The organism is Mesorhizobium sp. f-mel, assembly GCF_053850215.1.
Genome location: NZ_JBSPTO010000003.1, coordinates 230,687 through 288,357 on the forward strand (window position 1 = coordinate 230,687; position 57,671 = coordinate 288,357).

The window sequence follows — 57,671 nt, forward strand, 5'->3', positions numbered from 1 at the left end:
GCTCTTCTCAAAGCGACGCTCAAGGAAGAGGTCGCGACAGACGAAGCGCTGACGGGTCTGGGCGAGGGTGGTGTCAACGAACGTGCCCTTCAAGCGGCTGCGTAATTTCTAGGGCACCGGCTTGCGGTGCCCCGGCAAGGGATCGCCAGCGGCTCCGCTCCGAAGATGCAGGTACCTACCGTGCTTACCATCCGAGGTTCTTGACCCGCCTGACTGACCGGCAGTTGCAGGCAATTCGCCTGCAACTGCCAGGTTAGTTGACAATTCAGGCGCAACGCTGGGACTTAAATGGCTGGAATTGAAATCCATACAGGGCGCCAATGGCTTCAAGCTCACTGCCCAGATATAAGGGCAAGAGCAGGACGATGGATCCCGTGTTTGTGGATAGATTTCCTAGGTACAGTTATCTTGGTGCAGGCTCCGCCCGTTGACCCACCTTGAGGATCGGTGACCCTGCAATTGCTGTTACTGGGTGGCACGCGGCGCATTGGTGCTAGTGCTACGCATACGCGCTCGCGCCCACTGCGGTTGACGGGTGGATCCTGAAGCAACCAAAGTTACGGCTCTGAATCAACCAAAGATACGGCTCTGACAGCAGAGCATCGCCCGCCGGCTGTTTTATCGTTGGTCTAATCATTCGCATGGCCGTGAGTGGCGGAGCGACCGGTTAAGATAGCCCACCTCAATTCGCTCCGGCCTCACAGTCGCTAATCATACCGCGGGCCGTTGCCCGCCTTCCATGGTTCAGTCACTCTCGCCGCCGAGCTTTTTGACATTGCTGCAGAATTCAGGGTGGGTGTTGGCGGCGTTGGCGTTTGCCGCCTCGTCATCGCAGACTTTTGTCATTGCCATACGATCCTCGTCCGTCAGCGCTTTCCAAGCTGCCGTGAACTCGTCGTCGGACCGCAGGGTCGACATGCTAGAGTCTGTGTAAAACGGCCCCATCTTTGCGGGGTCATCCAAGGCAGACGTGCCTGAGTCGGCGCCTTGCGCGAGAGCAACGCCGCTTACCATAGAAAGCGCCATCGCGCCTAGACAGATCATTTTGTAGCTCATGTCAAGATCCTTCCGTTGTTACTGGTCGCAAATGCAACGACCTGCTGGCAAACGGCCTGTTTAAGAAAAGGTTCCTTTCTCACTTGCTTGTACGGCACTTGACCGGTGCTTCTACAACCCGGATGGCCATCGCCAAGAGCGCGCTTACCTCTATCCTAAACTGGGACGAAATCTGCTAGCGTTCCTTAATCGCTAATCACCAGCTACCATTGGCGTCGATCGAGCCGACGCCATGCCGCGCTCTTCTGTCGGCGAAGAAAGTGTAAGATGAAGCAGAGCGGTGTTGTCTTGCAAGAAGATGGCGCGCGGGCGACGCCAGTTCTCGGCTTCGATGTCCATATATGGCGGATCGCCCTCGATGCTCCAATTTCACAAATGGACCTGACCGCGCTTAGCCCAGCTGAATTGACCAGGGGCAGGCGGTTTGTGTTTGAGCGCGATCAACGGCGTCACTTGGCAGCTCATGCCGCCTTGCGCACTGTGCTGTCAGTTTACATCGGCCAAGCGCCAGAAAAGCTTGATCTGCGCCAGACCCCCGAAGGAAAGCCGGTCCTTGCAGACGGGCGTCTCGCCTTCAACCTTTCGCATTCTGGGGAGCTTGCCCTTGTGGCCGTGGCCGCCGCCGGGCAAGTCGGCGTGGATATTGAACTCGTCGCCCCACTGAGCGACGAGATGTCCATCGCCCGCTCTCTGTTCGCGCCCGGTGAAGTCACCCAGCTTGAATCCCTGACATCAGACGCCCGTCGCCTGATGTTCTACCGGTTTTGGACTTGTCGCGAAGCCTTGCTAAAGGCCGCAGGCGTCGGCCTCTCCGGAGTGGGACTTGAAATAGGCATGGAGGCGAACGGCGAGGCCTCTATCCTATCACCGCCTCTTGGGCTGATTGAGCCGACCAGGCTTAGTGAGTTCCGTCCAAGCGAACACCATGTGGCCGCCGTTGCATGGAGTGCACGCGGTCCGCAGGCGGCCGCACGTGTCTTCGACTTCGACAATACGGCTTGCCTTGACGCTTCAGCAATTGGACGTCGGCTAGCGCCTGCTATTAAGCCTAGCCCGGAAGATTGAGCGCACGGTGCTCCTCTTAAAAATAGTAAATCGGCTTAAAAAAGCAGTCGGATCGGCTTAAAAAGCAGACATATTGGCTTAAAAGCAGTCAGATCGGCTTAAAAGACACATCTTGCGACAAAGATGCTTGCCTGGTGAATTTGCGCTTGGAGCTTCCGCGAGGACATGCATTTAAATACACCGTGGGTTGTGCAACCTACGGTGCATAACTAGGCGGGGGTCTGGGCATGAACATTCATCGTGGGGGCGATGCGCCCCAGCACGTCATTGACTCTACGCAGCCAGTCGCGGTTATCGGGCTCGGTTGCCGGTTCCCTGGAGGGATTCAGGACGCGGAATCGTACTGGAACTTTCTCCTGGAGAAGAACTGCGGCATCGTTGATATCCCGGCGGACCGCTGGAACGTTGACGCCTTCTACGATCCGGAGCCCGATGCGCGGGGAAAGATGCGGACGCGCTGGGGCGGATTTCTTGCCAGCGATGTTTTCGGCTTCGACCCGAGTTTCTTCGACATGTCGCCCCGCGAGGTGACAACGATGGACCCGCAGCAGCGCCTGGCGCTGCAAGTGGCGTTCGAGGCCGTCCAGGACGCCCACCGCACATTGGCCGATCTGCGTAGCGCACGCACCGGTGTATTCCTTGGCATCTCGACCAACGATTTCGCGCAGAACCTTCGCCGCGGACGTGTCGGTGGCGGGGATATCTTTGCCGGCACGGGTTCGGCGTTCTCGATCGCAGCTAATCGAATCTCCCACCGATTCGATCTGAAAGGGCCGAGCATTGCCGTCGACACGGCATGCTCGTCGGCGCTCGTCGCCATCGACCAGGCAGTGCGTCACCTGAGCACGGGCACCTGCGACATGGCGCTGGCAGGCGGCGTCAACTGCATGCTCGATCCGGGTCCGTTCATCGCATTCTCCAGCGCCAATATGCTTTCGCCGACCGGCGGCATCTACACGTTCGACGAAAGGGCGGACGGCTTCGTTCGCGGCGAAGGCTGCGGCTTCGTATTGCTGAAGCCTCTCGACCGCGCAATTGCGGACGGCGACCGGATCTATGGGGTGATCCGTCATTCGATGGTCAATCAGGACGGATATACGCCAACCCTGACGTCTCCGAGTGGGGAAGCGCAGCAAGCGATGCTGGAGGCGCTCGTAGAAGGCGCTTCCATCGATCCGGCGGATGTCGACTATATCGAGGCTCATGGAACCGGCACGCCGGTCGGCGACCCGATCGAGGCCGCTGCCATCGGCCGCGTGTTCGGTGTGAATTCACGACCAAAGCCGGCCTATGTCGGATCGTTCAAGCCCAATCTCGGCCACCTCGAATCCGCTTCCGGTATCGCTGGTTTCATCAAGACCGTGCTGACGGCGAACCATGCCATCGTGCTGCCGAACCGGAATTTCGAGCGCCCGAACCCGAGCATTCCCTTCGACGCGCTAAACATCGCTGTAGCAACGAAGCCGACGCCAATCGACCATCACGGCCGACCGGCCCTGGCGGTGGTCAACTCCTTCGGCTTTGGCGGAACCAATGCCTCGATCGCCGTGGAAGGATGGCGGGGACTGTCGCCGAGCGTCAATCGCGCGCCAAGGCCGGTAATAGCCGGCCATCCGATAGCCGTCCCGATCTCGGCCGGCAGCACGGCGGGACTGGAGCTGTGGGCAGGCCGTCTGGCGGATGCTCTGGAGGAGGGGGGCTCCCTGGCGGAGACGCCGGTCGAAGACATCAACGCCCATTTGAGCAGCGCGCGCGATAACTTCGCCCAACGGGCCGCGCTTATCGTCGAGCCCGAGCGCACCGCGCTCCAGACCCAGCTGCGCGCATTGGCGAAAGGAGCCGTTGAGCAGAACGCGGAAGGGCCGACCATCATCACCGGCAGGGCCTCCTCCAACCGTCGGCTCGCCATCGCCTTCTCCGGCCAGGGCGGCCAGTGGTGGGCCATGGCGCGCCGCCTGTTGAAGGAAGACCGCGCGTTTCGCCGAACGGCCGAGATGTTCGACGAGGTGCTGCGTCCGATGGTCGGCTGGTCGACCGTCGAGGAGATGCTACGGGACGAGACAAAGACCCGTATCAACGATGCCGATGTCACGCAGGCTTCCATCTTCGCCACACAGATATCGCTCTACGAGCGCTGGATGAAGATCGGCGTGCGGCCTGAGCTTCTGATCGGTCACAGTTTCGGCGAGGTCGCGGCCACGTATGTTTCAGGCGTCATCGATCTCGGGACGGCGGCCCGCATCATCGCCAAACGCGGCGTCATACCGCTGAAAAGCGAGCGGCGCGGTGCAATGGCCACGATAGGGCTGACGGTCCAGCAGCTCGAGCCTTTCCTGCCCGACGACGAAAGCGTCGTCATTGCTGCCTATAACGGCCCGATCGCCCAGACGATCTCCGGCATGGAGGACGCGGTGCTTGGCCTGCTGGCCAAGGTCGCGGAAGCCTATCCCGACGCGACGGCCCGCCGCATGACCATGGATTTCGGGTGGCACAGCGCGCATCTGGAAGATTGCAAGGAATGGTTCCTCGGCGAACTTGGTCCGGTTGCCTGGAAGGAAGGCCGCCTGCCGATCATCTCGACTGTCACCGGCATATTCGAAACGAAGTTTGACGCTGACTACTGGTGGGCCAATTTGCGTCAACCTGTCAGCTTTACCAAGGCATTGGACTTCACCCTCGATTTCGGCATCAATACTTTCCTGGAAGTCGGTCCGCACCGCACGCTGACGCCGCTCATCCGAGGCATTTCGCAGGAACGTGGGGCAGACGTCGCCGCGGTGAACTCGCTCGATCGCAAAACTGATGATTTCTGGACGCTGGCGCGGGCCGAGGGCAGCCTGCACGTTGCCGGTGTCGAATTCCACCGGCCGAAACCATCGAGCGGTCGGTTGGCCATTCCCAACCTGCCCTGGAACAACCAGCGCCTGCTGAACACATCCGAGGAGACCAAGAGCTTCCTGTTCGAGGCGCCCCGGCACGCTCTGCTTGGATGGCGCGACTTCACGGCGGGACCGTCCTGGACGAACGAAATTACGCTCAGAGGCTTCAAATTCCTGGCTGACCACCGCGTCAGCGGCGACTGCCTGTTCCCGGCCGTCGGTTACATCGAAATCATGGGTGCCGCGCTGCGCGACCATTTCGGATCCGAGTCCGTAGAGCTGCGCGATTTCAAACTGTACGAAGCGCTTTCCATCGCCGAGGACGACGTCATACTGGTCACGACGACGTTCGATCCGATCGGTAGCAGGCTGCGCATCTCGACGCTCCATCGGGATTCGGAAGACGGCTGGAGGACGCGTGCCGAGGCCTATGGCTTCAGCCACAAATACGAACTTGCACCAGCTCCCGCTGACCTCCTGCAAGATCGCCCAAGCCTTGTCGAAAAGGCGGAATTCTACCGTCTGGCCGAACGGCACGGCCTTGAATACGGCCCATATTTCCAGTCGGTGAGCGCGCTCGATATTATCGGCGACCGCCTGGTTGCCAGGCTGTCGAGCAAGGATCCCAACCTGTCGAAGCAGTATTTCGCCTTTCCCGGACTGCTGGACGCCGTGCTCCAGGCCGGCATCGGCCTGGCTTCGCATAAAGACGGCGTGTGGGTTCCTGGTGAACCGCTGCCGCCGGCGAATGAAGACAAGGCCCAGTACCAGCTGCGCCTGCCGACCGGGGCGCGCAAGATCCTGCTGAGCTCCCCGATGACGCCCGACGTGATCGTCGACATCCAGCCGGGCCTCGATCCGTACTCGATGCGGTTCAGCGTATTCTCGCCGGAAGGGCAGCCGTTGATCGTTCTCGACAACCTGCAGACAAAGGCGCTGGGCAAGGTCAGGGGCGGCAGGACCCAACAGGGCGCCGGCTCCGTCTCCAGCGTTTTCGAGGAGCATTTCGAGAAGCAGGAAGCCAAACCCGCAGCACCCTCATTGCGTTGTGCTCACTGGCTGGTGGTGGGTGACGGAACGCAGCGCCTGGAAGCCACATTGGCCGAGTTGGTCAGCCGCGGAGTGACGGTCGAAGTCGCAAATCCCGCGCCGTTTTTGAATCTCGATGCGGATGAAGCGCTCGCCACGATCCGGGCATTCATGACCAAATCGGAGGGGAAGGGTGGCATCCTGTTCAGCGCCGCCGTCGCCGAGACGCTCGACGAAAAAGCAGGCGGGGACGCGCTTCTCGCCACGATTACGCCTGTCGTCCACCAGTTGATCACACTTGGAAAGGTCGTCGACCGGCTGCACAGCTCGTCCGAACCGCGGCCCGAACTGGTTGTCTTCACGTCCGGCAGCCGGCTCATGCAAGGTGACCAGCCGATGAGCCTTTCCGGCCTGAGCGAGAGCGCCTTGATCGGTATTTCTCGCACAATGGCAAACGAATTCAAGGGTTTGAGCATCCGTCTTATCGATGCGGATGCCAGGTCGCTGCAGTCAGGGGTAACGACTTCGGACGCCGTGCTGGAGGAAACCGCAGAAACGGAATTCGTCCTGCGCGGCGCCGAACGCTATGTCCCGCGTTTGGAACAATTGGCTTTGCACGAAGTCGCGCCGTCGCGGCGGACGCTGGAGACCGCGCGGGATTCTTCCAACTTCGCCGTCACCATGACGGGACCCGGCACCATAGACAATATCGTACTGCGCGAAATCGCCGATCCCGAATTGGCGCCGAACGAGGTCATGGTCGAAGTCGCCGCGGTCGGCCTGAATTTCCGCGACATTATGGCGGCTACCAGCATCCTGCCGGACGAGCTGGAGAATGACGAGGCGTATTGGCGCAATCTCGGGCTGGAGTTCGCCGGGACCGTTCGCAAAGTCGGTGATCGGGTGACCAATCTCAAGCCCGGCGATCGCATCATGGGCATGGGCAAGGGCTATCTCAGACGCTTCGCCAAGATCCGGGCGGATCTCGCCATGCGCGTGCCCGACGGCATCGATCTGATCGAGGCCGCGACCCTCCCGACAGCCTTCCTTACCGCTCACTACGCTCTCACGCATATCGGCAGATTGGCGGAGGACGAAACCGCGCTCATCCATCTGGCTTCGGGTGGCGTCGGCCTCGCCGCCATCCAGGTCGCGCATGACGTGGGCGCTCGAGTCTTTGGCACTGCCGGCAGCGACACGAAACGCGCCTTCCTGAAGAAACGGGGCGTGGATGAGGTCATGAACTCGCGCGCCCTCGATTTCGCCGACGAGGTGCGTTCCCTGACGCGCGGCCGCGGCGTCGACGTGGTGTTGAACGCGCTGTCTGGCAATGGCATCGACAAGAGCCTGGAATGCCTGGCGCCGTTCGGCCGCATGGTCGAGATCGGCAAGCGCGATCTCGCCGACGACAAGCCGATCGGACTTCGCTCGCTCTATCGCAATAACGCCTATTCGGTCATTGATCTCTCGACGCTTCCCGTGGAGAGGGAGAAACTCTTCAGGCAATTGCTGGCGGAGGTGGAGGCAAAGGTTGCCGCCGGGGCTTACAAGCCGCTGGAGGCGAGCCGTTTCCCGGCATCACGTGCTGCGGAAGCCATGCGCATGCTTTCGCGAGCGCTGCACATCGGCAAAGTGATCGTCACTTTCGACGAACCTTCCGTGGACATCGAACTTGACCTCGCCGCACAGTTCGCCGTCTCCGCTCAGGCCTCCTATCTCGTCACCGGTGGACTCAAGGGCTTCGGCGTCGCGATCGCCGATTGGCTGAGTCAAAAGGGCGCGGGAACCATCATCCTTGCCAATCGAAGCGGTGTTCCCGATGCCGAAGCGGCTGCAGCCATCGATATCATGGAGCAACGCGGCACGCGGATCGTTCGCGCGGCTTTGGACGTGACCGATGCAGCAGCCGTCGACAGGCTGATCGGGGAACATGCTGCGGGAGAGGCCCCACTGCGCGGCATCGTGCATGGCGCTGCGGTGATCGAGGATGCCTTCGTCTCGCAGCTCGATGCAGGCAAGATCGACCGCGTGCTGCGGCCGAAGATAGCCGGCGGATGGAACCTGCACGTCGCCGTCGTCGAACATGATATTCCCCTCGACTTCTTCGTGAATTTCTCCTCGATCGCGCAGGTTATCGGTTCGTCGGGGCAGGCCAACTATACGGCCGCCAACTCTGTTCTGAACGCAATCGCCACGTATCGCAGAGGTCGCAACTTGACTGGCTCCTCCACGGCCTGGGGCATGATCGCCGGCAGTGGATTCGTCGCCAGGTCGGAAGCAATGACCAATTATCTCGACAGCGTCGGCATCAAGCCGGTGCAGGATTCCGAGGCGGCGGCAGCCTTGTCCTATCTGTTGCGCGCCAGATCGGAGAACCTCGGCTTCGCCCATATCGACTGGGCCGCGATCGCACGTACGAACCCGGGCGCAGCGACGAACCCGAGGATTTCGCCGCTGCTTGGAGACAGAACCGGAGGGCGGTCTCGCATTCAGGCCGAGCTGGCCGCCGCGCCACGCGAGGCGTGGGACGACTTGCTTGCGGACATGATCCGGCGCGAGGTGGCGAAAGTCCTGAAGGTCGAGGCAAGCGCCCTGGCTGATGACCGCAAGCTCAGCGAACTCGGTCTCGACTCTCTGTCGTCGTTCGAGCTGAAGAACCGCGTCGAGGCCCAGGTCGAAGTCGACATCCCTGTCGCCAAGTTCCTGCAGGCGCCGACGATCGCGGGGCTCGCCCGTCTCGTCGCGTCCGCCTTTGAGGCGAAGCTCAAGGCGTCCGCGTTGCTGATCTCGGCCGCACAAGTGAGTTCCGACGGCGCTGTAGTGCAGGAAGCCTTCCGGCCTCTTGGCCGCCAGGTCCATGCGATGATGCTGGATGGACGGCCGATGTCGTCGGCCGTCGCAAAGGCCGACAATCAGATCCTGGTCGAGACGAGCATCGCGCCTGGCGTGTCGCTGGCCACGCTTGCGTCAAGACTGGCTCGACTGGTCGAGATCCACGATGCGCTCCGGATGACGGGTGCGACATCGGCGTCCGGCGCGGTGGAGATCGGCTTCGAGGCCCAACTTGTTGTTGAAGTGCTTTCGCCGGGCGGTCGTTTGGGCGATGTCGCGCTCCCTGGTCCGCTGTGGCGCATCGGTGCGTGGCAGCGACAGGATGGCGGGCACGAGCTGCAAGTCCGGGCTCATCGCGCGGCTGCCGACGCTTTGTCGGTTCATCTTCTGATCGCGCTGCTCGCGCAAGACGAGGAGGAAGCGGTCGATGCCAGGCCCAGTTTTGCCGACCATGCACGCGGGGTCCATCCGATGCCTGGATCGAGCGAGTATCGTCGCGATCTCGCCTACTGGAAGGAGATCCTTCACTACGCGCCTGCGATCGTACCGATACCCGCCCGCAGTCGCGCCGCGTCTCCCGCCGGTATGGGATCGAACCGGGGCCGTGTCGGGCTGCTGGAGATCACGCTTCCCGCCGCAGCGTTCGCGCCGAAATCGGAGCTGCCGGCCGCGCGCTTCCTGACCGCCTATGCCAAGACCTTGGCAAACCGCTTCTCCCGCCGGTCATTGGTTGTCGACCGCTGGTATATCGAGCGCGGGGAGGGGACACCAAACGGATTGATAGGCCCCCTGGATGGGTCTTATCCGGTTGTCCTGCGAGCCATGGATGAACCCGGTTACGATCTGCTCAGGAAGGTCGAGCGTGCCGACGCAAACGGTCACGCGCACCGGTCAATGGATACGTCGTCCCTGGAACTGGCGCTCGAAGAGGACCTGCGCGTTCGCCATATTTCGCTGCGCCAATTCGGCTTCGCTTTCCTCGATGGGAGCCAAGTTACCGCGCTCGCCCCTCTCGACCATCCTCTCGACGCGGTCGCCGCATCCGCGCACGAGATCCAATTGTCCGCAGCGGTCTGCGAAGCCGCTGTTGTCTGCCGGCTGACGGTGGATCTCGACGTCGTCGAGGAAGCAACGGCGCGGTTGCTGTTCGATGAGTTTCTCGGCGAGCTTTCCTCCCAGCTTGAAACGTCAGCCCCCCTGGTACCCGACGCAATGCTCTGGAGGGTGCGCGAGTGGTCTGGCCAGCCGAGTGCGAGCGCGGATGTCGAGCGCTCGCCGCTCGAGGGCGTGCCCAACGTAGAAAGAGAGATTGCGGTGACCAGCACGCAACTGGGGTTGCTGCGTTTCCAGGACCATCCGGACGCGACTTCGCATGCCCGTGCCGCGTTCCTGGTGAGCAAAGAGTTCAAAATCCGGCCGCAGATGGACGCCGACCGTCTCAGGCGAGCGATCGAAACGATCATGGCGCGCCACGAGGTGATGCGTACCCGGTTCTTCCGCAAGGGGGCTGGATACGGCGCTTATCTGGAAAGGACGCCGACGGAGTTCTTCAGGGTCGAGCAAGTTGCCGATGAGGCCGAAGCAATGGAGCGCGCAACGGAACTTGCGCAGGAGCGCATAGACATTGAGGCACCGATGTTCCGCGTCACCGTCATCCGGTTCGGCTCCGAGAGCGACCTAATCGTCGCCAAGGCACATCATCTCGTCGTTGACGGCTATTCTCTCGGCCTCATCATCGAGGAGACAGTCAAGGCTTATCTCGGCCTGCCGCTTGATCCCGTGGAAATGAGCATCGACCGGTTCATCCGGGATTTTGACCATGTCGGAAAACCCGGCTCGTTCGAACGGCGCGACGCATTCCTGCGCAAGGTATTCGCCGAGCCCTTGCCGGATATTCCCAATCTCGGGCGCAAGGCGAAGGGCCGGCGGACGAATGTCAATCTGGTCGATTGCAGCCTCGGCGAGGGCGTGACGCTCTCGATACCCGGCGACCAGCAGGATGTGCTGCGCAAGCGTGCCAGGGCAGCCGGCACGACGGAAACGGCCATGATCATCGCGGCCTTTGCACACACCATTGGTGCGCGAGGTGGCGTGGATGATATGGTCCTGCAGATCCCAGCTGCTTTGCGCCACGACCGGAGGCTGGAGAACTACGTCAACTTCGTCGCCTCGGACGTGCCCGTACGCGTGCGTCTGTCCCGGTACGAGACGCTCGAAGCACTCGCCGTTTCCATCGGAGAAGGGATCGACGAGGCCATCCAATTCGCGCCCTTCATGGATTCGAATTATTTCGGGGACGTTCATGACTATGTCGTGGCCAAGGGGTCCTACACCTCCCTCTTCGTCGTCGGCGCCCAGACGGTCGAACGATGGACGCAGGCCACGCAGTCGGCCCCGCTTCAAAGGGCCAATGCAACCGGCGAGCTCGACCTCGGCATGTTCAAAGTAACGCCCCTGCCTGACATGCGGCGAGAAAAGCCACGCACCAGCGAGCTAGACCTTCGTACCTATCCGAGCGGGACCGGTCTTGGCCTGTTCATGGCATACGATCTGCTTGGCTATGACGATGCTGAGGCGCATGACATTCTGCGGGAGGTCATCGCACGGCTGGTGGCCGGCCAATCGACAGTCGATGCCGTTGAGCAGGCGGCGGTGTAGTATTGCGCAATTCTTGGGTTGACGGGGCCGGCCGAAGCCGGTGCGGGTAAAGTCACGTGGTTCGCTTCATCTTAATCTTGTTTGCCGTTCTGGCGGCAGTCGGGCTATTTTCCGGATGGTACATCTGGCCCGCTCAGGTTGAGTCCTATGTCGCCCAGCAAAGGCTGATCGCGCGCGAGATCGCCGGTCCTGGCCTGCTTGGCGCGACCAATCAGGTTGTCGTGACGGCACGGATCCAGGCGTTCCTGGCCGAGGTCCGCGTCGACCGGAATGACGAAGTGAAGACAGGCGACGTACTCGCCACCCTCAACGCGACCGAACTCGAATACCAGCTCGCCGCCGCGGTCGCCAACGACCGGGCCGCTGCGGAGAGTGTGCGCGAGGCCGAGCTCGAGCGCGACCGGCTGGCCATCGCCGCCGGCACCGCTCAGGCCGATCTGGGGCGCAGGAAGCTGCTGCTGGCCAGCAAGTCGATTTCCAAATCTGAGTTTGACCTCGTCGAGGGCACCCAGAAGCAGGCTGAGGCCGCGTTGGCGCGAGCGACTGTTACCATCGAGCGTGCAAAGGCCCAGGCCGCGGCCGCGACCGCCGAGGTCGAGCAACTGCGGAGCCGCGTCGGCGAAACCTCCATACGCTCCCCGGTTGACGGTGTCGTGGTTTCCCGCAGTCGTACAGTCGGCGACCTGCTTTCACCGGGCGTCGAACTGATGCAGATCGTCGATCCAAAATCATTGCTGGTCTTTGCACGCTTCGATGAATCCGCAATGGGGTCGCTTCGGCCTGGGCAGGTCGCGAAGGTCACGTTCTCATCGAATCCGCAGCGGCCCTATGCCGCTTCGATCCTGCGGATCGGCCGGCAGGTCGACCAGGAGACGCGTGAGTTCACAGTCGATCTGAAACTGGACGAGGTGCCTGCGAACTGGGCGGTTGGGCAGCGTGCGAGCATCATCATCGAAGCGGAATCGCCATCGCCGGGCATCGCCGTGCCACAGCGTTTCCTAGCCAGGAACCAGGGGCGGGTGGGTCTATGGGTTGCCCGCGAAAGCCGGGCCTTTTGGGCGCCCGTTTCACTGGGCTATTCCAGCGGTACCGATATCGAGATCACGCGCGGCCTGAAAGTCGGGGATGTGGTGCTCAGTCCGACAGGCCGCTTCCAGTACCAGGCGGTCAACATACAGGTATCAGGCGGGTGAACCTCGCGATCAAAGATATCAGGCACAACCTGTTGAGGTTCATCCTGACTGTCTTCGGCGTTGGCCTGCTGATGGCGGCGACGATCGGCATGCTGGGCATGTATCGCGGCATCGTCTACGAAGCACTCATCGTGATCGATGGCATTGGTGCCGACCTCTGGGTCGTCGAAGGGGGAAAGTCCGGGCCGTTCGCCGAATCCTCCGCCGTTCCGGCCAATCTCGATCGCCGCGTGGCCGGCGTGGCCGGCGTTGCGGCAACGCGGCGGTTCATCCAATACAATCAGCAGTTCGATGTCGACGGGGCCCCCCTGCGCATGTCAGTCACCGGAGTGGATTATCCAAGCGACAGTGGTAGCTGGATACCGTTGATCGCAGGCCGCCACGTCCAATCGAATCGTTACGAGGCCATAGCGGACAAAACTCTCGGCTTGGCTGTTGGCGACGAGATCCGGCTTGGACGGGATAGCTATACGATTGTCGGCGTGTCTACCGGGCAGGTCGACATGGGTGGCGACGGTCTACTGTTCGTCACCATCCCGGACGCGCAGGTCATCAATCAGCTCCTTCCAAGCGAAGCGATCCTCCTCAACCGCGCCGCCAAGGGCAAGACCCGCATGGGTCTGGGCGACGATACCGGTAGTGTCGCCGCAGTGATCGTCGAAACTCTCCCGGGCGCTGATAAGGAGGTCGTGCGCGATGCGATCAGGCGCTGGGGTGATGTCGAGGTCCTGACTCAACAGGACCAGGAAACGCTTCTACTGGACGGCCGCCTCGGCAAGCTCCGCGTCCAGATCCTGGCTTTCACGACGATGACGCTGCTCATCTGCTGCGCCGTCATAGCGCTGACCATCTATACGATGACGATCGAGAAGGTCGCGCAGATAGCGCTTTTGAAGCTGATTGGCGCTCGCGACCGGGTGATCATCGGCATGATCGCGCAGCAGGCGGGGTTGATCGGCTTTTGCGGCCTCGTTCTGGCCATCGCCATCTCGTTCACGATCTATCCGAGGTTCCCGAGAACCGTGCTGATCACCGAATCCGACCTTGGCGTGTTGTCGCTGGTGCTCATGGCGCTAAGCCTTGCGGCCAGCTGGTTTGCGATCCGTCGCGCGCTCGCCGTCCGTGCCCAGGAAGTGCTGGCCTGATGTCGCAGCGCCGCCTCGCCACATTGGAGGTCCGCAGCGCAAGCAAAGTCTATGAGAGCGGCGGCTCTCCTGTCACCGCGCTGGCTGAAGGTTCGCTGACCTTGAGCCCCGGCGCCGTCAGCGGCATCGTCGGCCCCAGCGGCTCGGGCAAGACGACACTGCTGATGATCGCCGGCCTGCTGGAGGCTCCGACTACGGGAGAGGTTCTGTTCGACGGCAAGGTGATTTCGCGTCCCGGTGCTAAGCTCAACGAGCTGCGGACCTTCAGGCGGACCCATCTTGGCTTTGTATTCCAGAAGGCGAATTTGATCCCTTTTCTCACGGCGGCCGAGAACGTCGCTATCGCCATGCAGGTCAACGATGTCGGCCGGCAGCAGGCGCAGGTGCGAGCCGCCAGGCTGCTCGATGCGTTGGGCATGGGACATCGCGGCTCCAACTATCCGTCCCAGCTTTCCGGCGGCGAGCAGCAGCGCGTTTCGATCGCAAGGGCCCTGGCTAATGATCCAACCGTCATTCTGGCCGACGAACCCACCGCTGCGCTGGATGGTACGCGGGCGGAGATGGTGATGAAGGTCTTCAGGCATCTGGCGGACAGTCGCAATGTCGCGATCTGCGTTGTGACTCACGATACGCGCTGGATGACTTACTTCGATTCGACGCTCGAACTCGAAGACGGCCGAGCACGGAGGTAGACACCCGCCGCTGCAAATGACCGAAGTCCAGACACGCCGGCATTTGGTAGTGGGTTAGTTTGAAATCTGCGAAACGCGAAATAGGCGTTCCCACAATTTCGGCGCTGTTGATCAGAGACAACCACGACGGTGGAAATGCATGGCCATTTGAAGCTTTCCTGCTTGCGAGATATCGGGTTTTCCGAGTGGGACCCAATAGGCTTGCTCGCGAAAGGCGAGGTTTGGGACCATAAGCCCTTCGCAGATGAGTATGACCCGTATCTACTTGAGGCGGCAAGGCGGCTTCGCCGAGACTGGATCGTAGACGACGCTGTCGAATTTCTCATGAAGATCGAATGCGATCATATGGGACTAGGTCTGAGAGCAACTTCTCGCCCGCGCGCAGAGGCCACTGCTAAAGCGATCCGTGCTTATTTAGATAGTGTTGACGGGACGATTTCAAACTGACCCACTACCCGGCATTTCGGCTTGCTGCATTGTCGGCCAAGCCCTCAAACCATCCTATTCTCACGTCATTACCGCCTTTGCCGCATTTACAGGCCGAAAATCGCGTAGAACTGTCTAGACGCGATCGGCCCCATCTAAATGACCGCGCCGCCGTTTGAGGTGTAAAGCATGAGCTGAATTGCGGATGTGACGCCATTTTGCCGTTACGCCTGAAATGGGAAGCGCGGCGGTCCGCTGAACAAGAGCTATGCATCAGGCCGGGTGAATGGAACATCTGCCGACGATTGCCGTTGATATGCTCGTCAGGCGAAAGGGCTGCATATGTCAAAACTTCAGGCGGCAACTCCAGAGCATTTGCAGCGGCTCAAGCTCGAAGCGTCTGCTTATTTTGGTCCGAAAGTGCTCCACGAAGCATTATTGCGTCTTTGCCAGGCTTGCGGAAGCGATAGCCTTGACCGGTTCGAGAAGACTATGGTCGATCAGATCGAGGCAATGAATGATGAAAGGGCAGATTTCGAGACAATGAAGGAATTTGCCATCGAACAGCTTTACGCCTGCGTTCGAGAGGTCAGTTGTTCACCGAAAATGAAACAGCCGCTGGAGGAAGCAGAAACCCGAAGGACACTTGGTCGGTCGGAAGAGCCAAAAACCTTGGAAGACCAGTTGCAGGCCGGACTTGAGGATTCCTTTCCCGCGAGTGACCCGCCGGCCGTGGTGTCCACAGCGATCTCCGGCGGGGCGAAAAAGCTGGTCGGGACTGACGAAGTCCTGAAAAAGCAGCGAGAGGAAGCGACTAAGAACAACGCCCGGTCATAGACGGCCCAGTAAGAGCGGCGCGGATGCTTCCGCCCGCATGGTCGCCGGGGTTCCCGTCTACCATGCAAACAGATGGCCAGCATGCACCCGCGTCAGAGCTTGACGGCCGCCTCCCGCGCCCAAAGCCGCAACTTCCGGCAGGCCTGGACAAATTCCTCAGCCGCCTCTTCTGATTCCAGCCTTATCAGTCCTTCATCCGCATCCGCCTCGACACCTGCCCTGGCCAGGAGTGGCTCGGCTTGCGGCGTGAACCCGATGAATTTGCAATGCGCGAAGGCATCGGAAACGAAATCCTTCGCCGCGGCTTCCTTGGCCAGCAGTTCGGCGCCCGGTTCTGACAACATAAGCACGACCGCGTCGAACAGGACCGATGGTCCGCCGTCGATCATGTGCCTCGCTTCGATTTGCGTGCCGTCGGCCGCACTTACGCCGCCGACCTTTGCGGCGACAACCTCCATCACCGCGCCTTCCGTTTCGATCGCGGATCGGAGTTGCTCGAACATCGCGGCATCCATGCCGTCGCTGACCAACACGCCAACCTTGCGGCCTCTGAAGCTCTCCGGTCCGTTTTTGATGATGCTGAGCGCCGGAGATGGCTCCAGGTCGTCTCGCGGCGGCACGGCAGCGTTTGCCGGATTGGGCATCTTTGGAATGCCAAGCTTGTCGGCGACAGTGGTCGCCAGAGCCTCGTCGACGTTCAGCAGATGGGAGACCATTCGTTCGCGGATTGCCGGTGTTTGGACCTTGCTCAACTCGAATGTCAAAGCCATCGCGATGTGGCGTTGTTCCGGAGGCGTCTGGCTGTTGAAGAACTGCCTCGCCTGGCTGTAGTGGTCGGCGAAGCTTTCCGCCCGCAGCCGCACTTTCTGGCCCTCCTCGGCATCGGCAAAGGAACGGAAACCGCGCTGGGGTTCTTCGCGCGGACCCATGCCCCACGAATTTGGCTCATAATTGGCACGGCCTACCGGATTGCGCATGGCCATGTGTCCATCCTGTTGAAAATGAGCGAACGGGCATTTCGGTGCATTGATCGGAAGGTGGGTGAAATTCGGGCTGCCCAGCCGTTTCAGCTGGGTATCGAGATAGGAAAAGTTGCGTCCCTGCAGCAGCGGGTCATTGGAAAAATCAATGCCGGGGGGCACGTTCTGCGTCATGAACGCAACCTGTTCGGTCTCGGCGAAGAAATTATCCGGCATGCGATCCAGGACCAGTCGCCCCACGGGGATCGGCTGGAGGATCTCTTCGGGAATAATCTTGGTGGCGTCGAGGACGTCGAAATCGAAGCTGTCCGCAAAGTCCTGATCGAAGAGCTGTACGGTAAGTTCCCATTCAGGGAAGTTGCCGGACTGGATCGCCTCCCATAGGTCGCGGCGATGGAAATCCGGATCGGCGCCATTGATTTTGACCGCTTCGTTCCAGACTACCGACTGCATGCCAAGCTTTGGTTTCCAGATGAATTTGACAAAGGTGGATTCGTCGTCCGCGTTGACGAAGCGGAAGGTGTGGACGCCGAAGCCCTGCATGAAGCGGAAGGAGCGCGGGATCGCACGATCTGACATGATCCACATGATCATGTGCATCGATTCCGGCATCAGGCTGATGAAGTCCCAGAAATTGTCATGCGCAGTTTGGGCCTGCGGGAAATCGCGGTCCGGTTCCTGCTTGGCGGCATGGATCAGATCGGGAAACTTGATCGCGTCCTGGATGAAGAAAACCGGGATGTTGTTGCCGACCAGATCCCAATTGCCTTCCTTGGTGTAAAGCTTGACCGCGAAACCGCGCACGTCGCGGGCCAGGTCGAACGAGCCCTTGTTGCCGGCGACTGTCGAGAAGCGCACGAAAACCGGCGTCTTTTCGCCAGCACGCTGAAAAATGTCGGCGCGCGTGTATTTAGCGAGCGATTCATAGGTTTCGAAATAGCCGTGTGCCCCGTAGCCGCGAGCATGCACGACCCGCTCGGGTATCCGCTCGTGATCGAAATGGAAGATCTTGTCACGGAAGTGGAAATCCTCGATCAGCGATGGCCCACGCTCGCCGATCTTCAGAGTGTTCTGATCGTCCGAGACAGGCGTTCCGAGCGCAGTGGTGAGGACAGGGGTCTCGCCTTCCGCCGTTTGGTGAAACTCACCGCCGTTTCCACGCTCGACATTTTGGTCGCGACTGCTTGCAGGCTGAGTTTCTGAACGCTGCCGGGACTGGGCCATGGTTTATCGCTCCTCGATGGATGAAGGCCGGAACCACCGGCTCAGGGCGTCGAACTGCCGATGCGCAGCTTTGTTCCAGCAAAAGACTGGCGCCTTTGCTTGCGGAACAATGGCGAATCGCCGTCGCTGGCTGCCCACTGCGGGCGGACCCTGGCAGTGTTCTAATCGGGGGGCCTCACTGCAACAGAACTCGGCCGCACAGAGACGGGTGTGCGTTCGCCCAATCCAAGATTTTCTAGCGACTTATTTCGACGTCCGGAACGAACCCAACCTTCATGCATTTAGCTAGGTCTGCGTGCATCAACTTATTCTTGCTGGGAGCTGGACCATTGTCCTCGAGGGGCTACGCCTTGGCCAACCAGGAAACGGATGACGTTTCCATCGTTGACCTGATACCTGCCTTGCGAGCCTTCGCCCGCACCTTCTGCCGTGTTCCTGACGATGCTGATGACCTGGTCCAGGAGACGTTGACCAAAGGGCTCGCCAACATCGATAAGTTCGAGCCCGGAACGCGTATGAAGTCATGGCTCTTCACCATCATGCGCAACACCTATTATACGCGCATTAAGGCCGCCGACAGGGAAAAACCCGGCCTGCTTGACTGCGCCTCTTCGATCCCGATTTCGGAAGCGACGCAGGAATGGACCGTTCAGAGCAAGGAAGTCTCTAGCGCGGTCCAGAAGCTGCCGGAACATCAGCGCGAGGTCCTGATGCTGATCGGCGTGCTTGGCGTCAGCTATGAAGAAACTGCCGAAATATGCGGTTGCGCGGTGGGAACGGTAAAAAGCCGCCTTAACCGAGCGCGCGCCAGCGTGCTGGAACACCTCGGCGAAAGTTCGTTGCAGACATTGGTAGAAAGACGCAATCACCTGTCCGAAGCACAGGGAAACTTGGCAGTCGACAGGCGTCGATAGCTATTCCACTTTCTTTGCTTTGCATCGACGCTTCTCGACAAGCGCGTTCTGCAGTTGGACCGCAAGGTTGGTCAGACGGTCGGGGACCTTTTCCTGCTCGATGGCAGTCAGCAGAGATGCAATCTTCCGGTCTATTGCCAGCCGGAGTTGCGGGCTGATGGTATCGTCGCTTGAGCGAGACATAGTGTTCTCTTAACGAATTGGTCCCTTCACCAGTGTGGTGACAGCAATCAGCGTTTGCAAGGATTCACGCGCCGTCCTCGCCGTCAGCGCCGTCCCTTGCACAGCATTGTTTCGAAGCCGCTAATCTCGTCGGGGAAGCCTATGCTTTCCCCTCCCTCTCCCCCGGCAATGTTGCCGGGTGCGCTCGATAATTCGACTCTCGCGACCTCTGCTGCCACTGGTCATGATTCGCGTTAGCGGTTGCAACAGTCAGTCTTGAGAGAGCCGATCCGCGGCGTGATACTGATCGGAATTGATCCGATTGCCGTCGAGCCGGCGTCGCTCGGTGTGCTGCTTCCTAGGCTCTGTCCTGACAAAGCCGCGTTTCCTCGACCTTGTCCTTGGCCAAATCGGTCATCGCGCCGGCGCCGGAGCCTTTTCCTGACGGCAGAGGGTGATGTCTACCGCCGGATGCCATCTAGTCCTCCTTCGGATTGTGGGCACTCACAGGTGCCTTTTCTATTTGACGCCCGAACAATCATTGGGCCGTAATGTTCCGTCGGATGCAGAAAGAAGAAATGCATTGCCATCCCACAGCCGGAACGGCTTCTCGCCGGCAACCACGACCTGCATGCCGTGGGCTTCGGCGAGGCGGTGAACATCGGCACGATCCAGCGCCGGCGATCCGCGATAGGAGTAATTCAGAAGTGCTGCCATGCCTGACGTTTTCAGAACACGCGCAATTTCCTTGAAATGCCGCTCCGCCAGGCCAGCCAGTACCAGATAGGGGAAACTGTCGACAGCCAGCACGCAATCGAAGCTTGCGTTGCCGAAATCGGCAAGATCGAGACCAGAGGTCGGCCGCAGTTCCACATTGCGCAGCTTGGCACATCGCTCTCGAGCGATCGAAATCATTTTCGAAGATATGTCGATGCCGACGACCCGGTGCGCCGCGCTGGAGAGCGCGCTTTCGAAACGCCCGATGCCACAACCAATGTCCAGTATGTCCCGATCGGCGCCGGTGAAGCCATGCCTTTCCAGCCATTCGACGATCTCATCGGTAGCGGCTGAAAGCCTCTCCTCGTCGCCCAGGGAGGACAGTTGCACGCTTGCAGGCAGGGAAATCATCGCCGCCGCATCGAACCCGGCGGCAAGCCGCTCGACGACAGCGGCATCCGTTTCCTCCTCATTACGCTCGTGGCGAACGGCCGCACCTGTTTCACGCAGCATGGCAAAGACGTCAGGCCGGTGACGAAGCAGGTCGGCGACCCGCTCCAGTCTGTCTCGTTTTCGAAGGTCGGCCGAATGCACATCCAGCGCCAAATCAGCCAATTCTGCGGCATCGATCCCCGTCGCGAAGCGAAGCGCCAGTCTGGCGATGATGGCTTCGACGCAGGCGCCGTCGGCAATGCACTCATCGAGCACCATTCTTGCTGTCGAGGCCTGTGACGATGATTTTCGTCCGGTCGTGCTCATTGAGCGATGCTCCGCGTCCAGACCTTTCGCATTGTCCATTGGTCGACGGCGCCCCAGCCATATTTATAGGTTTCCTGGCCGCGCAGAAAGTCGAACTCCCGCGCCCCTTCACGAGCCGCCTCGGCAATCGCGTGACCAATGAGGATTGCGCCGGGACTTTCCTCGGCGTAGGCCGGATCGAAACCGCCAAGATAGGCGTAGGCGCGGTGGCGATGGTGAAATCCGTAATAGGCCCCGACCATCGCATCATCGATAGCAACAAGCCAGCATCGCACAAGGCCCTGCGCGGCAAGCAGTGGAAGCGCCTGTCGATGGAATTCTTCCGCAGCCGGGTCGGCCAGAACGCCGTCGCCATGTCCGGCCCAACGCGCGCCGTGAAGGCGGACCAGGTGATCGAAGAATGCTTTGGGATCGGCTTGCGCCGGCATGATGGAAACGCAGCCGCGCCTGCATGCGGCTTTATGTGCGCGGCGCAACTGGCGTCTTCGCCGCGCGGGAACGCAGACCGCCAGCGCCTCGTCCCCGGCAATAGAGAGCACGGGACAAGCAGCGTGATCGACGAGTTGACCCGCCTCCAGTGCAGGGTGCGTTATGGCGAGACCCGCGGCACCCGCCGGTAGGTCCGGGAAAATCCATTGCGACCAATTGATCGCAAGAGCCCGGTCGGCGATGACGGCGGCGACAGCCGCTTCGATGCCGGGGAAACACAGGACATCCAGATAGTCGCTCAACGAAATCCCGACCGGAAGCAGTTTCGAACCGGAAGTTGTGTGTTCTAGATAAAGCGGCGCCAATCCCACCAGATCGTCGCCACGCCAGACGGCGATCGTCGCCAGTTCTCCGGGCGCGAATGTGCGCCACCACGGCACCAGCCAGGCGGGGCATTGAAACGGCGTCGCCGTCCGGCTGTGCGCCCAGAGCTCCCGCCAGCGCGGCGCCAGGGCCTCAAGGGCGGCCGGATCGTCGATGATCTCGGAGCGGAGCATGAAAACCGCTCACTGCACCGCCGCGAGGCGCCTGCGGCCGGCACCAAGCTCTGCCAGCGCATGGTACGCGTCCATGTAAGACGAAATCATTTGGTCGAGCGAAAAGCGCCGCCGCGCCTCGGCCCGGCATATCTCGGCATCCAGGCGGGATGCTGCGACTATGGCTCCCGCCATCTCATGGACGTCATTGACCAGAAAGCCCGTCCTGCCGTGTTCGACCACGCCCGGCAGCGCGCCGTTTGGAAAGGCGACAACCGGCGTGCCGCAGGCCATCGCCTCCATCGCGACAAGCGAACTGGTTTCTGCGGCAAGGCTGGGAATGACCAGGCATCGGGCGGCATTGAGAAAGCGCCGTTTGGCGGTGAAGCCGAGCGGACCGAGGAAGCGGCGCTGCTGGTCGAGGCGCGGCTGGACTTCGTCACGAAAGTACAGAGTGTGCGTTTCATAGGGGTAGACCTTGCCGCCGATGACCAGCGGCACACCAGCCTGTTTGGCCGCATCCAGTGCAAGATGGATGCCCTTTTCCGGGCAGATGCGGCTGAGCACCAGCGCGAAGTTGCGCTTGGACTGCCGACCGCTCAGCGCGTCGATATCGACGCCGTTTGGAATGGGCGCAACCAGTTTCGCACCCGGCGGCGCGGTCCTCTGTTGGGCCGCCGAGACGGCGTGCAGCCATAGATCGTCACGGATTGGGCGCAAAGCATCGGACGGATACCAATCGAGCGGCAGGTGCAGGCTTACAAGCGTCGGGCCATGGCCAGGCAGATAGGCATCGAAATCGATGCCGTGCAGATGAACCACGTCGATCGGCCAACGGGCGCGTGCGACATCTATCGCTGCGCGGTGGGAGCGCTGGGCCCGTTTTTTCGCCGCATCGTCGAGCACGCCTGGTTCTGCAGGTGTCTCGATGAGGACGCCCGCTGCTTTGGAGCCCTGGCAACCGATCACGATGGAGCCGTGTCCCGCGCGCACGAGTGCCTGGTCGAGCATCGACAGCACCTGCTCGGCACCGCCAACCGCATCGGGGCCGACTGGCGCGAGAGGGTAGGCGACGTTCAGGACGGTGAGGGTCATGGCCGGCCGAGCCCAAGCTCCTCATGTGCAGCGGCCGCGGCGTGGAGCCAAACCGCCGGTTCGAAGCCGAGCGGCAGCGCCTCGTAATAAAGCTTGCCGTTGTTCGGCAGCGCCAGGAAATCATAGGTGGGCGCCACCCGGAAACGTTCGACGCGCGCCGTAAACGGCGCCAGCGTCCGTTGCTGTGTCCGGTGGCAGGCCAGCATGCACTGCTTCCGTTCGAAGGCCGCTTCCGTAAGGTGGAGTTCGATGCACTCACCGCCGGGATCGCCGTTGAAGTCCTGGAGGACTGCGCCCTCAGGTCCGGCGCAATAGAACGCCATTTCGACGATGGCCGGCGCCGGGCGTCCATCGCGGCGCAGCAAATGGCAGGCCGCATGTACGGCAAAGGCGGTCGCGTCATGATCGGGGTGACCGCCTTCATAAGGATGCGTACAGACGAAACTGACATCGCGATCGGCCAAAAGGCCGGTCAGCTCCCGTGCGAGCGAGCCAAGATTCCCGGCGGCTTGTTTGTCGGGATAACCGAGGCTGATCATGGCCGTCGACGGCAATTCCGCTGCCGCCAGCGCCGTCTCCAACTCCCTATGGCGGGCCTCGGCGTAGTCCTGCCAAGTCTCGAAGCCGTACGCTCGCGCGTCATCAAGGTCTCGCGGCGCGCCGTCAGTGACATGCACAATGCGAGATCCGCGCAATCCGGCAAGATGTCCGCCGATGCCGATAGTCTCGTCATCCGGATGCGCGACAACGATCATAATTTCAGCACCGTCAGAGCCGTGCGGGGCAGCGCCTGTCAACAGGGCCGCGAATTCGGCAAGCGTTCCGGATCTGTCAGGTGCGTGTTGCATTGCTCACTCATGCTGCCGAAGCCCGCACCGCTCTGACTGGCGAGGCAGCCATGGCGGGAGCGTAGCGGCGAGTCATCGTCGCGCAAAACTCGGCAAATTCCTCCGGCACTAGCGGCGGACTGGTGTGATGCGGCATCACTCCGCGGTGCTCGGGAGTGAAGCAGAAGGTGATGGTCACGTCGAAGTCGGCAAGCGCTTCCATCTGCCGGTCGTACCAGTCCAGCGCATTCGGCCTGAAACTATCGGCCCAGGAAAGTCCGGTGCGCACATTGGTGACGCCCAGCCGCTTCATCCAGGCGACGGCGTCATCCAGCCGGGGATCTTCAAAGTGGAACCATTGCACCAGTCCCATTTTGGGCGTGTAACGCAGGAATTCCTCGAGCGCGGGTTTGGGCGTACCGTCTTCGCGTAGCAGGCCCATGTAGAAGTGGCGATAGTAGGAGGAGCCTTCCGCCTCGCGATGGCGTGTCGTTGCCCCCCATTCGCGCGGAAGATCGTAGAGGCTGTACCATTGTATGCGCGAGGCGTTGCCGAGCAGCAGTTCGGCGGTCCGGCGCAAGCCCCACAGCTGCACTTCCTCGGCACCGAAGCTCGACACACCAACTTCGCTGACCCATACCGGCAGATCGGTCACGGTCGAAATCTCGCCGATCTTCTGCGGCCATTCCTGAATCTGCCAGAGGTTCCAGTCGAGCGGGAAGCCATGCACACCGACGGCGTCGACATGATCCAGCACGCCGTACTGCTTCATGAGCGCCATGAAGTCGGCATCGATCGGCGAAATGCCGCCCAGGATCTTGGTCACGGCTGGGTTTTCCGATGCGATGGCATCGGCGGCCAGTATTGCCATATTGGCGAAGCGGCTCCAGTCGGGGTCGAGTTCGGGATCCCAATGGGACTTGTTGTTCGGCTCGTTCCAAATCATCGCTGCTTCAATCATGAAGTTGTCCTTTTCGACGGATAGACGGCGCCGCCACCTGCCGGTTCGCTGGCCGCGCGGCAGAAATAGACCTCTTGCTCCGGGTGCAGCACGATCTCGAAGCCGGCGCTGCGCAGCATCGCTTCGGTGCAGGCACGATTGGGAATCCACCAGTTGGTGGGGTCGTCGGCATAGCGATGCTCGACGAAATGCAGCTTGGGAAACTCGGGTCGGTCGAACAGATCGTGTGTTGAGAAAGGATAATTCTCATCGAGTGCAGGCAGTTCGGTGCTGCCGCGCTGCATGGACTGGAAGATCATCAGGTCGCCGGCGACGTGCTCCCGGATCAGATCGAGAGCGAGTAGGGGGTGGCGCAGGTGATACAGCACACCCATGAACAGGACGATGTCGAATTTCTCCCGCAGCGCGCCGACGTCGTAGACCGACAGTTGCTGGAATTCGATGTCGCAGTCCGCGATCTCGGCGGCGAAGCGCGCCTGCGCCAGATAGGCTTCATCGAAATCGATGCCGAGGACGCGGCCGGCGCCGCGTCGTTTCATCTCGATCGAGTAGAAGCCGGCGTTGCAGCCTATGTCGAGCACGGCCTTGCCGGACAGATCGGCAGGAATGGCGTCGGCGAACTTGCGCCATTTGATCAGCGGGTAGTTGCCGAGGAAATGGTCGGGGGCGGTTTCGACGCCTGCCAGCTCCATGTTGTGAAACCACGGGCCAAGGGCATCGATGCGGCGACGGATTTCCGCGTTCGAATGCAACATGGCTAGCCTCCTTCGCCTGGATGGCTTGGTATCTGCGACTGCCCTCGCAGCGCGAACATGAGGTTTTTCGGGTCCTCCAACGTAGTGTCGTTGTTCTCAAGCAGCCGAAGTGCCGTGCGGTAGCCGTTGAAAGTGCCGACGTCGACATAGGCGGTGCCTGCCTTGACGCCGTAAGCCTCACCGCCGGCCGCCAGATAGGCATTGATGAGTGTACCGACGTATTCGTCGCTTTGATTCCGCTCGCGCCAAAGCGCGGCAAGCTGGTGAAGTATGCGGCCCGGCATCTTGAACGCGCCCCAAATCCAGTTCGATGCGGCGTCTTGTTGCTTGACCTGGATCTCCCTCACTCGGTCGCCCTGGTCGAGAACGACGGCATCGAAGAGTTCGGGGTGATCCACCGGGAAGAGTAGAAACGACAGCCGGTCGTCCGGCAGGCGGCAGAAGCCATCTTCCGGAAACCAGATCGTATCGGGCAGGCCGATCAGAACCGTCTCGTCCGGTGCGACGAGCGGGGCGGCGCGGAAGATCGCATCGCAAAGACCGACGGGAGTGGGCTGTACGACGAACAGTGCGGCGGCGTCGCCGTAGCCGGCGGCATAGTATTCGAGGATGTCCGATTTGCCCGATCCGATGACGAAGCAGATTTTGTCGACACCGTTGCGCACCATGCGACGCACCAGATATTCGCTCACCGCGCACGGGCGCTCGGTCTGGCCGTCGATGCGGCTGCCGACCGGCAGGAGCTCCTTCGAGAAGCCGAGCGGTTGAATGCGGCTGCCGCGGCCGGCAGCGGGCACGATGCCCAACATCAGATTGCTTCCTTCAATGGCTCGCCCGCCGTCAAGCCCTGCAATGCATCGGACAGGAGGCGGTCCAGTTCCCTGGCGCGCTGCGCAGAGGTGTGCTCGTCCAACACCCGCTCGCGCGCACGGCGCCGGATTGCGTCGACGTTGCTGTCGGACAAGCAGACTGCCGCGACCACGTCGTCGGTGGTGTCCGCCAGGATGATCTCGCTGCCGGGTTGGAAAAAACTGCTCAGGCCTGGCCAGGTGTCGCTCACGATCGCCGCGCCGCAGGCTGCCGCCTCGAACAGCCTGCCCGAAGGACACCAGCCCCTCTTGGCCATCGCCTCGCGGGTCACGTTCAGCGTCAGACGCGATGAGCAAAAGAAGGCCGGATGATCCGCAGGCGGAAGATGCCTGACAAAGAAGATGTTTTCGCCCCACGGAAATTCGTGCGGATATTGGGCGCCGCCGATGACGAAACGATGGTCCGGCAGGCGCGCTGCCGTGCGGACCAGCAACTTTTCGACGCCGGCCTGGCGATCAGCCGCATAAGTTCCGAGATAGGATAGATCTCCAGCAAATTCAGCCCGGGGCTCTGCTGGCCGGTGTCGCTCGGGATCGACATGACCATAGAGTGGCAAGACACGGCGCGCACCCAGCAGAGTTTTCAGCGCATCGATTGCGGTTCCCCCCGTATAACTTAGGACGAGGTCGAAATCGCGAAGGCCTTCGGGCCCGTAATACGCCGGTCGTAGACCTTGTTCGATGCGGGCGAGTGTGACCGGGGTGTCCAGATCGTAGAAAACTTTCAGCCCGCGACAGGTCTGCTGCGCCAGGCGCGATGCCTCCACGGCGTCGGGGCAATAGGACGTGACGATGACGACGTCCGATTGCCCGATAGCCTGTTCCGCGACATGGCGAATGTCTTCCCAGTCCGGATAGAGAACGACGTTGCCGCCATCGAGATGATCAAGGTCGCGCGCCCCGGCATAATAGGGAGTGTTGCGTTCGAAGAAGGTGACGGACCAGCCCAGCCCGCCCAGCGCCCGGATCAGGCCGCGCCACAGCGTCGCGTGTCCGTTTCCCCACGAGGAGGTGACGGTGAGACCGAAAATGACCATTCGCATCCGGCTGTCCTCGTCAGGCGGCTTCGTTCAATCGGATCAGCTTGGAGCCCCAGTCACCGGATACGACAGTGGTGATCGAAGCAGGATCGATATCGAAGCGAAAACAGTCTCCCAGCGGCAAGCCGAGCACCTTGCAGACGGCGGCCTTGATCACGTCGGCATGGCTGACCAGTGCCACGGACTGGTTCTGATAGCGTTTGCGAAGCTGCTGCATCAGCGAGGTGACACGTTGCTGCACGTCCAGCATGGTCTCGCCGCCCGGCGTCCTCGCCTGCTGACGCCGACTGTTCCACACCCGCCAGTCGGCGTCCTGGTTCAACTCTTCGAAAGTCTTTCCCGACCACGCGCCGAAGTCGATCTCATCGAGCTCTTGGCAGATTGTAATCTTATCGGGACTGCAGGCGATTGCGATCGGTTTTGCGGTTTCCAAAGTTCGTTCGCGCGGGCTGCAACAGATGGCTGCTAGCGGCTTCGGTGCCATGTGGCTGGCCAGGCGCAACGCCTGTGCCCTGCCGGTGTCGCCAAGGCAGACTCCGGCCATGCGTCCGGCAAGATAGGCGCCGACATTGTCGTGCGCCGCATGGCGGATCAAAAAGAATGTCGTCGTCATTCCGCGGCATCGAGCATCGGCTCGTCCCTACCGGCGATGAAAGACAGCGTGCGCAGGCGTGCCTCGGCATCGGTGAACTGCTCGGGCGGCGACTTCATGAAATAGCTGCAAGGGCCGGTCAGCGCTCCCGCGATGCCGCGGTCGAGCGCCAGCTTGGCGCAGCGGACAGCATCGATAACGACCCCGGCGGAGTTGGGCGAATCCCACACTTCCAGTTTGAGCTCTGCATTCAGCGGCACGCCGCCGAACGTCGTGCCTTCGACTCGGATGTAGGCCCATTTTCGATCGGTAAGCCAAGGCACATGGTCGCTGGGGCCGACATGGATGTTACCGGCCTCCAGGGGAACGTCGAGCTGGCTGGTTACGGATTGTGTCTTGGAAATCTTCTTCGATTCCAGCCGCTCGCGTTCCAGCATGTTGAGGAAATCGGTGTTGCCGCCGAAATTCAGCTGATAGGTGCGGTCGATGCGGACGCCGCGCTCGCGGAACAGATTAGCGAGCAGCCGGTGCACGATCGTCGCGCCGACCTGGCTTTTGATATCGTCGCCGATCAACGGCAGGCCACGCTGTTCGAAGAGCTGGCGCCATTCCGGTCGCGACGCGATAAAAACCGGTATGCAGTTGACGAAGGCGCAGCCGGCCTCGAGCGCGCATTCGGCATAAAAACGCGTAGCCTCTTCCGAGCCGACCGGCAGATATGAGACCAATACGTCAGCGCCGCTTTCCCGCAGCAGCGCGCTGACATTCGCGACCGGCTCTTCTGCCTCCTCGATTTCATCGCGTAGATATTTGCCGATTCCATCGAGCGTTGGTCCACGCTCGACGCGAACGCCGGTTGCTTCGACATCGGCAAAGCGGAAGGTGTTGTTAGGCGCATTGTATATGGCTTCCGCCACATCCCGCCCAACTTTGCCCTTGGCGACGTCGAAAGCACAGACGACCTCGATATCATCGACATGATAACCGCCAAGATCGGCATGCATCAGGCCCGGTATCGGCTCATTACCTCTGGCGTCCCGATAATATGAGAGGCCCTGGACAAGGGAAGACGCGCAATTGCCGACGCCGGCTATTCCAATCCGTACCTTTTTCGATCCCACGAAACTGCCGCCATCGCTGTTGAAGATAAGTTCCTCGCGCCGAACTGCCAGTTGCCGGGAATGTTCCTTGCGACCTGGAAAAATCACGAACTCCGTGGCCGATTAAAGCTGCGCGCTGTTTGAGGCTGCCTGGGCCCTAAGCGCCGCAAGCCTCAGTCGAGCCGTCGCAGCATATCCGCTTCCTTTTCGAGGATGGTGGCCACTTCCTCGCGCTCGAGGTGCGTCATCATCAGGCTCACACAGCATTCAAGGTAGGTGATCGAGGCACGTCTCAGAAAGGCAGCCGTTTCCCTTTCGGCCATTTGCTCGATGTCCTTGGCGGATCGTTTTCGATGCACGGGTCGGTTCTCCATGCGGGTATCTTCGCCCAACGGCGAGCTCGGCTGGATGTTCCCTTAATGACAAAAAGTGAGAGCGCGCGTTCGGACGCCACGGTCTCACATGGCCCATGTCCGAGCGCACAGCTCTCCCTGACTTTAGGCCGGCAAGTTTTGCAGTCGGCCTGAAGCGGACCTCACGCTTGGCGCAATTGGGGGAATTCGATCCTCGTTACGGCTCGCTTCGAGCTCCATAAAATAGCTGATCGTCTGCATCAGGCCTTGCCTGAGCGGCACCTTTGGCGACCAATCCAGAAGGGTTTTTGCTCGGGAAATGTCCGGTTGCCGCCGGCGAGGGTCGTCTTGCGGCAGTGCCAGGAATTTGAAGACCGAGTTGCTATGGGTCATATCTCTCACCAATCCAGCCAGTTGAAGAACGGTGAATTCCCCGGGATTGCCTAAATTGACCGGTTGGCGCGGATTGGGATCGACATCCATAAGACGGACCAGACCGTCAACCAGATCGGAGACATAGCAGAACGACCTGGTCTGCAGCCCGTCGCCGAATATCGTCAGTGGTCTCTTCTCGAGAGCCTGCATCACCAGGTTCGAGACAATCCGGCCGTCGGCAGGATCCATCCTCGGACCATAGGTGTTGAAGATGCGCGCGACTCGGATGTCGGCCATCTCGGTTCTCAAATAATCGAAGCACAAGGTTTCGGCGGTTCGCTTGCCCTCGTCATAGCAGGCACGAGGACCGGTGCAGTTCACATGACCGACATAGTCTTCCCTTTGCGGGTGCTGTTCGGGATCGCCATACACTTCGCTTGTCGATGCCTGAAGGAAGCGCGCATTATTTCGGGCGGCAAGCTCAAGCAGATTGAGCGTTCCGATCACGCAGGTTCGCGTGGTATGAACCGGATCGGCTTGGTAACGCGGCGGCGATGCGGCGCACGCCAGGTTGAAAATGCGGTCGACCGGCTCAGCAAGGTCCAATGGTCGGCAAATATCCTGCTCGATCAACCGGAAACGAGGACGGTCCATCATCGAGACGATGTTTTCCATCCGGCCGGTAAGAAAATTGTCGACACAGATCACCCGGTACCCGGTCTGAAGCAGAGTTTCGCAAAGATGCGAACCGAGGAAACCCGCGCCGCCGGCGACAAGCGCCGTTTTGGTCCGTTGCGTCCTTCTTGATTGCCGCATCTCTATTTTCTCCTGTCTGCCAGTCATGCTGCACTTTCGATGTCCAGATCGAGAGCTGGACGTGCCGATCTTGGCCGCGCCAGCAGCGAAACGAATTCGCGAGCTCTCGCGGCGCCAGTATGTGATGCCAGGATCGTCGCGCGCGCTCGCTTGGCCATAGCCAGCCTGACGCGGTCGGATTGCCTGGACAGGATATCGATCACCTCCTCCGCTTGGCCGGCCGTATTGATCGTGGCTGTCGGAAAGAAGCTATCCAGACCGGTCCAGCGATCGCTGATGATCGCCGTGCCACAGGCAGCCGCCTCGAAGAGGCGTACGCTGGGAGACCACCCAGCCGCTATCATGGAGCTGCGTGTGACGTTCAACGTGTAGCGCTGGCGGCTGTAGAAAGCGGCGTGGTCTGCCGGCGGCAAGTGCTCGATGCGATCGACGTTGCTTGGCCAGACGGCCTCGGACGGGAATTGCGAGCCGGCCACGACGAAGCGACGGTCCGGCATGCGTCTTGCCGGTTCAAGCAGGAGAGCATCCAGTGTCGCCTGCCGGTCCGAGCTGTAGGTGCCGAGGTAGCCAAGATCCCAGCAGATCGGATCGGACGTTCGGCGATGCCGCTCCGGGTCGACGGAGCAGTAGAGCGGCTCGGCGCGCCGTGCACCAAAATCCGCCGCCAAACGGGCGAGCGTTGGCCCGCCGGTGAACGAGAAATAGACGTCGAAATACGGAATCTGCCGTCGGCATATGTAGTCGCAATCATTCGCGGCGAGCTTTGCCAGCGTGACCGGCGTGTCGATGTCGTAGAAGCAGAACTGGCCCGTGCACACGGACGCGACAATGTCGATGACGGCTCGCCCCTCCGGAACGAAGGACCCAACCACCACGACATCGGACTGCTGCAGGCAGCGAGCATACGTCCGACGAAGATCGTTCGTCGTTTCGTAGTAGCGCAACGTGCAGAAATCCGGGTCGCGCAAATCGCGATGGCTTGCATACCATGGCACGTCGCGTTCGAGGAAGGTGATGCGATGGCCGAGCTCGTGCAGGCCCTTCAGCAACCCTCGAAAGGTCGTGGCATGGCCGTTTCCCCATGAAGAGGACAAAGACAGGCCAAGAAAGACGATATCGAGCCGCTTGGTCATTCCGCTGCCTCCACGGTGTGGCGCTCGAAATGACGCCTGAAAACGGCGTCGGCCACGGCTGCCCTTAACGCATAGGTATGCTCGGCGAGAACACGCCGAAGCGCAGATGCACCGATCGCCTTTGCCTGCTGGGGTGTGAGGGTGCGCATGATTTCGGCGACATCGTTGCCGTCGCGCGCCACCAGGATCTCTTCCCCAGGGACCAGGAACAATTCGACGCCGAGCCAGGCGTCGGTGATGAGGCATGCGCCGGCACCCGCAGCCTCGAAGACGCGCGTGGCAGGTGAAAAGCCGTTGGCGGCCATGCTGTCGCGGCTGATGTTCAGCACAGCCTTGGCTGTGACATTGAACGCATTGTGGTCGCGCGTCCCGACGTGGCCGAGCCATGCGACATTTGCCGGAAGCTGCTTGTCACCCCAACCGGATCCGCCGAGCAGGAAATGCTGATCGCCCGAACGGCTGGCCGGATCGAGGAAGAAGGCTTCGACGCGTGCTTCACGATCCGGCAGGCGGTTGCCGAGAAAGGCGAGGTCGCAAGCGAAACGCTTATCCTTCGCGACCGGATGATGCGTTTCGGGATCGAGCGCATTGTAGATCGGCACGCACTCAGCCGCCCCCAGCGCACGATAGGCCCAGACGACCGGATCGCCGCCGCCGTAGGTGAGGACAAGGTCGATCTCCCGCAACGCGCGGTGAAGGGGGTGGTCCGGCTCGTCGCGCAATTGGCCCAGAGTGGCCGGTGCGTCGACATCCCAGAACACTGTCAGCGCATCCGCACGGGCATGGTCGAGTACGGCGCGCAGCAGCGCCTCGTCCTCGAAGCCTACTCCGCTCGCCTTGACGACGATGTCGGCTTCGCGTGCGCTTGCTGCCACCTGCATCAGCGCATGCGGGGTCGCCTCGTAGACGACGACGTTGCACCAGTCTGGTGGCTCGATATCGCGGTTCTTCTGCCTATCGTAGACGTCCGGTTCATAGAAAGTGATCTCGTAGCCGAGCTGAGAAAGAGCCTTGAGCAATCCGCGGTAGTAGGTCGCCGCGCCGTTCCAATAGGACGACAGCAGGCTCGACCCATAAAATGCAATCTTCATGCGACTGTCTCCTCTATGGCGATGGGACCGATGGCTTGGCGGTTGCCGCATTCGGCGAGCACGCCGAACAACTCGTCCGCTCGGTGCCGGCAAGTGTGTCGCCTCCCGATGGTTTCGAGGCCGGATTTCACCAGTGAGGCGGCCAGGTCAGCATCGTCCAGCACGTCGCGAAGAAGACGGCACATCTCGGATCCGTCGCGCGCGAAAAGGAAGTCGATGCCTGGCCTGAAGAGTTGCTCGACATCGGTCCAAGGCGCCGAAACGAGCGGGATGCCACAGGCGAGCGCCTCGAACATGCGGATCGTCGGAATTCCGGGCAGGCTCTCCCGATAGGGGCGCCGCGGGATGTGGACGGTTACGCGGTGGGCCGCGAATGCCTTGGGCACGTCGGCATTGGCAATCCAGCCTTCGTAACCCAGGCCGGCGGCGGCAAGATCGGCGAGCGCTTCGCGTGGATAGCGCACGCCATGAACAGTGCCACCCAGGCCAAGTTCTTCCACTGGATTGATCAGGAATTCCTTGATTTCGGCACTGCGCTCGTCGTCGCCCCAGTTGCCGATCCAGATCACGTCGGATGTAGGGTCGATCTCCGGGTGCGGCTTGAACAGGCGCTCATCCGCCGCCTCGTGCCAAGTGAAAGCACGTTTGCCCCAGCCGGCGCGAAGATAGCTTTCCCGCAACGCTTCGCCGAAGGCGAGCACGCCGTCATAATGCTCCAGCCGCAGAGCCGAGATCGCTTGCGTCGCCGAGACGGCGCGATGATGGGTGTCATGGAACAGAAGTGTGAAACCGCCTCCATTCGCCTTTGCCCTGCCGATGCGCGCGACAAGGTCGGGGTCGGTCCATTCGTGGACGATCACCACATCGGCGCCGGCAATCCAGCCTTCATGGTCGAAGGAGGCGTCGTAGGTCACCGGCATCAGCTCCGGAAAATCCTTTCTGAAGCGCTCGACCGCGAAGGGCCCTTTCTCTGCCAGCAGGTTCGAACGGCTCCAGCCGTCTGCGGGCTCCAGCGCGATCGCCTGATGTCCGCGTGCAAGGAGCTCCCGCATGATGCCGCGCAGGAAATGTGCGTTGCCGTGGTTCCAGTCGGAAACGACCGAATGGGTATAGAACAGGAACCGCATCGTCAGCGTTCCGCAACGGCAAGGGCGGCCCGATCATAAATCTCGTGCATGGCCGCCGCTTGCCTTGCCGGTGAAAACTTGCGCGCTCGGCGTGCGGCGGCTTCGCCGAGCCGGCGCCTATATTGGGCGTCGTTAGAGAGACGATCGACGCATCTGGCGAGATCGCGTGGATCATGGACGTCGTAGAACATAGCCGCGCCGTTCCACAATTCGCGATAGGTCGGGATATCGGCAAGCACCAAAGGTGTTGCGGATGTGGCTGCCTCCAGCACGGCAAGGCCAAAGGGTTCGTAGACGGATGGCGATACGAAGATGCCGGCCTGCGCCATCAACCGACGTACTTCATCGTGGCAGACAGAACCCAGAGGAGCGACGTTGCTGAAACTGGTGCGTTGCCCATCGGCGCCCTCGAGCGGCCCGGCAGCGAAGACCGGCCATGTCGTCAGCGATGCTGCCTGGTCCAGTGTAGCTGCGTTCTTTCCTTCGTCCCACCAGCGCGCGGCGGCGAGAACCATTGGTTCGCGCGTCTCTGCCTTTGGACCTGGCCGTGTGCCGTTGCTGACAACGCTCAGGCGGGCGATCGGCCCGTAGCAGGCCTCGAGCATGTCGGCATGGCTGCGGCTTGGCGCGATTACGGCATTTGCCCAATCGAAACCGCGTCTGTTACGGTCCTTCTGCCAGGCCCATTCGCCGTCCACAGCCTGTCCCCTGACGGCGTGGAGCCACGTCACAACGCATGAATGCGAGACCGCCACGACCGGGCAAGGCACATCAAGTCCCACGGCCTGCGTCGGCGCATTGAGATGGACGAGGTCGATCGCGCAATCGCAAACAAGCGCGCGCAATTCCTGCGGCAATCTTTCCAGATCGCTCTCATTCCGCGTCATCCAGTCCGGCGGTGTCTTGAGCCACGCCAAGGCCGCGAAAGCCTGCACCTCCTTCGCCTGCTCCTCGGACGGTTCCGGGCCTAACCCGGCGAGCACGATGCTGTCGCCGCCGTGAGCCAACTCCCGCGCCAGATCAAGCGCGTAGCGCCAGACGCCGCCGACGGCATCGACGGTCATCAGGATTCGCCGCGGGCGCCGGATCAGTGACTGCAACATGTCGCCTCCAACTCGGCCAACGCGCGCGGACGCTTCTCCTGGATGTCGCTGAACGTCCGGAACGAGGCCAGGTAATGCTCGTGGGCGCGCTCCCAGGCGAGATCGTCGGGCTCGCCCCAAAGCTCGCGATAGCTGGGCGAACTGGGGTAGGGATAGAGCGGCACCGGTTCATTGGCCCACACACCGCGGTCGATGAGGTGCTTGCGCCAATGATCGACCAGAGCGGGATCATCCTCGATCACGCCGATCAGATTGGCCTGGACGAACGGAACGTGACGTCGTGCATTGACCAGCAGCGCGGCCAGTTCCTCGGTGCCCAGCCGGCAACGCTTTGCCAGCATGGCCCGGCCTTCCACGGTCAGGCTTTCGAGGCCGGCCTCGATGGAAACGCAACCGGCGGCACCCAGTAATTCGAGGAGCTCCGGCTTCCAAAGGTCGATGCGGGTCTGCACGCCGAACTTGACGTCGCGGTCGACCAGCGCCTCCAGCAGCGCCTTCTGCGGCAGGAAGATTTCGTCGATAAAATAGATGTAGCCGACGCCTTGCCCGATCAGCCGCTCAATTTCCGTCACGATCGCATCGTGGTTCCTGCGGCGATAGGCGTCGCGGAAATCGATTTTGGCACAGAAGCTGCAATTGTAGGGGCAGCCGCGAGACGCTTCGACCTCCGCTCCGAAACCCACTTGATTGTCGTCGAACCTGTGGTGATGGTGCGAATGGGCAGCAATCCAATCGGACGGCCATTTGAGGGGCGGATGACCGACAAAGGAACTGGCGTGGACGCCGCCATTGCCGACAGTTTTTCCCTCGTGGAGATGAGCGGTGTGGGGCACTGCGTTCCAATTGTCACGGCGGGCGAGTTCGGCGACGACCTCTTCGCATTCGCCGCGCACGACGACATCGACGCCAAGCTTGCGCAGCGTTGGCGCCGGCGTCGCCGAGCCGTGAGGTCCGACAGCCACGGTGCGGCCGCCGCGCCCGGCAAGGCGGTTGAGGAAGTCGGCAGGCACGCGCAGCTCGGGCGGCGCGCAGCGCCAGAACAAATAGGTCGGCGCCGTGCTGACAACGGTCATGGCCGGAGCGAAAGCGGCGACGCGATCGGCAAGTGCTGAGTTGTCCAGCTTCTGGATTTGCCCGTCCAGCATCAGCACCTGACGGCCGTCGGCCTCTAGCAAGGCTTTCGAGTAGCCCAGTTCCAGCGGCAGATGTGGCTGGCGGCAGCCGAAATAGATGCTGTCCTCGTAGGTCCAGAACGGATTGACCAGGGCGACTTTCATGCCACGTACCTCGCTGGTTCAGGCTCGATGCGATGACGCTGGAGCCAATCGGCCAGATCACGAACGCCGTCGCGCCAGGACACATGCGCTTTCCAGCCGAGCGTCACTTCTATCTTGCGGGTGTCGGCGACAAAGAATGGCTGGTCGCCGGTGCGTTCCCGGTCGTAGCGGATCGAGAGGTTCCGCCCGGTCAGCTCGCCGATCTGCTTGAGCAGCATGCGCAGGCTGACGGCGTTGCCCGGCCCGCCACCGAGGTTGAATGCTTGCCCCTTGATATCCTCGATCCGGGCAAGTACCCCGCGATAGGCCGCAACAGCATCGGAGACATTGAGGATATCGCGCACCTGCTTGCCGTTGCCGTAGATCGTGATCGGCCGGCCGGAAAGCGCGCTAAGCAGAAAATGGGCGACCCAGCCCTGGTCCTCCGTGCCGAACTGGCGGGGGCCGTAGATGCAGCTCATGCGCAGGACCGCGGTCGGCAGATCGTACGACTTGGCATAGTCGAGCACGTATTGATCCGCCGCGCCTTTGGAGCAGCCATAGGGCGTGCAGAAATCCAGACCGCAGGTCTCGTCTATGCCGTTGGCGCGGATGCCGGCGTCGCAGGGTACGCACCGATCGTCCTCTTCGCGGACTGTGACATCGGGCAGGCCGCCATAGACCTTGTTCGTGCTGGCGAAGATCACGGGAATGCGTCTGCCGCTCCGGCGAGCCGCTTCCAGGACGTTGAAGGTTCCGCGAAGATTGATGTCGAAATCTTCGCTTGGCTGGACGAGGCTAGTGGTGACGGCGGTCTGCGCGGCGAGGTGGAATATCGCTTTGGAATGCGCCAAAAGCGGCGCCAGCACGTCTCCGTCCCGGACATCCACAGTCTCCACGGCAAGTTTATTGCCGTGCTTCTGCGCCAGCCAAGCCAGGTTCTGATCGACGCCCGGGCGGCTGAGATTGTCGATGACCAGCACCGGCACCCCATCCGACAACAGGCTGTCGGCGAGGTTCGAGCCGATGAAGCCACTGCCGCCGACGATGGCAACCGGCGCTTCACGAAACCCGTCCGGCCTCATGATACCAGTCCCCGCTCTTCGAGTTCCCGTTTCATGTCGGCGCCGCGGTCGATGGCGACCGAGTTGCGAACCCATGCGACGAACTCGTCGAGTGAATCCTCCAGCCGGTGCTGCGGCTCGAAACCGAGCAGTTCGCGCGCCTTCGAAATATCGGCGAAGCAATTGCGGATATCGCCGGCGCGCGCCTTGCCGAGGATTTCAGGCCGATGTTCCGGCACACCCATAGCGTCGGCGAGCAACCGGGCGACCTCGCTGATCGCATAGGCCCGTCCGCTGCCGATATTGATGACGTGGCCGCGCGCCTGGCGTTGTTCCAGCGCCAGGCGGAAGGCGCGGGCGACGTCGCGTACATGGACGAAGTCGCGCTTCTGCTCGCCATCTTCGAAAAGCATCGGCCGCTGGTCGTTGGCGAGGCGTGAAGCGAAATTCGCCAAAACGCCGGTGTACGGGTTTGACAGCGCCTGTCCGGCGCCGAAGACGTTGAACAGGCGCAGCGCCACCGCGTCGACGCCATAGGCATCCCCGAAGATCAGCACGGCGCGCTCCTGGGCATATTTCGTCAGCGCGTAGATAGAGGCGAGATCGACCGGCTTTTCCTCGTCTGTCGGCAGGGGCGACAGACTTTCATCCGCCGCCGACAGAGGATTCCATTGGCCGCTCTTGATGTCGTTAGCCTGCCGCCGTGCATTGTCGACGCGCCGACCGCCGGGCGTGGCATAGAGACCCTCGCCGTAGACGCTCATCGACGAAGCGACGACGATCCGCTCGACTGGACGTTTGATCAATGCTTCAAGCAAAGTGGCGGTGCCGAGGTCGTTTGCGCCGACATAGCGGGCGATCTCATACATGGATTGGCCGACGCCGACCTCGGCCGCCAGATGGATAATGGCGTCGACGCCCTGGAGCGCCTCGGCGATGGCGTCGCGGTTGCGAACGTCGCCTTTGATTAGTTCGGCTCCTGCCGGCAGGCTGGTCGCCCCACTGCCGTGCACCTGTTCCAGCAGCGCGTCGAGAATGCAGACAGCATAACCATGTTCAACGAGGTCCTGGACGACGTGGCGGCCGATGAAACCGCACCCTCCTGTAACCAGTATGCGTTTCACGATAACTCCTCAAGCAGTTGGCCTTGGCGCCCCGAACTGTTTGGCAAAAGGTTTGTTCCCTCTGCTTCAACAAAGATCGATTGGAGAGGCTCGCAAACCGACGTGGCGTCACGACCAGTGCTGGCCATGGGCTGGAACATTGCTGCTTCTTTGGCGTTAGGGCGCACATCCGGCGCGTGGTCGGGAAAGCGGGTATGCGTCTAGCCGTCCGGTTCCGCCGCACAGCAAGCAGACCGGATCGTGAGGATCACGCGCCTGCCAAATCTGGGATCGAAAGGAGATTCCGATGTCTGAGTCGAAGACGACTACCGATCATGACGAGATCCGCCAGTGGGCCGAAGATCGAGGCGGGCGGCCGGCCGCTATAAGGACCAAGGGCGAAGGCGGCATCCTGCGGATCGATTTTGGCGAGCCCGAGGAGGAGTTCGAAGCCATCGAATGGGATGAGTTCTTTCGGATCTTCGACGAAAACAACCTGGCCTTCCTCTACCAGGACGAAACCGGCGGCGGGAAAACCAGCCGATTCAACAAGTTCGTCGACCGCAACCAGAAAGGCTGAGGAGGCTGCTATGTCAGCGGTGTCGGGTAGCTCTTAAGGTGCGCCTCGCATTCTGACAGAGAACTTCCCTCTAGCTCGCTGTTTTTGCGCGTTTTTCGGACTATTGGAAACAGCCGGTCTTTCCAAACATTCCAGACTTGGAAAGAATCGCAGCCTCAGTGCAACAGGCTCGCCCCGGTCGATCTAGCGACATTTCGCATGATGGCGTTCAGCCAGTCTTCGGTCGACACGCCGGCCCGCCGCCTGTCGATCTCGCCGATGGCGCGCTCCAGGGTTCGCTCGACCAGACGGTCGGAAGCCTCCACGTCCCCCAGAAGCAGACGCGCCACGAGCCTGAGCTTCGGCAGAAGTGAAAAGACGTTGTCGGACAAGTTGACGGGAGGGCTCCCCGCCAAGGCCGATCTTTCCGGAGGAAACAAGGCATCGAAGACGGCGTAGCTGTCAGACGATTTTCGAAGGTTGCTGGCGTGGCGCAGACGTTCGGGAATGACGATGTCCTCGTCACCGCTGAAAAAGACGAAGGGCACGCCGCGGCGCATCAGCTCGTCTGCGATCGGAAACACCCGCCGCCCATTGAGATTGACGTCCAGGATCGCGGCCTCGGCCGCCTCGGTATGCATGGACGCGTGTTCGACTGTCACCGCAGGGCCGAGGATGACCGCGCCCATATTGCCGAAAAATCTTGCAAGATCGCCGGCCAATAACCAATCGTCTTCGACGATCAGGATGTGCACCCCTCGCAGATCGCGCACCTCATCGTCCTTTCTTCGAGCGAGATGGCCAATCATCCACACGGGCTTGTTCAGAATGTTGCTGCAAGGCTGCCTGCAATCGTTTGGCCAAAATCAGCATGCGCGGCGGAATGGATTCGTTTCCTGGCAAACCCAGCAAATCCGAAGACTGCAGTAACGCTTGTTTTGTCAGCCTTAGGTCAGGTGTGCGTTTCGACATTGGAGTTTCCACAAACGTCCTAAGTTAACGCCGTCTGCATTGACTTGTTCCAGCCCTCTTGCGCGTTGTATGATGGCGTCGCGTTCAGCCCGGTCGTGGGTTTTGGGTCGATTGCGGCCTTGTCGTCTAGGCTGTTCAACCGAGGCTTGCGATGACATCCCAGATGAAGAGATTTCCCATTGTGGGCGTCGGCGCCTCAGCCGGCGGCATTCCCGCAATGGAGGGTCTGTTCAAAGGCATGGGCAGCCAGACCGGCATGGCGTTCGTGGTCGTCACCCATCTCAGCCCCGGGCGCGAAAGCCTGCTTCACGAGGTCGTCGGACGTTACACGCAGATGCCGGTTATCGTCCCCGAGGACGGCACCACTGTCCTGTCCGACCACGTCTATGTGATGCCGCAAAACGTCGTTATCACGATTGAGAAAGGAGTGCTGCGCCTGCGGCAATCCAACGTGCTGAGCCGTGAGCGCAAGCCGATCGATATCTTTTTTAGCGCGCTGGCCGAGGATCAGGGCGAATATGCGGTAGGGGTCATTTTGTCGGGCGGAGATTCCGACGGCACCTTGGGCGCGAAGGCGATCAAGGAGCGTGGCGGACTGACGGTCGCCCAGGCTCCCGACGGCTACGGTCCGCGCAATCCGGACATGCCGCAAAGTGCGATCTCCAGCGGGCTGATCGACATTGCGGCCCCAGCTGAGGATATCGGCGCAAAACTCGAGGGATTCGCCCGCAGCTTCGATATGCTGAACGGAGTGGCCGAAGACAGCGGCGAGCACGAGACGGCAGAAGTGAGTCGGCTCCGCGACGAAATCTACGGCATTCTGCACGCCCATTCCGGCCACGACTTCTCCGGCTACAAGACCAAGACATTCCTGCGTCGAATAAAACGGCGCATGCAGATCGGCCAGCTTCAATCGATCACGGCCTATGTCGAACGGCTGAAGAAAGATCCTCGCGAGGTGATGGACCTCTTCCGTGATCTGCTGATCAACGTCACCGATTTCTTTCGTGACCCCGACGCGTTCAAGCTGCTGGAGGAGAAGGTCATACCGCGCCTTTTCGAGGGCAAGACTGCCAGCGATGCGATGAAGGTCTGGGTGCCCGGCTGCGCTACTGGCGAGGAGGTGTTCTCTATCGGCATGCTGCTGCGCGAACATATGGAGCAGCTTCCAGTCAAACCCCGCGTCCAGATATTTGCAACGGATATCGATGAGCCGGCGCTCGCGGTGGCGCGAGCGGCGCGCTATCCCGAAGCGCTTCTGCAAGGGCTTTCGCCTGAACGCAAGCAGCGGTTCTTCAGCCGCGACGGTGAGAGCTATGTGCTGAGCAACGAGGTACGGGAACTGTGCATCTTTTCTCCCCACAGCGTCGTCCGCGACCCGCCCTTTTCGCGCATGGACCTGGTTTCGTGCCGCAACCTGCTGATCTATTTCGGCTCGAACATTCAGAACCGGGTCATTCCGATCTTCCACTACGCACTGAAGCCGGGCGGTTATCTTTTCCTCGGCACGTCCGAAAGCGTCGGCCAGCATGACAATCTTTTCGCCGCGGTCGACAAGAAGTTGCGCATTTTTCAGGCTCGGGAACATGCTTCGCCGCATATCAGGCTGCCGGTCCTGGTCGGCGAAGGGCGGTCGGGTGGCTTCCCTCCGGAAAGTGAGAGGGCGAAGCGAGGAACCGCCGGCTATCCGCTGCGGCAGGCGGTCGAGGCGCAGGTGCTGGAGCGCTTCGCGCCGCCGCATGTGCTGGTCAATGGCGAGGGTGACGTCGTCTACTATTCGGCGCGGACCGGCAGATATCTTGAAGCGGCGCAAGGCATTCCGAGCCGGCAAGTGCTGTCCATGGCGCGCCGCGGGCTGAGGCTCGACCTTCGTGCCGCATTGCGGGAAGCCGCCTCGACGCGCCGCACCGTCGTGCGGGAAAATGTCGTCGTCGACGAGAACGACGAACGGGTCCAGTTCATCAAACTCACCGTCGAACCCTTGGCGGAACGCGGCAATGGCGAACCGCTTTACCTGGTGCTGTTCGAGCCGTCAGGACCAGTGCAGGCCCGGTCCGACACGGTGCGCGAAAATGGTGACAGCGAAGGCGCTGCCGATCTCGAACGGGAGTTGCGTGACACGCGGGAGCGGCTGCAGTCGACCATCGAGGAATACGAGACCGCGTTGGAGGAGGTGAAATCGTCGAACGAGGAGCTCGTCTCCGTCAACGAGGAGGCGCAATCGACCAATGAGGAACTCGAGGCCTCGAAGGAGGAGATGCAGTCGCTCAACGAGGAGCTCAACACCATCAATTCGGAACTGACCAGCAAGATAGAAGAGCTCGATCGCGCCAACAGCGATTTGCAGAATCTGTTCGAGAGCACGCAGATCGCAACCATTTTTCTCGACCGCAATCTGGTGGTGCGGACCTTTACTCCGGCCGCCTCGTCTTTCTTCAACCTGCGTCCCTCGGACGTTGGCCGGCCGCTGACGGAGCTGTCGAGCCAGCTCGAGTATCCCGAGCTGAAGCAGCATATCGACCGGGTATTCGAAACCGGAGAGACCCTGAACCATCACCTGGCGCGCGATGACCAGCGCCGGTTTCACATGGTTCGCATGAATCCCTATCGCGACAAGGACAACAGGATCCAGGGCGTCGTGGTCACACTGGTCGACGTTACCACCTTGGCCGAGGCGGAAGAGCAAAACCAGGTGCTCATTTCGGAGCTGAACCACCGGGTCAAGAACATGCTGGCGGTGGTCGCCAGCATTGCCAACCGCACCCGGGAAAGGTCGAAATCGAAGGAAGAGTTCGCCGAAGCGCTGGTTGGTCGCCTGCACGCTATGTCGCGGGCCTACGGTCTGCTGTCGAAGGAACGCTGGAAAGACGCCTCGATCAACGAATTGCTGCATCAGGAGCTCGAACCTTTCAGCATTGACCGGTTCGAACTTGACGGCGCCGAAGTGAAGCTTAGCCCGCAACAGGGTCTTTCGCTCAGCATGGCCATTCATGAACTGGCGACCAACGCCGCCAAATACGGCGCACTGTCGAAGCGCCGCGGCAGGGTCTTGCTGAAATGGTCAGGCGAGGGCGACGTTTTCACGCTCGCCTGGCACGAGAAAGACGGGCCGCCGGTCCAAAAACCCGAGGCCAACGGCTTCGGGCTTTCCCTGCTACAGGGTGAGATCGGCTACCGGCTTGGCGGCAACGTCGAGACCACGTTCAATCATAATGGCCTTGAGGTCCAGCTCACGTTCCCATTGATCCGCAGTGAGGCGCCGTGACCGATAGCTTGCGCGTTCTGGTGGTCGAGGATGAATGGCTCATCGCCGAGGACACTGCTGCTTGCCTGCGCGCCTTGGGGTATCAGGTGATCGGCCCGGCTCCGTCGGTGGCGGTGGCCCTTTGGCTGATCGACGAACACAATATCGATGTCGCGCTGCTGGATATTCAACTTTATGGCGAAACAAGTCTGGCGGTCGCAAGAGCGCTGCAAGCCCGCGATATCCCGTTCGCGTTCCTGAGCGGATTTGGACCGGGCGATGTTCCAGCCGCGTTCGCCGGCTGTAAATTTCTCCGGAAGCCGGCAGATCAGGTTGCCATTCTGAACGCCATGAATGAATTGGTCCGGGCGCCTTAACTCGGTCCCGAAGCCTCGTCATGTATCGGAAGGTGGTAAGCGATCCCCGGCATGTTGTTCCGCCCAAGGCAATGCCATGAGCCATTTCTCACGGCGCGGCACCCATAGCTCATACTCCGGAATGAGGTCGCTGGGAGCCATGTCGAGCGAACCGAGCATGATCTCGGCCTCATTGTCCTGCAGCCAGGCGATACGCGACCCGCATTGCGGACAGAAGCTGCGTTTGGCGAACGTCTTCATTTCTCCGCTGCCTTCATAGGCCGAGATCGGCCAGACGCCGAACGGCATGAAGAAGCTGCCGCTGGCGCGGCGGCAATCCTGACAATGGCAGATTCCGACCCGTAGCGGTGCGCCGCTCACCTTGAAGCGAACAGCGCCGCACAAGCAGCCGCCGTCCCGTACGATCCCGGCCATCGCCTTTCAGTCCAGCGGCTTTTCCGTCGGCCGTGGCGTGGTGCCTGACTGGCGCGGCCGGCCGGCGTTGCGGTTCGCCACCGGATTGTCCAACGGAACAGTCGATGGCTTCGAGGTCCCAGCGGTCTTTGGCGTCGGCGGTCTCGCTCCCGCATCCGTATCGTTGGCGTCCCGCCTTGGATGTCGCAAGCCGTCGGCATTCGCCTGCCGAATTGCCGGCTTCGATGTGGTATTCTTGTTGGCCATGGTGTCTCCTTCCTGCTGCGACGGAACGGATGGCGTTCACCGCTCGCAGCGCCTACGTTTCAACCACCGGCACGGCGCGAAGTTCCCATCACCTGCAGCTTCAGGGGGCTCCTGCGCATCCATGGTAGATGGGAACCATTTTCGCTACTGGCTGTTCGGCTCGCAGGAAGGAGCCGGACATGGAGAGACGTAACGCTATACTTTCGCTGGTGATAGCCGCGATCATTATCGTCGGCTTTCTCATTGGCTTTTTGTATGCCGATATGGGCTGGCGCACCTCGCCATTTGAAAGGGCCGCTGAACAAAACCAAGGTGGAAACGCCCCGGCCGACACCTCGCCTGCCGCGGGGATCAAGAAGAACCCCAAAGAGAATACCGAGATGCCGGATCAGCAATAGCCGCGGTCCTTCGGGCAGGAATACAAACCGGGGAGAACCGATCGCTGGATCGGTTTTGCTGGTGATGTCGGACTTACGTAGGCTGCTGGTTCCTGGCTGCCAACGCAGCGGCCTCTTCGTCCGTCACTGAAAATCTCCCCTGCGAGTATAAGCCATTTCTGACATTTGCGTATGGAACCACGCCGTGCTCAGGCTCCAGGGATGATAACCGGCCGATCCAATTACTTCTCACCGATGCATCTTGATTGGCTCTCGCTGCGAGCCACTCCGCCCGCTCCCGCGTCAAGCCGATAAGGCAAGCGCCAGCGAAGTCCGCAGGCACATCCACGGTTGTATCGAACACGGCCCATGTGTTGGTCGGTTCCTGAACGGGCAAAAACCTCATAACAGCACCTGCTAATATACAGGACGAACTTACTGACGGAGCATTGTTCCGGCATCAACCAAACGAAGGAGAGCTTTTTGTTTTGAGACGCCGCGGCGCGTTTAGCCTTGAGCGGGCAAATTGATCGATACCTCTTGCAACGCGGCTGCGACGTCGCTGAAAATAGGCCGGCAGATCTCGACGAGCGAACGCATCGGCTGATGTAGTTCACCGGCTTTCTAAAGGCGCAATTCCGAAACCTGCCGGGAGCCCGCCAAGCGGCGGCGCTTTTGTGCGTCAGCTATCCGCCTTCAGTTCTTCATCTTGCGGATAGTCGACCTCAGCGTATCCCCCAAGGAACTGTCAGCTGGCTTGGGAGCGCTGCTCGGAACCAGGAATCCGCCCTTTAGCAACTCCAGGGCGTCGAGTGCCTCGTCATCCCGCAGATTTGTCAGAGCCACCCCGTCTGCGAAGACAACTCTACCGTCGTCTATATCGTAGACCTCCCAAAGCCCATCGTTGATTCTTCGAATGGCGTGCCGATGTTCCATAAGAAGACGCTAATTGAGTCTCGGAAACGGTGGCTAGAGAAAATCAGGGGTAGTCCGATATTAGTAGTGGAAAACTCGGGCGCTCTCCGACGCGTGGTGCGTGGAGGGAAGGCAAGAGTGCAGGGCGGCCGTCTCAGGCCTGGCAGGCGGCAGTTGACGTTCGTCGCTGGGCGAAACTGAGGTGCGCCCGCGCGAGCTGTGTTTTATCGGGGGCATCGCCGACCACAACCAGCTGCAACTTGCCACGATCAGAATGCCCGCCGCGCGTGGGTCCGAGAGGGGACCAAATCGACCACGGGTCCAAATAGCGAGGTTGAGAAACCGTTTGACAACATTGCGGACACTCGGCCTCTGATGTAATTTAGGGTTCGATCAAGTGAGGAATATACCGCTGTCGCGACGGCTTTTCTCTCTTTTCTGTCTCGGCAGATAGCATGCTCTCTAACGGACTTGGCACTGCAAGCTGTGTCCTTGTGGTCGCCAGGTAACAGCGGTTAAGGGATTTGCCATGCTCCGACGTTGCGGATTCGTTGCGGCATTCATGCTCGCAAGCGTCACGACTTTCGAGGCTTCTGCAGTCGAACGAAGGGTCGCCTTCGTAATCGGCAACTCCGATTACCAAGAAATCTCGGCCCTCAAGAATCCGGCCAAAGATGTGGTGGACGTGTCCAACACGTTTCGATCGGCTGGTTTTGATGTTTTTGTCGCGAGCAATCTTACAAAGCTGCAGTTTGAAGGCCAGTTCCGCAACTATCTTGCCGCCGTGGACGGGGCGGATGTAGCTGTCGTCTACTATTCCGGTCACGGCTTTCAGATCGGCGGCGAAAATTTCCTGATCCCTGTCGATGCCTCGTTGAAAGATGCGGCGGACGTCGAGGTCCAGGCAATCAAGCTGAACGACGTGCTGCAGCAGATGCGTTCGAAATCGAAGATCCAGGTGATCATCCTTGATGCCTGCCGCAACAATCCATTCCCTCGCAAGGACTATTGGCTCAGGGACCAGCTTATTACCGCCAGCGGCACCGGCCTTGCGCAAGTAAGAAGCTCGCTGAACACACTGATCGCTTTCGCCACCGAACCCGGCGCGGTTGCCTATGACGGCGCCGGCGACCTCAGCCCATTTTCATTCGCATTTTCTCGTCGGGCCTTGGCTCCGAACCAGGAGATTCGCACGGTCATGGCGGCCGTGCGCCGGGATGTAGTTGAGGCTACCAAGGGCCTGCAGGTTCCCTGGGAGAACTCTTCGCTGATCGACGAAGTCGTTCTGATGCGTCGCAGCAGCCGCCCCTCTCTACCGCCCGTGTTGGAGAAAGTCGTGTTGTCGGGAGTCGGGCCTGTCGATCTGAACCTCCCGGAACCGGTGGAGGTCGACGGCGGATCAATCACCGTCAGCATCGAAAGACCGCCCGCCTTGGGACGCCTGATGCTGAATGGCAAGGTTGTCGAAGCGGGGGATCTGATCCAGGGCAAGGATCTGCCGCATTTACAGATGGATGTCCCCAAGGGAGTTGGCGAGCCAGAAGAGATGGATATGCTGGCCTACGCCGCACGCGACAATTGGGGTGGCGAAGCCAAGGGCATGCTGGTGTTCCGGGTCAAGAGCGGCGAAGGAGCCCAGGGCGAACAGGTGATGGCCTCGCTCGAAGCCGAGCAGAAGCAGCAGGTGCTGCAGCGCGGCATTCATGTCACTGGTGCGGCCGAGGCGATCGAGAACCGGGAGATCGACGTTCCGGTCGGCATCGGCGCGGTTGCTCTGAACCTGGACCTCCCGACAGACGATTCGGCGGTCAGCCTGAAGGTTGCCAACTATCCGGCAACCGGAACGCTCTCCCTGCCGGATCGAGCCCTGTCGCCCGAATCGAGCTTGACGGTCGGTGAAGTCGAGGGGCTGCGCTATGAACCCCAGATCGGAGCCAGCGCACCGGTCGAGATCGCCTTCGAGATTCGGGCGGACAGCGCAGTATCCAAACCCGCCAAAATGAAAGTGTCGCCAACCGTTGATTCGTGCGACTCGGCTGCCGGCGAACCTCTCGACCTTCAAGGCGTCGTCCCTGGCCTGCTGCCAAATGAAATCGGCGCCGACGCGGTGAAGCTCTGCGAGGCTGCGGTGAAGGCGTATCCCGATGTCGCCCGCTTCCGCTATGAACTGGGTCGCGCGCTGCTTGCAGCCGGCAAGGTGGACCAGGCCCGGAAAGCCATACAACAGGCCGCCGATAGGGGACACGTGCGGGCAGTGTTCGAACTCGGCTACCTCTACGCGACCGGAACAGGCGTGGCTGTCGACCGCAAGCAGGCCAACACATTCTACGCGGCTGCGGCCGACAAGGGTGATCCCTACGGGATGACGTCGTGGGGCCGTGCCTTGTTCCATGGCTACGGCGTCGAGCGCGACACCGGCAAAGGACTGGACCTGCTGCTCAAGGCGGCGGCGATGGGTCACACCTATGCAATGAACGATCTCGGCGCGATCTTCACCGAAGGCCGCAACGGCGTGCCCGCCGATCAGGCCCGTGCCGTTGCCTTCCTGGAGGCTGGCGTCGAGCGGCAGGATATGTATTCGATGAACCTGCTTGGCCGGAACTATCTCTCCGGCGCGGGCGTCCAAAAAGATCCGAAAACGGCGCTGGCCCTGTTTCAGAAAGCCACCGATCTCGGCCAGCCCTACGCTCCAAGCAACCTGGCGCGCATGTACCGCGACGGCGTGGGCGTGGAGCGCAATCCGGCGGAAGCGCAAAGACTGTTCGAGATGGCGACCATGCGGGGCGATGAGTATGGTGCATTCGATCGCGCGGTTCTCGAAATGGAAAAGGGCGAAAAGGCCGACCAGGCCACCGCGGTCCGCTTTCTTGCATTTGCGTCCGCGCTGGATTTTCGCAACCAACTGCCAGAGGCCCGGACGAACCTCGCAAATTTCGGCACGAAGGTGAAAACGACGACGTTGAAGCAGCTGCGCCGGGAACTCAAATCGAAGATTCCTGCGTCCGGTTCGCTGGACGACCAACTGGTCGGCGCGGCCAGGCGGGTCTGGGAAGAAGCCAACCCGCGTCGGGACGTGTTTTAATCAATCAGGAGGCAAACGGTGCGCAGGACATTGAAGCACGCAATCGTCGGAACAGCCCTGTCCGGCATCCTGGTGGGGCTCACAGGCTGCACGTCCTTGATGCCACCCGAACCTACGCCGCTGGTGGAGACGTCACCGCCGAAGGTCGTTCGCAGGACACCTGTACAGCAGAAGGTCGTCAAGGCCGCTCCCAAACGGGTGGTGACGAAAAAAGTGATCAAGCCGGTTGAGGTAGAGCCTGTTGCCGCACCTCCTGTGATCGCTCCTCCTCCTTGGCGAGGCGGAGGCGGAGGCGGCGGCGGCTGGGGATAAGCCAACTTCCGTTTCGCTTTCACGAAAGCTGGCGCAACATCACGGGGCGGATCGGAGAATGCCGCACCATGTCGTTCTCGACCGCACCGCGAAGATCTAGGGATGACGGATACCGTTGATCCACTGCCTGGCTTCGGACGACCCTATTTTTTTCCGACCTATCTATAGACTTCGGCGATCCCGCAATCGACGGAAAGACCTCAAAGGCAAGCCACGCTTCAGTCCGGTGGAAGGGCTCGACGAGGCAATATGGGACAGTCACTACGATGGCTGCCATGGAACTGGGCTCGGTTGTGCGGACAGGAAGTTTCGCCACCGACGATGTCTCGGTGCTGCGGCTGCAACATCCGCTGGGGGACACGTTTCAGGGTGGCGCTGGCCAAATGGGTCCAAGACGGCTGCAAGTATGGCAAGCAATCAGGATCCAGACTGCGCTCTAATTTGCATCCGCTGATTGGCGCAGCGCCTCGATCTCCGCCATCTGGATGCCCATTTCGACAAACGCGGAAAGAACTGAAAAGCGGTCCTCCAGTGCAACGCGTGCCAGTCCGGCCAGAACCCCCGCACTCACAGCGCGGGCGGCTGGCTGCAAGGCCGATACCGCTGACGTCTCCATAGCTGCACCATTGCCATGCCATCCTGCAGCTAGGGCAATCCAGGCGGCAGGCGTTGTTGGCGGCATTCCTGCCGCAGCCTTGCTCACTTCTGGGCGATGGTGAGGGCTATCCGGTTCGCTGACCCAGTCACGAACAAGCGCGAGCAATTCCTGATCCCTGCGATCGAGCAGAACGGTGAGGTGGCTCAGGCACTCATGGGCCCACCACACCGCAGCCCGCTCGGGAAGCAGATAGGCACAGAACGTAATCGCCTCCTCGGGCACCCGCCCGGCAAGGAGGGCGCGGCAAAATTCGATTGAAGGCTGTTCGGTCGGGAGTGCCACCATGTCCCTGGAAACAGCGGGGCAGGCCATGAAAAGATCCCGTGCCGTTTTGAATCGAAGCTCATTGGCCATGGCCGCCACGCTTTTACTGGGAACAATCGACACTGAAGCCTGGACAGGGTGCGGTCAAGTCTCCAGTCCTCAGCAAGATGCAACTGCCGTTCACTCCTCGTATGCCTGACGTTTATTGACAGACATTCGCTTCGGAATTTGGTATTGTCCGCAGTCGATGAAATCGGATGCTCAAGATAGGAGTAACCGTCATGCAGTTGGGCAGTTTAGCCTTCGTGTTTACGGTCACGCTTTTTTCGACCCACGCTTTTGCTGATCCGCTTCAGAAATCAGAAGACATCGTGAAGTTTTTTGGCGCAGCGAGCGAGTTCGGCCCGTCGCGTGGAATTTGCGTCGGCACCGAAGACGAATGCAGAAGCAAGAACAAAGCAGCGCCGGCCGAAAAAACCAGCCTCGACATGCTGATCAACTTCGGCCTGGATTCTGCGGAACTAGATGCGACTGCGCGCGCTGAACTGGACGAGTTCGCCAAGGCACTAAAGGACAGCCGACTGAGCACTCTGAACTTCGTTGTTGAGGGTCATACAGATGCGACCGGCTCGGCTGATTACAACGAGGGACTGTCGGAACGAAGAGCCAGATCGGTAACAACCTTCCTGACCTCTAACGGCATCGATCCTGCCCGCATCAAAGCGACGGGCCTGGGCGAGGCGAAGCCGCGCGACCCCAACCCATTCGATCCGGTAAACCGCCGGGTGGAAATGCGGATAAGGACTGAGTAGCTGGAGCGGTGCGCTAGGCTGAGACCAGAGCCGCGCGCCCTTTTCCACGCGCGAACCGGAGGTTAGCGCAGCAAAACCGATTCCGATTTCCGGGTTATGCGCTGGTTCAAAGGGTATTCTGCATCGGGCTTATGAGGGCCGTGATCGCCTGCTTGTATTTTTCGAACTCCGGCGATGTCTGCCGGACTTGCGTCGTAGTCGTTGTCTGTTGAGCCACCTCAGTCGTCGTCGGGCTCAGCTTCCTGCCCATTTTCCTTTCGGCCCAGCTCACGACATAGCTGGCGGACTTGCCGGTGAGAAACGGATTGGCTTGAATGACGGCCGACCCGAGCACGGCGCTCAATTGCGCCGAACCCGGCGATGACAACACTTGATGGGCGCCTTCCATTCCCAGGAAATGACAGAGATAAAGCCGGCCGGCTGTGATCTGGTGGCCGCGCGCCCGAAGATAGGCTTCGCCTTCGCGCGCCAGATTGCTGACCATCTCGCGCGAGATGGTGGCGTCGTAACGTAAAGCGAGCAGGTCGGCGGTTGACAGTGTCCGCGCAAGTTCGGGGCGGTAGGTGTTCATCATCCTGATCCAGGTCTTCGTTATGAACTGACCGGCGCCGGTCGCCGAAGAAAGTGGGTTCTTGGCCCGGGCGCTGCCGCCACTTTCGACTTGAACGATACGGTCGGTCAGCGTTTCGACAGCGGAATCATCCGTTGCGATGGCGGTAACCGTACCCAGGGGATCGATCGCCTCGCCATTGCGATAGAGTTCGAAATGCAGGTGCGGCCCAGTCGAAAGGCCGGTAGTGCCAATGTAACCAATGATATCGCCTGCCTTCACCTTCGCCCCGACACCGCCCTTGACCGCGAATTTCTGCATATGCGCATAGCGCGTCTCGCGCCCGTTTCCGTGCGAAATCCTCACCAGGTTGCCGTAACCCCCTCCATCGCCTTGAAAAACGACTTCGCCGTCGAAGGCGGCTGCAATCGGCGTACCCAGAGGCGCCGCCCAATCCACGCCCTTGTGGATGCGAACAGTCCCGAGGATCGGGTGCTTGCGTGGGCCGAAGGTGGACGTCATGACCCCGTTGACCGGGGTGACCATGCCGTTTGTGACCGTCAGCGAGCGAACCTGATCGTCGCCGCTGACGCATGCAAACTGGCCGTCGGTCTGCTGGAACACGAAACAGTCGAGGCTTTTTTCGGCACCCTGGACACCCACATATAACACGCGCCCGGCCGTTTCTTCCTTGCCACGCGGCCTTTGCGAATAGATCAGGACCAGACGTTGGTCTTCGCTGGCAAACGCATCCAGATCCTGTCCTCGCGAAAGATACATGATTGCTTCTCCGATCACACCGGTCGGGACTTTGTTGCGTGCTGCTGTCGAGTAGATTGCATCGAGCAGCCGGTATTGCCTTTTGTGCGTGCCTTGTGCCTGTGCGCCCGAGTAGTTGAACAGATCTTCGCGGACCCAGGGATCCACACCAGACACAAACACACCAGCGGCATTGCGCGTCAGCGTACCGACAAATACATTCTTGGCGTAGATCGAAACCTGCATGAGGGACATGGTTGTCGTCTCGCGCGTCGGCCTGAAACCGCGCATGGCGACGACATAACCTGGCTCAAGGCTTTCCCGATTGAAAAGCGCCTTCAGGGCTTCGCCTGCCAGTTTGGCATCCTCAGCGGAGAAATGCGCATCCAGGGCAACGCTGTCCAAGCTGCGGTCGTTGAGAATCTTTACGAATGTGTCCTCGGTAGCCTTGTATCGTTGATACTCGCTGGTGACATTTGCGACGCTTGTGTTGTTTTCGATCTGGGTTTTCCGGAACGTGGGAAGGGCTGCCTCGCCTGAATCGATTGTTTCGCCCCAACCTGCTTCGGCATCATCGGCGTCCACCTGCGGGTCCGAAGCAACCGGAGCCTCGTTTAGAACGGGCGGTGGCTGAACATCGTCTTGCAGATCGTTGGATGACGCCGGCGCGGTCTGTCGCTGTGCCTGGAAGAATGCGAAGTCTTCTTGCGTGGACGATATCGTTGTCATGAACTTTTCGCTGGCGCTAAGCATCACGTCAGCCAGAATCTCGATCTGGGGAGAAACTCCAGCCTGATCGAGTTCTGCCGGGCGCGGGATCACTTGGCTTTTTGTTGCGGCGCCGGTGTCGGGCGCAAGGGTGATCCACATCGGGTCTCCTGCGAGATCGATGATGGCAGGCACATAGACCGATGCATCGGCTGGCACATCGTCGGTTCCCTCGACGGCGTGCAACTCCTCATCTTCATCGCCAAACGACCAATAGTCCGCGGTGAGATAAAAGCCGGCAGCGATCGACAACAGGACAACCACAGCAAGACCGGCAAGGGTTCGGCGCCAGAGCCTGCGTCTGCGCAGGGCGGCGCGCGCCTGCTTTTTCAACCTGAAGCTTGTGTCGATACTGTGCGTCACGGATTGCTTCCGGTCAGAAAAAAGGTCCACCGCACCTGTTCAAGCGTATCGACTTCGAGAAATCGTGCGGCGATATGGCCGCGCTGCCAGCATTCATCGATGCCGCGTATCGAAAAACGCCGCCGGTCGATGCACATTTCGGTCGACCCGGTCAGGGTTGCGTGGCCAAAGACGTCCGTCGCATAGATGTAAATGTAGCGGTTCGTGAGTTCCTCGCGGATGACATTCACGCACTGATTTGCGCCGATGGTCCACCAGCCATCGGTCTGGTCCGTATTGTCGACCTTTTGGCCGACAGCGAGATTGACGACGTCGAGCGTCTGATTGCAGACCGTGAATTCGGCGCGCGCTTCGTGGGACGACAGGAGAGCCAGCAATGCCGCGCCCGACATGACCACAAGTTTGATACGGCCTCTCAACGCAAGCAGGCCGCGAAGCCAGTCACGCTGATTTTTGGGCGGGACAGTGGTCGGGAAGGAAAAACGCGAGCGGCGGCGGTCCATCGGCGTCCATGCTACCCGCCGAGCCGGAAGTACTTTGCGGTGGCTGAGAACTCAGATCTGGTGGTCGCGATCTCTTCGAGAATCTTGGGCAACAGCAGCGCGGCTGGTGTCGGCGTGGAGAACGCCGCAGCCTGAATATCCTGTGGACCCGTGATCACCATTATGATCTGCGGCACGACCTTGCCGGCCGCCTTGTCGGCTGCGCCGAGATCGATCGGAAACTTGAACGTGGCCTTGTCGGCTTGCGCCAAGATACGACCGTCGAGGTTGAATGCCATACCCCTGTGGTCGATCAGCAGCACGCTGGAAATGAGGCCGCCACGCGTCACCAGCGTGCCGCCGATCGGCGAGCCGCTCGGCACCGTCGTTCGATCGAGAACAAGCTGCGGCTTGTCAGTCGCCATCTGGTCTAGAAAACGCAGAAAATTGGTAACTTCGCATTGAGCCGGTTCAATGAGGCGGACGCTGATGTCCGGTTCGACATGGAATCTTGCCTGGAAATCGGACAACATTCGTTCGAATGGCTGGACCTCTGTGCCTAATCCTTCGATCTCGACAGCGGTCTCGGTTGCCGACGTCAACGTCGCATAGAAACAGTCGCCGCCGTTGAAGTCGCGCACCCAAGAGGCCCGTTGAGCAGGGTAGGCGAGGGCATTTTTCGGCGGTTGTTCTAGTTCTGGTTTCGGCACGTTCAAGGCAACGGCGGCTTCGCCCGGCTGTTTGCCTGCCGCAGGCTCGTCCTGCTGCCCCTTTGCGTTCATATCATCCGTCCGGTCTGCAGCGGGGTCGGGCACCCGCGCGGCCTGCTGGCTGGCCGACTGATCGGGCTTCGGGCTCTCCATCACGTCGGGCTGGACCGGTGGGGGCGGCGGGGCCTTGTCGGCCGGCGGCATTGGCGCGACCTGGACGCGCGGCGGAACCGGCTCCGGGGTTTCCTCGGTTGGCGCGAGGACTTCGGCGGGCCGTGTCGGCTCCAACTTTTGATCCGCCGCGGCATCTGCCCGATCTTCAGCTGGCGATGGCACCTCGGCTATCGACGGCCCAGGGGTTTCCTCGGTTGGCGAAAGGACTTCTGCAGGCCGTGCCGGCTCCAACTTTTGATCCGCCGCGGCACCTGCCTGATTTTCAGCTCGCGACAGCGTCTCGGCTGGCGCCGGCTCCGGGGTTTCCTCGGTTGGTGAGAGGACTTCGGCGGGCCGTGTCGGCTCCAACCTTTGATCCGCCGCGACATCTGCCCGATTTTCGGCTGGCGGCTGCGCCTCGGCTGCCGCCGGCTCCGAGGTTTCCTCGGATGCCGACGGCTCCAGGGCTTCCTCGGTTGGTGAGAGGACGTCGGCGGGCTGGGGTGGAACTGCCTTTGCCGGCTCATCGCCCGGCGAATTTGCAGCACTGTCCGTCGGGGCCGGTTTTGATGCTTTTGGAGACAAAAACGATGTATCGCCGGCGGTCGGCGTGGAAGACGTCATCAAGCCGCTCAGATAGATGCCTGCACCCGACGCGACAGCTAATGTCGCCACGGCAGCGATCGCGATCGATCGGGTCTTGGCGGACTTTGTAGGGACATTAGGCAAGACCGCCCGAGCAGGCCCGGCAACTGCCGGAGGCCTTGGTTCGGACAGATGCGCCGGCCGGACATGCGGAACGAAGCGCTGTTCACCGGAAGCCGCCGGAGGCTGACTTGGAAGCTTGGGGCCGGGCGCGAGGGTTCCCCCGGTTCGCGGCAAACCCGTCCGGTCGCGCGGGGTGATCGACGTTGGCGGCGCTGTCCCCTCGTCATCCGTGTCGTCACGTGTCGCCCTGGCGATATCCGCCATGCTGATCGGCCGGTCTTGTGGATCCGGCTGCAGCATGGCTTCAACAATTCCACGAAAATCGGCATCGATGTCGGATAGGTCCGGAACGGTTCGGCGTTTTTCCACGATCTCGAACTGGGAGCCGCCCATGTCGATCGGTTTCCCGCGCAGAGCAGCAGCCAGAACCAAGCCCAGGCTGTAGATGTCGGATTGCTCGCTGACATCGCCGCCGTATAGGCCGAGTTGTTCGGGAGAAACGTAGTTGTACTTTCCCGCGAACTTTCCGCCGATCAGGGTCTCGCCGCCGACGGTCGCCGATCGCGCGATGCCAAAATCGACGATCTTTGCGCGTTCGACCCGGCCTCCTGGCAGGATGATGTTATCCGGGGAGAGGTCGCGGTGTATTGCTCCCGCCTGGTGCACGGCGCTCAAGCCGGAAGCCAGGCGATGGCAGAGCTTGCGCACGTCTTCCGTCGGCATCGGCCCATGTCGCATGATATCGAACAGCGACTTGCCGTCGACGAATTCCATGGCAAGATAGGGGCGACCGATGCCGGGATCGATCGTGAAGACGTGATACCGCACGACCGCGTCGTGCGACAGGTGATTGAGGATCGACGCTTCCTTGCGAAACAGCGACAGGATCGTCTGATCACGGGCGAACTCGGGCAAGACGATCTTGATCGCGACGTGGTCGCCGGTTTGGATGTTGTGGCCACGGTAGACTTCGCCCATGCCACCGAATGCGATCCGCTCGTCCAGTTCATAGATGCCGCTGAGTTGCGTGCCTACGGCTGTGTTGGCCACGTTAGGCGATATCCGCGTCTTGTCGTCGGCGCTCATCAGCCTCAACCTTCCGCTCTGGGAGGGTCGGGATAGGCCTCATTGCGCCCGTTACCGATCTTCACGAGCACGATCGTGACATTGTCTGTTCCCCCGCGGGCCAGCACCGTTTGTAGCAGGTTTTCGCATGCCGCCTGAGGTGTCGCCGACACCGCCGCCGCCTCGATCTCGGCGTCTGTGACATGCGCTGTCAGCCCGTCGGTGCTCAACACAAATATGTCGCCCGGCATGATTTCGCCTTGCTGGAAATCAATGACGATCTCGTCGCTGACGCCGACCGCATGCGTAATAACGTTGCGGCGCGGCCAAGCGAGCGCTTCGGCTGCGCTGATCATGCCCTTGTCGAGAAGTTCCTGAACTTCGGTATGGTCCTTCGAAATCTGGGAGATCGAGGCGTTGCGGATCAGATAGACGCGACTGTCGCCCGCCCACAGGCACGCAAACCGCCCATCCATCGCCAGCAGGGCGGCGACTGTGGAGCCAATGGTTACTCCGCGGGATTCCGATATCCTGCGGATTTCGGCGTTGGCCCGGCTCAGCCGGTCTTCGAAGCGCGCGCGAAGATCCGGTGCAGAGCTTGCAATGCCGATCGTTGCCAGGTGATCGACGATGCTGGCCGAAGCGACTTCCCCAGCATCATGTCCACCCATTCCATCCGCCACCACCCACAGGCCAGCTTCCGGTTCGACCAGATAGCTGTCTTCATTGAGCTCACGCACACAGCCTCTGTGGCTAACGCCGAAGCTTTCAAAGGGAAGGGCGACATTGTTCAATTTGCCACCAAGCGCCTCTCAAGCGTCCTCTGCGCCGCACAGTCAGGCGCTCGCTCGCGCCAGTTTGCCACAGGCTCGAACATTAGAGTATCGAAATTAACGTCCGCGCGTCTGTTGCCGATGGACCGCATGACCGTATTGGAAAATTCAAAGATCATCTCAAAACGCCTTTGGACAGCTGAACCCAGAAAACGCAGGGAGGAAGAGAGGGTTGGGGTCCGAACTGGTCTGGACCGTATATGCGACATCGCGTCCGCCGATCACGAAACGGGCTTCCGTGTTGCCGCCGGTGCTGGTGATATCAGCCTTGTCCAGCAGGCGCTTCAGTGCCCACGGACCTTCGAACCTGATCGCGGACTCCCGGCCCGGCATTTCCGGAATGAGGCTCAGGCTCGCGGACGCGGAAGCCATGCCGCTCGGCCAGCTCACCGTGCTTGGCGCGTTGCCCGCCTGGTTGCTTTGAACAATCTGGCCATCGATTTCGAGTAGCGCCGTATCGGCATCGCCATGCAGTGAAAACGGCGTAAAGGTGACACTGACTGACGGCACCGAACCACCTGAAGGAAAGAAGGCGTTGCGGATTTCCGCGGCCAGCTGGAAGTTTTTCAAGGTCGACTTCGACAGGTCGCGCCCGAAACGCGCGTCCTGTTTCCAGCTCCAGTCCTGGCCGGTCATGTCGATTAGCGATGCCAGATTCTGTGCGAAGAACCGGTCCATCAGTCCGCCTGGAGCGAACAGTTTCGCGAAATCCGCCATTGCAATATCCTCCGAGCCATCGCTGGCGAAAGGATAACGGCCCTCGACCATCTCCTCGCAGGCGCGCGTGACCGTCTGGTCGAGCGTCTGGTTCAAATTCGTTAGCGAGGTTTCTGCGACGTTGCCGTCAAGCTCGTC

The 57,671-nt window shown here is 60.9% G+C and carries 46 protein-coding genes (2 of these 46 running past the window's edge); 14 read left to right on the top strand and 32 right to left on the bottom strand.

Translation table 11 applies throughout. From position 1 onward, the window contains the following. Positions 1-105, top strand: partial view of a YciE/YciF ferroxidase family protein gene (locus ACWUKX_RS07240; protein WP_456005282.1) — the end only. The gene continues 423 nt to the left of window position 1, outside the view; 105 of the gene's 528 nt are visible here — the last part of the coding sequence; the start codon falls outside the window, past its left edge; it ends in the stop codon at positions 103-105. A gap of 639 nt (positions 106-744) precedes the next feature. On the opposite strand, the gene ACWUKX_RS07245 is transcribed toward ACWUKX_RS07240, so the two are convergent. Further along, positions 745-1,056, bottom strand: coding sequence for a hypothetical protein (locus ACWUKX_RS07245; protein ID WP_456005284.1), 312 nt, complete (start codon positions 1,054-1,056; stop codon positions 745-747). A 267-nt stretch (positions 1,057-1,323) separates the two neighbouring features. Between ACWUKX_RS07245 and ACWUKX_RS07250 the strand changes: the two genes are divergently transcribed. From ACWUKX_RS07250 to ACWUKX_RS07275, 6 genes are all read left to right on the top strand, one after another. Further along, positions 1,324-2,121 carry a 4'-phosphopantetheinyl transferase family protein gene (locus ACWUKX_RS07250; protein WP_456005286.1) on the top strand — a complete coding sequence of 266 codons (798 nt, stop codon included), beginning with the start codon at positions 1,324-1,326 and terminating at the stop codon, positions 2,119-2,121. Positions 2,122-2,348: 227 nt separating this feature from the next. After that, entirely contained in the window at positions 2,349-11,519 is a 9,171-nt protein-coding gene (locus ACWUKX_RS07255; protein WP_456005288.1) for an SDR family NAD(P)-dependent oxidoreductase, read from the top strand. A gap of 56 nt (positions 11,520-11,575) precedes the next feature. Further along, entirely contained in the window at positions 11,576-12,712 is a 1,137-nt protein-coding gene (locus tag ACWUKX_RS07260; protein ID WP_456005290.1) for an efflux RND transporter periplasmic adaptor subunit, read from the top strand. After that, positions 12,709-13,857 (top strand): ABC transporter permease, encoded by a 1,149-nt coding sequence (locus ACWUKX_RS07265; protein ID WP_456005421.1) that lies wholly within the window; start codon positions 12,709-12,711, stop codon positions 13,855-13,857. Before ACWUKX_RS07260 ends, ACWUKX_RS07265 begins: the two co-directional genes overlap by 4 nt. Continuing rightward, positions 13,857-14,549 (top strand): ABC transporter ATP-binding protein, encoded by a 693-nt coding sequence (locus ACWUKX_RS07270; RefSeq protein WP_287160170.1) that lies wholly within the window; start codon positions 13,857-13,859, stop codon positions 14,547-14,549. Before ACWUKX_RS07265 ends, ACWUKX_RS07270 begins: the two co-directional genes overlap by 1 nt. A 768-nt stretch (positions 14,550-15,317) precedes the next feature. Then, entirely contained in the window at positions 15,318-15,812 is a 495-nt protein-coding gene (locus tag ACWUKX_RS07275; protein WP_456005292.1) for a hypothetical protein, read from the top strand. 92 nt (positions 15,813-15,904) lie between these two features. On the opposite strand, the gene katE is transcribed toward ACWUKX_RS07275, so the two are convergent. Then, complete coding sequence (gene katE, locus ACWUKX_RS07280) at positions 15,905-18,016, bottom strand: catalase (RefSeq protein WP_456005295.1); 2,112 nt, start codon at positions 18,014-18,016, stop codon at positions 15,905-15,907. 350 nt (positions 18,017-18,366) lie between these two features. On the opposite strand from katE, the gene ACWUKX_RS07285 reads away from it, so the two are divergent. Continuing rightward, positions 18,367-18,930, top strand: a complete 564-nt coding sequence (locus ACWUKX_RS07285; protein WP_029356161.1) for a sigma-70 family RNA polymerase sigma factor — start codon at positions 18,367-18,369, stop codon at positions 18,928-18,930. Here ACWUKX_RS07285 and ACWUKX_RS07290 read toward each other — a convergent pair whose 3' ends face one another. The 20 genes from ACWUKX_RS07290 to ACWUKX_RS07385 form a co-directional block, all read right to left on the bottom strand. Further along, positions 18,931-19,113 carry a hypothetical protein gene (locus ACWUKX_RS07290; protein ID WP_029356162.1) on the bottom strand — a complete coding sequence of 61 codons (183 nt, stop codon included), beginning with the start codon at positions 19,111-19,113 and terminating at the stop codon, positions 18,931-18,933. 498 nt (positions 19,114-19,611) lie between these two features. Beyond that, complete coding sequence (locus ACWUKX_RS07295) at positions 19,612-20,568, bottom strand: class I SAM-dependent methyltransferase (protein WP_456005298.1); 957 nt, start codon at positions 20,566-20,568, stop codon at positions 19,612-19,614. Then, on the bottom strand, positions 20,565-21,554 hold the full coding sequence (locus tag ACWUKX_RS07300) for a GNAT family N-acetyltransferase (RefSeq protein ID WP_456005301.1): 990 nt from the start codon (positions 21,552-21,554) through the stop codon (positions 20,565-20,567). The genes ACWUKX_RS07295 and ACWUKX_RS07300 overlap by 4 nt, the downstream gene beginning before the upstream one ends. A gap of 9 nt (positions 21,555-21,563) precedes the next feature. Then, positions 21,564-22,628 carry a glycosyltransferase gene (locus ACWUKX_RS07305; RefSeq protein WP_456005303.1) on the bottom strand — a complete coding sequence of 355 codons (1,065 nt, stop codon included), beginning with the start codon at positions 22,626-22,628 and terminating at the stop codon, positions 21,564-21,566. Continuing rightward, positions 22,625-23,476 carry a PIG-L deacetylase family protein gene (locus ACWUKX_RS07310; protein WP_456005305.1) on the bottom strand — a complete coding sequence of 284 codons (852 nt, stop codon included), beginning with the start codon at positions 23,474-23,476 and terminating at the stop codon, positions 22,625-22,627. The genes ACWUKX_RS07305 and ACWUKX_RS07310 overlap by 4 nt, the downstream gene beginning before the upstream one ends. Positions 23,477-23,483: 7 nt before the next feature. Further along, a complete protein-coding gene (locus tag ACWUKX_RS07315; RefSeq protein WP_456005307.1) occupies positions 23,484-24,416 on the bottom strand; it encodes a beta-xylosidase in 933 nt (310 codons plus the stop codon). Further along, a complete protein-coding gene (locus ACWUKX_RS07320) occupies positions 24,413-25,171 on the bottom strand; it encodes a TIGR04290 family methyltransferase (RefSeq protein WP_456005310.1) in 759 nt (252 codons plus the stop codon). Before ACWUKX_RS07320 ends, ACWUKX_RS07315 begins: the two co-directional genes overlap by 4 nt. Before the next feature lie 2 nt (positions 25,172-25,173). Then, entirely contained in the window at positions 25,174-25,980 is an 807-nt protein-coding gene (locus tag ACWUKX_RS07325) for a sugar phosphate nucleotidyltransferase (protein ID WP_455849224.1), read from the bottom strand. Beyond that, positions 25,980-27,083, bottom strand: a complete 1,104-nt coding sequence (locus ACWUKX_RS07330) for a CgeB family protein (RefSeq protein ID WP_456005313.1) — start codon at positions 27,081-27,083, stop codon at positions 25,980-25,982. The genes ACWUKX_RS07325 and ACWUKX_RS07330 overlap by 1 nt, the downstream gene beginning before the upstream one ends. Before the next feature lie 13 nt (positions 27,084-27,096). Continuing rightward, positions 27,097-27,693: a histidine phosphatase family protein gene (locus ACWUKX_RS07335; protein WP_065006872.1), complete on the bottom strand. Its 597-nt coding sequence runs from the start codon at positions 27,691-27,693 to the stop codon at positions 27,097-27,099. After that, positions 27,690-28,793 carry an inositol-3-phosphate synthase gene (locus ACWUKX_RS07340; protein ID WP_065006871.1) on the bottom strand — a complete coding sequence of 368 codons (1,104 nt, stop codon included), beginning with the start codon at positions 28,791-28,793 and terminating at the stop codon, positions 27,690-27,692. Before ACWUKX_RS07340 ends, ACWUKX_RS07335 begins: the two co-directional genes overlap by 4 nt. Positions 28,794-28,945: 152 nt before the next feature. Continuing rightward, positions 28,946-29,131 (bottom strand): hypothetical protein, encoded by a 186-nt coding sequence (locus ACWUKX_RS07345; protein ID WP_127210156.1) that lies wholly within the window; start codon positions 29,129-29,131, stop codon positions 28,946-28,948. Positions 29,132-29,269: 138 nt separating this feature from the next. Next, complete coding sequence (locus ACWUKX_RS07350; protein WP_029356186.1) at positions 29,270-30,316, bottom strand: UDP-glucuronic acid decarboxylase family protein; 1,047 nt, start codon at positions 30,314-30,316, stop codon at positions 29,270-29,272. A gap of 23 nt (positions 30,317-30,339) precedes the next feature. After that, complete coding sequence (locus ACWUKX_RS07355; protein ID WP_456005317.1) at positions 30,340-31,449, bottom strand: CgeB family protein; 1,110 nt, start codon at positions 31,447-31,449, stop codon at positions 30,340-30,342. Beyond that, a complete protein-coding gene (locus ACWUKX_RS07360; protein ID WP_456005320.1) occupies positions 31,446-32,540 on the bottom strand; it encodes a CgeB family protein in 1,095 nt (364 codons plus the stop codon). The genes ACWUKX_RS07355 and ACWUKX_RS07360 overlap by 4 nt, the downstream gene beginning before the upstream one ends. Further along, positions 32,537-33,667, bottom strand: a complete 1,131-nt coding sequence (locus tag ACWUKX_RS07365; protein ID WP_456005323.1) for a CgeB family protein — start codon at positions 33,665-33,667, stop codon at positions 32,537-32,539. The genes ACWUKX_RS07360 and ACWUKX_RS07365 overlap by 4 nt, the downstream gene beginning before the upstream one ends. Before the next feature lie 2 nt (positions 33,668-33,669). Next, positions 33,670-34,731: a glycosyltransferase family 4 protein gene (locus tag ACWUKX_RS07370; RefSeq protein ID WP_456005326.1), complete on the bottom strand. Its 1,062-nt coding sequence runs from the start codon at positions 34,729-34,731 to the stop codon at positions 33,670-33,672. Positions 34,732-34,754: 23 nt separating this feature from the next. Then, positions 34,755-36,047 (bottom strand): TIGR04295 family B12-binding domain-containing radical SAM protein, encoded by a 1,293-nt coding sequence (locus ACWUKX_RS07375; RefSeq protein ID WP_456005329.1) that lies wholly within the window; start codon positions 36,045-36,047, stop codon positions 34,755-34,757. After that, a complete protein-coding gene (locus ACWUKX_RS07380) occupies positions 36,044-37,111 on the bottom strand; it encodes an NAD-dependent epimerase/dehydratase family protein (protein ID WP_456005331.1) in 1,068 nt (355 codons plus the stop codon). Before ACWUKX_RS07380 ends, ACWUKX_RS07375 begins: the two co-directional genes overlap by 4 nt. After that, the gene (locus ACWUKX_RS07385; RefSeq protein ID WP_456005333.1) at positions 37,108-38,214 is read right to left on the bottom strand and encodes an NAD-dependent epimerase/dehydratase family protein; all 1,107 of its coding nucleotides are present in this window, start codon (positions 38,212-38,214) and stop codon (positions 37,108-37,110) included. Before ACWUKX_RS07385 ends, ACWUKX_RS07380 begins: the two co-directional genes overlap by 4 nt. 286 nt (positions 38,215-38,500) lie before the next feature. Between ACWUKX_RS07385 and ACWUKX_RS07390 the strand changes: the two genes are divergently transcribed. Continuing rightward, a complete protein-coding gene (locus ACWUKX_RS07390) occupies positions 38,501-38,773 on the top strand; it encodes a hypothetical protein (protein WP_029356200.1) in 273 nt (90 codons plus the stop codon). 155 nt (positions 38,774-38,928) lie between these two features. Here the strand turns inward: ACWUKX_RS07390 and ACWUKX_RS07395 are convergent, their stop codons facing one another. Both ACWUKX_RS07395 and ACWUKX_RS07400 read right to left on the bottom strand, forming a co-directional pair. Then, entirely contained in the window at positions 38,929-39,525 is a 597-nt protein-coding gene (locus ACWUKX_RS07395) for a response regulator (protein WP_456005335.1), read from the bottom strand. A gap of 1 nt (position 39,526) precedes the next feature. After that, positions 39,527-39,724, bottom strand: coding sequence for a hypothetical protein (locus ACWUKX_RS07400; RefSeq protein ID WP_456005337.1), 198 nt, complete (start codon positions 39,722-39,724; stop codon positions 39,527-39,529). 151 nt (positions 39,725-39,875) lie between these two features. Here ACWUKX_RS07400 and ACWUKX_RS07405 point away from each other — a divergent pair, with 151 nt between their 5' ends. Together ACWUKX_RS07405 and ACWUKX_RS07410 are read left to right on the top strand one after the other, a co-directional pair. Further along, positions 39,876-42,989: a CheR family methyltransferase gene (locus ACWUKX_RS07405; RefSeq protein ID WP_456005339.1), complete on the top strand. Its 3,114-nt coding sequence runs from the start codon at positions 39,876-39,878 to the stop codon at positions 42,987-42,989. Further along, positions 42,986-43,345 (top strand): response regulator, encoded by a 360-nt coding sequence (locus tag ACWUKX_RS07410; protein ID WP_456005341.1) that lies wholly within the window; start codon positions 42,986-42,988, stop codon positions 43,343-43,345. Before ACWUKX_RS07405 ends, ACWUKX_RS07410 begins: the two co-directional genes overlap by 4 nt. An 18-nt stretch (positions 43,346-43,363) precedes the next feature. Here the strand turns inward: ACWUKX_RS07410 and ACWUKX_RS07415 are convergent, their stop codons facing one another. Next, the gene (locus ACWUKX_RS07415; RefSeq protein ID WP_456005343.1) at positions 43,364-43,759 is read right to left on the bottom strand and encodes a GFA family protein; all 396 of its coding nucleotides are present in this window, start codon (positions 43,757-43,759) and stop codon (positions 43,364-43,366) included. A gap of 6 nt (positions 43,760-43,765) precedes the next feature. Next, positions 43,766-44,005 (bottom strand): hypothetical protein, encoded by a 240-nt coding sequence (locus ACWUKX_RS07420; protein ID WP_456005346.1) that lies wholly within the window; start codon positions 44,003-44,005, stop codon positions 43,766-43,768. A gap of 179 nt (positions 44,006-44,184) precedes the next feature. On the opposite strand from ACWUKX_RS07420, the gene ACWUKX_RS07425 reads away from it, so the two are divergent. Next, entirely contained in the window at positions 44,185-44,403 is a 219-nt protein-coding gene (locus ACWUKX_RS07425) for a hypothetical protein (protein ID WP_029356209.1), read from the top strand. A gap of 1,456 nt (positions 44,404-45,859) precedes the next feature. After that, on the top strand, positions 45,860-48,379 hold the full coding sequence (locus ACWUKX_RS07430; protein ID WP_456005348.1) for a caspase family protein: 2,520 nt from the start codon (positions 45,860-45,862) through the stop codon (positions 48,377-48,379). A gap of 748 nt (positions 48,380-49,127) precedes the next feature. On the opposite strand, the gene ACWUKX_RS07435 is transcribed toward ACWUKX_RS07430, so the two are convergent. Then, on the bottom strand, positions 49,128-49,703 hold the full coding sequence (locus tag ACWUKX_RS07435; protein WP_456005350.1) for a DUF6931 family protein: 576 nt from the start codon (positions 49,701-49,703) through the stop codon (positions 49,128-49,130). 191 nt (positions 49,704-49,894) lie between these two features. Here ACWUKX_RS07435 and ACWUKX_RS07440 point away from each other — a divergent pair, with 191 nt between their 5' ends. After that, on the top strand, positions 49,895-50,425 hold the full coding sequence (locus ACWUKX_RS07440; RefSeq protein ID WP_456005353.1) for an OmpA family protein: 531 nt from the start codon (positions 49,895-49,897) through the stop codon (positions 50,423-50,425). 106 nt (positions 50,426-50,531) lie between these two features. Here ACWUKX_RS07440 and ACWUKX_RS07445 read toward each other — a convergent pair whose 3' ends face one another. The 5 genes from ACWUKX_RS07445 to tssM form a co-directional block, all read right to left on the bottom strand. Then, the gene (locus tag ACWUKX_RS07445) at positions 50,532-52,865 is read right to left on the bottom strand and encodes a M23 family metallopeptidase (RefSeq protein WP_456005424.1); all 2,334 of its coding nucleotides are present in this window, start codon (positions 52,863-52,865) and stop codon (positions 50,532-50,534) included. Beyond that, positions 52,862-53,368, bottom strand: coding sequence for a DUF1036 domain-containing protein (locus ACWUKX_RS07450; protein WP_029356217.1), 507 nt, complete (start codon positions 53,366-53,368; stop codon positions 52,862-52,864). Before ACWUKX_RS07450 ends, ACWUKX_RS07445 begins: the two co-directional genes overlap by 4 nt. Before the next feature lie 11 nt (positions 53,369-53,379). Continuing rightward, a complete protein-coding gene (locus ACWUKX_RS07455; RefSeq protein ID WP_456005355.1) occupies positions 53,380-56,004 on the bottom strand; it encodes a protein kinase domain-containing protein in 2,625 nt (874 codons plus the stop codon). Between the two features lie 5 nt (positions 56,005-56,009). Continuing rightward, positions 56,010-56,777, bottom strand: a complete 768-nt coding sequence (locus ACWUKX_RS07460; protein ID WP_455837442.1) for a PP2C family protein-serine/threonine phosphatase — start codon at positions 56,775-56,777, stop codon at positions 56,010-56,012. 159 nt (positions 56,778-56,936) lie between these two features. Next, positions 56,937-57,671: the end of a type VI secretion system membrane subunit TssM gene (tssM, locus tag ACWUKX_RS07465; protein WP_456005357.1), read on the bottom strand. It continues 2,823 nt past the right edge of the window; the window shows 735 of its 3,558 coding nt (coding positions 2,824-3,558); its start codon lies off the right edge, out of view; the stop codon is at positions 56,937-56,939.

Excerpts from the sequence above, each read along its gene's own strand:
- ACWUKX_RS07245 (WP_456005284.1), bottom strand. The coding sequence starts at position 1,056 with ATGAGCTACAAAATGATCTGTCTAGGCGCGATGGCGCTTTCTATGGTA.
- ACWUKX_RS07250 (WP_456005286.1), top strand. The coding sequence starts at position 1,324 with ATGAAGCAGAGCGGTGTTGTCTTGCAAGAAGATGGCGCGCGGGCGACG.
- ACWUKX_RS07255 (WP_456005288.1), top strand. The coding sequence starts at position 2,349 with ATGAACATTCATCGTGGGGGCGATGCGCCCCAGCACGTCATTGACTCT.
- ACWUKX_RS07270 (WP_287160170.1), top strand. The coding sequence starts at position 13,857 with ATGTCGCAGCGCCGCCTCGCCACATTGGAGGTCCGCAGCGCAAGCAAA.
- ACWUKX_RS07275 (WP_456005292.1), top strand. The coding sequence starts at position 15,318 with ATGTCAAAACTTCAGGCGGCAACTCCAGAGCATTTGCAGCGGCTCAAG.
- katE (WP_456005295.1), bottom strand. The coding sequence starts at position 18,016 with ATGGCCCAGTCCCGGCAGCGTTCAGAAACTCAGCCTGCAAGCAGTCGC.
- ACWUKX_RS07290 (WP_029356162.1), bottom strand. The coding sequence starts at position 19,113 with ATGTCTCGCTCAAGCGACGATACCATCAGCCCGCAACTCCGGCTGGCA.
- ACWUKX_RS07295 (WP_456005298.1), bottom strand. The coding sequence starts at position 20,568 with ATGAGCACGACCGGACGAAAATCATCGTCACAGGCCTCGACAGCAAGA.
- ACWUKX_RS07300 (WP_456005301.1), bottom strand. The coding sequence starts at position 21,554 with ATGCTCCGCTCCGAGATCATCGACGATCCGGCCGCCCTTGAGGCCCTG.
- ACWUKX_RS07305 (WP_456005303.1), bottom strand. The coding sequence starts at position 22,628 with ATGACCCTCACCGTCCTGAACGTCGCCTACCCTCTCGCGCCAGTCGGC.
- ACWUKX_RS07310 (WP_456005305.1), bottom strand. The coding sequence starts at position 23,476 with ATGCAACACGCACCTGACAGATCCGGAACGCTTGCCGAATTCGCGGCC.
- ACWUKX_RS07315 (WP_456005307.1), bottom strand. The coding sequence starts at position 24,416 with ATGATTGAAGCAGCGATGATTTGGAACGAGCCGAACAACAAGTCCCAT.
- ACWUKX_RS07320 (WP_456005310.1), bottom strand. The coding sequence starts at position 25,171 with ATGTTGCATTCGAACGCGGAAATCCGTCGCCGCATCGATGCCCTTGGC.
- ACWUKX_RS07325 (WP_455849224.1), bottom strand. The coding sequence starts at position 25,980 with ATGTTGGGCATCGTGCCCGCTGCCGGCCGCGGCAGCCGCATTCAACCG.
- ACWUKX_RS07330 (WP_456005313.1), bottom strand. The coding sequence starts at position 27,083 with ATGCGAATGGTCATTTTCGGTCTCACCGTCACCTCCTCGTGGGGAAAC.
- ACWUKX_RS07335 (WP_065006872.1), bottom strand. The coding sequence starts at position 27,693 with ATGACGACGACATTCTTTTTGATCCGCCATGCGGCGCACGACAATGTC.
- ACWUKX_RS07350 (WP_029356186.1), bottom strand. The coding sequence starts at position 30,316 with ATGCGGCAATCAAGAAGGACGCAACGGACCAAAACGGCGCTTGTCGCC.
- ACWUKX_RS07355 (WP_456005317.1), bottom strand. The coding sequence starts at position 31,449 with ATGACCAAGCGGCTCGATATCGTCTTTCTTGGCCTGTCTTTGTCCTCT.
- ACWUKX_RS07360 (WP_456005320.1), bottom strand. The coding sequence starts at position 32,540 with ATGAAGATTGCATTTTATGGGTCGAGCCTGCTGTCGTCCTATTGGAAC.
- ACWUKX_RS07365 (WP_456005323.1), bottom strand. The coding sequence starts at position 33,667 with ATGCGGTTCCTGTTCTATACCCATTCGGTCGTTTCCGACTGGAACCAC.
- ACWUKX_RS07370 (WP_456005326.1), bottom strand. The coding sequence starts at position 34,731 with ATGACCGTCGATGCCGTCGGCGGCGTCTGGCGCTACGCGCTTGATCTG.
- ACWUKX_RS07375 (WP_456005329.1), bottom strand. The coding sequence starts at position 36,047 with ATGAAAGTCGCCCTGGTCAATCCGTTCTGGACCTACGAGGACAGCATC.
- ACWUKX_RS07380 (WP_456005331.1), bottom strand. The coding sequence starts at position 37,111 with ATGAGGCCGGACGGGTTTCGTGAAGCGCCGGTTGCCATCGTCGGCGGC.
- ACWUKX_RS07390 (WP_029356200.1), top strand. The coding sequence starts at position 38,501 with ATGTCTGAGTCGAAGACGACTACCGATCATGACGAGATCCGCCAGTGG.
- ACWUKX_RS07400 (WP_456005337.1), bottom strand. The coding sequence starts at position 39,724 with ATGTCGAAACGCACACCTGACCTAAGGCTGACAAAACAAGCGTTACTG.
- ACWUKX_RS07405 (WP_456005339.1), top strand. The coding sequence starts at position 39,876 with ATGACATCCCAGATGAAGAGATTTCCCATTGTGGGCGTCGGCGCCTCA.
- ACWUKX_RS07415 (WP_456005343.1), bottom strand. The coding sequence starts at position 43,759 with ATGGCCGGGATCGTACGGGACGGCGGCTGCTTGTGCGGCGCTGTTCGC.
- ACWUKX_RS07420 (WP_456005346.1), bottom strand. The coding sequence starts at position 44,005 with ATGGCCAACAAGAATACCACATCGAAGCCGGCAATTCGGCAGGCGAAT.
- ACWUKX_RS07425 (WP_029356209.1), top strand. The coding sequence starts at position 44,185 with ATGGAGAGACGTAACGCTATACTTTCGCTGGTGATAGCCGCGATCATT.
- ACWUKX_RS07430 (WP_456005348.1), top strand. The coding sequence starts at position 45,860 with ATGCTCGCAAGCGTCACGACTTTCGAGGCTTCTGCAGTCGAACGAAGG.
- ACWUKX_RS07435 (WP_456005350.1), bottom strand. The coding sequence starts at position 49,703 with ATGGCCAATGAGCTTCGATTCAAAACGGCACGGGATCTTTTCATGGCC.
- ACWUKX_RS07440 (WP_456005353.1), top strand. The coding sequence starts at position 49,895 with ATGCAGTTGGGCAGTTTAGCCTTCGTGTTTACGGTCACGCTTTTTTCG.
- ACWUKX_RS07450 (WP_029356217.1), bottom strand. The coding sequence starts at position 53,368 with ATGGACCGCCGCCGCTCGCGTTTTTCCTTCCCGACCACTGTCCCGCCC.
- ACWUKX_RS07455 (WP_456005355.1), bottom strand. The coding sequence starts at position 56,004 with ATGAGCGCCGACGACAAGACGCGGATATCGCCTAACGTGGCCAACACA.